We start from the raw sequence: 57,027 nt of genomic DNA, 5'->3' as shown, positions 1-57,027 counted from the left end.
GCCATGGGAGTCACCTCGACTACATAGGAATTCTTGCTTGCTGTGGTGGCGAAGTCCGAAAGGAAACTTAGGCCACGGAGGAAACGGCCTGGGCCAGTTCCTCGATCTTGTCCGGGCGGAATCCAGACCAATGGTCCTGCTCGGTCACGACGACGGGAGCCTGCATGTAACCCAGCGCCTTGAGGCGTTCGAGCGCCTCGGCATCCTGGGAGATGTCGACACTCTGGTAGGCAATGCCCTTCTTGTCGAGTGCCCGGTAGGTTGCGTTGCACTGAACACAGGCCGGCTTCGTGTAAACCGTAACGGTCATGATCCCTGTCCCCTTAGTTGAAGTCTGTCGCTCTTCGTATCTGGCGGGCTCAACCGGAACTGAATACTGAATCCGATACCGGCCCGCAGGCTGCTGTGGCAGCCAACACGCTTATTTAGTCTTGTGCTGGTTTCCCGCTCAATCCGTAAACCGATACTACATGTAGTGCAAGCGCCTCGCCGGGACCCCAAGATGATGTATTACAAGTATGTCATTCAATCCACCGCTCGTCCACAGGCAAGGGCTCTCAAAATGTCCGTAATTCCGCCATATTGAGAGATGTCATCCACACCCTGTGGACTACTTAGCCACATTTAATCTCCAGCGTGTCGCCGGGTTCCGGCGTGTCGTGACACTTTGAAAATGTGGCGTGGCGAACAGCTAAACTCTCCTGATGGTCAATCTCCTCCACCTCCGGACGCTGATGGAAGTAACCCGCTTGGGTTCTTTCGCTGCGGCTGCCGCGCAGCTTGGCTATACAGCCTCCGCCGTTTCCCAGCAGATGGCCGCACTGGAACGCGACACCGGCGTGGAACTTTTCCAGCGTTCGGCGAGGAGCGTCATTCCCACCGAAGCGGCCATCACCATGACGCGGCACGCCTCAAAGGTGCTGACCGACGTCGAAGCACTGATGGCGGCAGCATCAAGGACCAACGATGCGCCAGCCCAGGAATTGCGGCTGGGCATCTTCCCAAGCCTTGCCACGTACGTGCTCCCGGACATCCTGAAGAATGAGCGGTGGAACGGACTCGGAATCGAGCTGCGGGTATCAGTCGCTGAACCGGCACAGACCATCCAGGGACTGCGCAGTGGCGGAGAATTGGACGTCGCCCTCGTGTACCAGGTGGGCCAGTCCGGATTGGCCTGGCCACATTCCCTGGAGCGGCAATGGATCGGCGACGACGACTTCCGCGTGGTGCTGCCCGCTTCATGGAAAATCCGCGAGGATGCCGAGATTGAAGCCGCGCACCTCTCGGACATGCCGTGGATCGTCCACCACCCCGGAACCAGCGACGCCCTCGTGATCGAACGCCTGTTCGCCAGCTGCAACCTGCACCCCCGCGTCGTGGCTTACAGTGACGATTTCCACGCCAGCCTGGAGATGACCGCGGCTGGCTTGGGTGCCTCGCTGGTACCGGAACTGGCGCTGCGCAACAGGCCGCCCGGTGTCGTGGTCCTTGACGTCCCGGACATCCGGCTGGCGCGTAACGTGTTTGCGCTGCTCATCAATGAAAAGCGCACAGCGCAAGTCCAACTGTTTACGCAGCTCCTGGCTGACACCCTCCGCGGCACCTCCGAAAAGAGCGGTTTGCATCCCCTGAAATCAGCGCCTGTCAAGGGTCCGCAGCGTCGGAGGTGAATTCTTCCCAATTGCTGGAACCGGCCCGATGTTGGGGTTAGATTGATCACATGGGCAAGGTAGCAAGCACACATTTTGGGGAGATCGAGCTCAATCACGGGCGTGAACATTGCTTCGTGACCAAACACGAACTCGGCGGCAATCAGCTTGAGCTGGACCTCAACGTCACGGCGCATGACCATTTCGACGAGGCTGCCATGCACAAGGTGGACTACCGCTTGCGCTTCCTGCCGGAGCTGGTTGACCAGGTCCGGGAGATGATCGCCGATGAGCTGGACCAGGACGGCACCAATCCGCAGCAGTTCCTGCATTTCCATAGTTCCCAGCTCAAGGAAGAGCAGCTCGAATCCGTTTTCGGGGTCAGGGACAAGTCCCAGCTCACCAACGACGTCTTCCTCAAAGCCCTCAAACTGGGTCATGTGGCCATCTACCCTGGCCAGCCCGAGCGCTATTTCGTCCTGGACTTCACCCTCGGCTCGCACTTCACGGATGAGCTGCTGGTAGTGGCCGCCGATGAAGACGGCGTGGTGGATGACGAAATCCTTTGGGAGTCGTGAGGGACTGAGCCTTTAAACGCCTGACGGCGGCCGATCACCTTTCGGTGACCGGCCGCCGTCGTTGTGGCTGGCTTACTTAGCGGTTTCGAGCAGCGTGGCGCGAACCGTCTGGGTTGCCTTGACCAGGTTGCGCAGGGACTCTTCGGTCTCGGCGTAGCCACGGGTCTTCAGGCCGCAGTCCGGGTTGACCCAGAGCTGGCGCGAGGGAACGTGCTTGACGGCGGTGGCCAGGAGTTCGGTGACTTCTGCTTCACCCGGAACACGCGGCGAGTGGATGTCGTAAACGCCCGGACCAACGCCGCGGCCGAAGCCGTGGGACTCGAGGTCGTGGACGACCTCCATGCGGGAGCGTGCAGCTTCGATGGAGGTCACGTCTGCGTCGAGGCCGTCGATTGCATCGATGATCACACCGAACTCGGAGTAGCACAGGTGGGTGTGGATCTGGGTGGAGTCGGCAGCACCGGCCGTGGCGAGGCGGAAGGAGTCAACGGACCACTTCAGGTAGTCGGCGTGGTCTGCCTTGCGCAGCGGGAGGAGCTCACGGAGGGCGGGCTCGTCCACCTGGATGACCTTGATGCCGGCTGCCTCGAGGTCAGCGATTTCGTCGCGGAGTGCCAGTCCAACCTGGTTGGCGGTCTCGCCCAGCGGCTGGTCATCGCGAACGAAGGACCAGGCCAGGATGGTGACCGGACCGGTCAGCATGCCCTTCATCGGCTTGCTGGTCAGCGACTGTGCGTACTCAGCCCAGGCAACCGTGATCGGGGCGCTGCGGGTGACGTCGCCCCAGAGGATGGACGGACGGGTGCAGCGGGATCCGTAAGACTGGACCCAGCCGTGGACCGTCACGTCAAAACCTTCGAGGTTCTCCGCGAAGTACTGGACCATGTCGTTGCGCTCGGGCTCGCCGTGAACCAGGACGTCGTAGCCCAGTTCTTCCTGCAGGTCCACAACGCGCTTGATCTCGTCCTTCATGAGCTTCTCGTACTGCTCGTTGGTGAGATCGCCCTTGTTGTTGCGGGCACGTGCGGAGCGGATCTCGGACGTCTGGGGGAACGAACCGATGGTGGTGGTGGGCAGCGGCGGAAGGTGCAGTGCCTCTTCCTGGGCAGCTTCACGAACCGCGTACTCGGAGCGGCTGAAGTCCGCAGCGGTCAGTGCCTGGGTGCGGGCGCGGACGTCGTCGCGGCGAACGCCTTCGGCGGTTGCACGGGAAGCGATCACGGCGGATGCTTCGTCGATGGCAGCCTTGGCCGACGCGGGGTCCGCCAGGTAGGAAGCGAGGGTCTTGACCTCCACTGCCTTCTGGTCGGAGAAGGCGAGCCAGCTGCGCAGCTGCTCAGACAACGCGGTTTCCTCTGCGACGTCGTGCGGGACGTGCTGGGTGGACGTGGACGTGCTGACGGCCAGCTTGCCGGCTGCAGCCTTCAGCTCATCCAGCTTCGCGGCAGATGCGGCGAGGTCGTTGCGCCAGATGTTGTGACCGTCAACCACACCGGCAACCAGGGTCTTGTTGCCTAGGCCTGCGAGGGCAGCTGCAGAGGGAACTCCACCCTTGAAGACATCGATGTGCAGGGCGTCGATGTTGGTGGCAGCAAGCGTACCGAGCTGGCCATCGAGAGAGCCGTACGGGGTGGAGACAAGAATCTGCGGACGCTTGGCGGCGTTGGTGAGGACCTCGTAAGCACGGGCAACGGCTGCTTCGATCTCGGCGGCCGGCGTGTCCTGGTCAACAACCAGGGCCGGCTCATCGAGCTGAACCCAGCTGGCGCCAGCCTCGGCGAGCTTCTCTAGCAGCTGAACGTATACAGGCAGGATGTCCTCGAGGCGGGACAGCGGCGCGAAACCGGCCGGGGCGTCGTCGGATGCCTTGGAGAGCAGCAGGTAGGTGACCGGGCCAACAATGTACGGGCGGGTCTCAATGCCGTTGGCAAGTGCGAAGGCGAACTCGTCAACCTTGGCAGTGGAGGCGAGCGTGAACTCGGTTTCCGGGCCGATTTCCGGTACCAGGTAGTGGTAGTTGGTGTCGAACCACTTGGTCATTTCCAGCGGCTGCTGTTCCTTGTTGCCGCGTGCCAGCGTGAAGTAGCCATCGATGTCCAGCTGGCCCTCAGCGTTGAGGAGCTTACCGAAGCGTGCCGGAACCGCGCCCAGGTGCGCAGTGGTGTCCAGCACCTGGTCGTAGAAGGAGAAGGTACCCGGAACAGCGGCAGCTTCAGTAAGGCCCAGGTCCTGCAGGCGCTTTGCGATGGTGAGCTGGATGTCCTTTGCTGCTGCGTCCAGTGCTGCGGCGTCGATCTTGCCGGCCCAGTAAGCTTCGACAGCCTTCTTGAGCTCGCGGCGACGGCCGATGCGAGGGTAGCCGAGCAGCGAGGCTGCCGGGAACGGAGTGGCGGGCGTGTTCTGTTCAGTCATGGGAATTCCTTGATGAAGTGGTTTGAAAAGGTTGGTGTCTTGGGTGGCCGGGAAGAGCCGACGGGTTGGTGGCAGGCTGTTAGCTTGCGTATTCCTGGCGCAGGGCCATGGTGTTTACGCGGCCAGCAGGGCGGGATGGCCGCGGCAGCGCCAGCTTGTCCAGCACGTCCAGGGCGTCGGCGTGCTCATTGAAGGTGTACAAGTGAATGCCTGGCGCACCGGCATCCAGTGCCGCATTGGCCAGATCCACAGTGGCTGCGACGCCGATTCGCCGACGGTCGGCTTCAGTGTCCACGGCAGCCAGGCGCTCCATGAGTTCCACGGAAGGGTCGACGCCGGCCAGCTCGCCGAGGCGCTTCAGGCGCCGAAGGCTGGTGAGCGGCATGACACCGGGGATGATCGGGATAGTGACCCCGGCCCGACGTGCACGGGTCACCAGGTCCGAGTATTCGTTCGCGTGGAAGAAAACCTGCGTGATCGCGAAGTCCGCACCGGAACGCTGCTTGGCCAGGAGAACTTCGACGTCGTGTCCCACACTTGGCGATTCAGGATGCCTGGTGGGGTACGCGGCCACTCCGACAGCGATCTTGCCGGCGCAAAGGAGTGCTGAACGACGCTGCTCCACGCGGCGGATCAGTTCGATCAGATCCTGGGCGTAGCGGAGTGAACCGATGGCAGGCTGGCTTCCGTCTTTGGGAAGATCGCCGCGCAGTGCAAGGATGCCGCGGACGCCGTGGTCCAGGAGCTCACCGATGATCTCCGCCAGTTCAACCGGTGTGTTGCCTACACACGTCAGGTGAGCCAAGGGCCGAAGCGTGGTTTCGAGCAGGAGTCGGTTGATGAGGTCAACGGCGGTGTCCCGGTTGGATCCACTGGCACCGTACGTCACGGAGACGTAGTCCGGCTCGGTGGCTTCGAGTTCACGGATAGTGGTCCACAGAGTTTCTGCGGCCGCCGGCGAGCGAGGGGGAAACAGCTCGTAGGAAAGTGCTACGGGTGCCGTTCCGGCTAGGTTGGGATGTACGTCAATAAGGCTTGGTGGCGACATTTGCGTCCTTGGCTGTTCGTCATCGAACGTCACCCAATGGATCCAAGGGAACCATTGATTGCATGATCGATGAATTGAGTTTGGGATACACGAAAGAACTCCAGCAGGACGCAGCCGCGACTGGTACGCCTGGAATGAAGCTTTCCGTGTGCAAATGTCAGGCCCACATGGGGGCACCCACACCCTCCTCACCGCCCTTGCGGGGCGGATCCAACGGAGGATCGCTGACACGTTACCGCGGTAACTTGTTTATGACTCTAGGTCGTGGGCAAGGAGGGGTTCAACTCGGCCACCGAATTAAGACGCAGTTTTACGATCCGTGAAGAAGGATTTGTGAACTTTGTTCGCCAAAAGGCGCCGTAGAAACCTTCACCACGGCCTGTCTACGCTCGAGTCATTCTCGGGGCCGCGCAGGTACTCCTCGCGTTCCTGCCCTTCTGTTCGCTCCCGTTGGGCCTGTTGCGCGCTCTCTCCCAGCTTTTGCAGTTGCTCCTGCTGTGGCTCGGACGGCGAATCCTTGGCTTGCTTCTTCGCCTCGCCACTTCCCTTGGAGTCCGCAGCTATCTTGGCTTTGAGCCGATCCATGGCCGAATCCAGGGCTTTCCCCTCCCCTGACGAATTCCCGGGCCCCTCCTGCGCGCACTGCGCAGGTGAGGACTCGAGGACATCCAACGCTTCACGAAACAACGTGGCTGCCATCGGCTTATTTCCTGCAGCCAAAGCAGCATCGCCCAGTTTCTCGATACTCAACACCAGATTGACCCGCACCTGACATTCATCAGTGCCGGCACCGGCATCCAACGCCGCTTCGAAGTCCTTCCGTGCCGCCGTGAAGTCGCCGGCCAGAACATGGACGTCGCCGGATGCAAAGTAGGCTTTGTGCGGCTCGAACAGGTTGGCAACATGCAGCCAGGAAGCGGCTCCGGCTGCAGCATCCTGATCGGCCGTTTCGAAGGCCTGTGCAGCGTACCCGCCCAAGGCACCCACGCTCAGGAGTTTCGCTGCGACGGCGAGCGCCAGCAGGGCCGGCGGGGCGGACCACAGCGCGAGGCGGCGTCTGCGGCGTCGTGCGTTGTTCATGCCTTTGGTTCCTTGGTTTTCGGGCGCAAGCTTTGACCCCGTACTTCCCGTAGCGCGGTGAGATGACGCAGGGGTTCGTGAAGGGCCAGCAGGAATCCGGCGAGCGCCAGGAGCCAGTAAAGTTCCACGCGGCCGGGTGCGTCGTCGTTGGTAGGCGTGAGGGTGCCTGGCTGGGCTTTGGCAAGCATGTCAGCCGTGGGTTGGTTCCCGGTCCGGTGGACATATGGGACATGGAGCTGAGTTGCGATGTTTTTCAGTTGCCCTTCGTCGATCCTGGACACCGCGTCCTGCCCCGAGCTCTTGTCCTGTACGTACCCGGCTTCGGTGTGTGACGGGTCTTTCATTCGGCCACCCTGCCCTGTGCCGTAACCCAGCACGGCTCCCCCGCTCACGCTGTTCGCGTCCACCGGCAGCGGCGCTGGTGCCTCGGCGGCGGTGTTCTCGCCGTCCCCGGCGTAGAAGACCAGTGCTGGACGTCCCGGGTGCTGCTCTTTGGCGGCCGCGAGCCTGTCCTTGAGCAACGTTCCTGCGCCCGCAATGCTGCTGCCGTTGGCGTACCGCGGGTTTTGCGGCTGCAGTGTTGTCATGGCGATTTGCAGCGCGGTGGCGTCCTGGCTCAACGGCATGCGGACGGTCGCCTTGTTGTCGAAGGTGATGAGGGAAAACCTGGCTCCCGCTAGTTCCTTGGCGATCGCCATCACGTCGTGTGTTGCCCCTGACAAGCGGGTGCCTGTGCCGTTGTAATCCTCTGCAGCCATGCTGGTACTGGTATCGACAACGAAGAAGACGTCCACGTCCGCGACCGCGGTCCTCGCTTCACTGCCGGGCCACCCTGGTCGCAGTGCGGCAAGGACCAGAAGCACGACGGCGGCGCCCCGGATGGCGGCTGGCCGCACCGACCCTCGTGGTCCAGTGCTGCCGGGTCCCGGCCCGCGAGCGATGGCCCACAGGGTGAAGGCTACGACGGCGACGCCTATGGCAGCGAGGAGCGCCCACGGAATAATCGGTTGAAGCGTCACGGGTTCAGCCTCCATCCCAGGATCACCATTCCGGCACCTGCCAGCAGCGCGACGCCAAGCGGCAGCGCCGGGCTGTCGCTCACCGCAATCTGGGGTGCGGCCTGGTAGCTGCTGGCTTCGGACTCCTGCACTTTCTGGACGATCCCGGGCACTGCGTCAGGACTGTCCAGGGTGAAGTAGCTGCCCCCGGTTCCTTCGGCAACCGCCCTGAGTTGGCCGCCGGGCTGATCAGCTTGATTTCCGTAGTCGAAGTCGCCGGGGTTCAGTGCGTACACCTTGACGTTCTTGCTCCGGGCCAGCCCGCCGGCCTGCTGCAGGGTGAAGATGGGGTCACCGGAGAGGAAGTTGTCGGTCGCCAGCACAACAGACCGCGAGCGCTTGGCGTCGCCGGACTCCGATTCGACGTCCGGGAAGCTTTGCACGCAGGATGCCAGGCCATCGCCGATCAGGGAGGATCCTCCCCCGTTCCATGTCCCGTCGAAGAAGGATCCTGCCCCCCTGTCCAGGGCCTTCTGAGCTGCGGTGAGCTGTTCGGCAGCGTAGTCGTAGTCGTCTGTCAGCGGGAACAGTTGGACGCTGCTGCTATCGAAGATCACCATGCCGATGCGCTCGCCATCGAATTCCCGGGCGAGTTCCTGGAACACCTTGGCGATGGCAGCGTCCGTACTGGTCATGGATCCTGAAACATCAAGGCAGAGGATGATGTCCCGGTTCCGGATTTCGGGCTGTTCCGTGGTGCGCTGGGCAGGTCTTGCCGCTGCTGTGGCTGTGGCCACCAGGAACAACGCACCCAAGACCATGGCGAGGACCAACGTGGCCTTGTACCGCCGCAGCGCCTTTTGGTACTCGGGAAGCTCGGTGAGGCGCTCGCCGTGTGCCACTGGCCTGCCCCTTTGCGGTCGACGCCGGATCAACAGTCGGGCGGCTATCACCAGTGCCAGGGCAGCGAGGGGAAGAATCCACCAGTACGTCAGTTCCACGCCTGTACCACCTGGCGTGCGGTCTTTGCGGAGTCCCGAACGGATTGCCTGGCTACGGGCGCGAATTCGTTGGGGTAGATCAGAGCGATACCCACGGCGAACTGATCCAGTCCGTTGCGGCGCAATTCCTCCAGTGTCATGGAAGTGGCCGGAAGACCTGTGGCTGCACCCGCAAATTCCCGCACGAGGAGGCTGAGTCGCTGGTGTGCGTCGCGCCCGGGGAGGCGGCCGGCGTCGGCCTCTCTTTCGAGGGTATCTATTGCTGACAGGCACCTGGCCCGCAGCGTTTCCAGATCGTGTGACTCCCCATGCCCGCTTGCCGGAGTTTTTGGGGTTGCTTTGCGGACGGGCCACAGCATCCATCCGTACCAGCACGCTACGAGCAGCAGCAGCACCAAGCCCAGCCAAAGCCACAGCTGCTGATATTGAAGGGGTGCGTAGAAGCCGGCGTTATCCTGCACGGTTGCTACCCTTGGCGGACTTCGCGCCCGAGCGGTGCTTCTCCAGGAGCGCGAACACCGCCGGGAGGACGTCGGCGGTGGCGCCAACCGTCTGCTCAGCAATGCCGAGCCTGCGGAAGAAGGCGCTGCGCTCCTCCCCACGCTTCCGCATCGCGGTGGCATATGCGGCACGAACAACGTTGTTCCCGGCCACCGGCGCAGGGATCCGCTGGCCGTCCCCGACGTCGAAGCTGGCCTCCTGCGTTGACGCCGGATGCCCCGGTTCCTTGGCCAACCCGGCGTCGAGGATAGTGAGCCACAGGACTTCATGCCGGGCCCTCAGGCGCCGGAGCAGCATTTCGGTGTGGGCGTCGGGCCTGAACTCATCGGCGAGAACGGCAATGAGCAGGCGGCCCTTCAAGAACCTCAACGCGTAGTCGAGTTGCTCTGTGATGGCGCTCGCCGGTCCATCCAGGGAAATGCCGGCATCCACTTCCCGGAGCAGCAGCTCCAGGTGCTCTTCACCGCTCTGGGGCGGGAGGTACCGGGAAGTGAGTGCCGCGCCGTGCAGGAGTCCGACGTCGTCCCCGTGCCTGCAGGCGAGATAGCCCAGCACGCCTGCAGCATCAACGGCAATGTCTTTCTTGGATTCACCGGAGGCAGCGTGGGCTGCCATGTTCCGTCCTGTGTCCACGAGCAACAGCACCGAATGACGGCGGACGGCCACATAGCGTTTGACCAGGGGTGATCCGTGGCGGGCAGTGGCTTTCCAATCAATGTCCCTGACTTCGTCGCCGGGTACGTACGAGCGCAATTCGTCGAAGTCCAGGCTGCGGCCCTTGAAGACAGAACCGTATTCGCCATCCAACAGGGTGAGCGTCCTGCGGTGGGCGAAGATAAACATCTTCGACTTCACGCGGCGGAGGAGGCTGGGCATGCGGTGTCCGCTACGGCGTCTGCACGGACGCGAGCACTGCATCAATGATGGTTTCCACGGGGATCCCTTCAACCACGGCATCGAACCCGAGCACTATTCTGTGGCGCAGGATCCTATGGGCCAGTTTCTTGACGTCCTCCGGAATGACGTGATCCCGCCCGCTCAGGAGTGCCAACGCCCTCGCCGCCTGGCTGAAGGCAATGCTCGCCCGCGGACTTGCACCGAACTCGATGAGGTTGGCCAAACGGGGCTCCAAGTATTGGGAGGCATGACGGGTCACGTAGGCCAGGCCAACGATGTACCTGATGATGGCAGGATCAACGTAAACCCTCTTGACGAGTTCCTGCACCTGGACAATGGCGTCAAGGGACGCGGCCGCTGGTGGCTTCTGCGCTGCGCTGAACACCCCGGCATCTATCCGCCTGATGACTTCGGCTTCCTCCGCCGGGCTCGGATAGTCCAGGACGTCCTTGAGCATAAAGCGATCCATCTGTGCTTCCGGAAGGCGGTAGGTTCCCTCCTGCTCAATCGGGTTTTGCGTTGCCAGCACCAGGAAAGGCTCCGGCAGAGGATAGGACTCGCCACCAATGGACGTCTGCCGTTCCTGCATCGCCTCCAGCATCGCGCTCTGCGTTTTGGCGCTGGAACGGTTGATCTCATCAAGCAGCACAATGTTCGCGTGAACGGGTCCCAGCTGGGTGACGAACGTGCCTTTGGCCGCATCAAATATCTGAGTGCCCGCGATGTCACTGGGCAACAGGTCCGGAGTGCATTGGATCCGGCGAAAATCCGCACTCACTGATTCCGCAAGAGCTTGCGCCGCTGTGGTCTTGGCCAGACCCGGAACGCTTTCCAAAAGGACATGTCCGCCGGTCAGGAGGCCGATCACCAGCGTCTCCTGCAGCCTGGACTGGCCAACCACTTTGGTCTCAAAGCTTCGGATAATGCTGCCGACGAGCTGCTGGGCACGGGCCAAGTCCGGTGCATCGATTCCGGTCGTGGCGGTGTTCTGAAGCACTCGTGGTCCCCTCGCTGGCGTGATTCACTCTATCCAAGCCTCCCCTGAACAAGCTCGCAATGGGGAGCCCTCCCCATGTGCGCTTCTGAGGTCTATCCTTTTGCCATGCCTCAGCTACCAGCCCGCTATGAGCAGTACCTCAACGACCAAAGCCAGCGCGTCATCGACGCCGTCCGTCCAGTTCTGTTGCAGTCCGCCGCAGACCAAAGGCATGGAGTCCGGATTATCTACAACACAGGCCCCACCGGGCACCAGGCTCATCTGGATGAGTCGATACCCTACGGCGAAATAGTCGAGGACATCGACTAGCCCTTCACCGAGCCGGACAACGCGAAGGAGCTGCCCACGCTCCGGGATACCAGCACGTACAGCAACAGCACCGGCACTGAGTACAGGATGGAAAACGCCGCCAGCTGCCCATAAGCTATGGCGCCATGCTGGCCAAAGAAGCTGAAGATGGACACCGCGGCTGGTTGCTTGGCTGTGGAGAGCAACAGGATGAAGGGGACGAAGAAGTTTCCCCATGCCTGTATGAAAACAAAGATGAATACGACGCCCAGGCCCTGCCTCATAAGAGGCAGCACGATGGTCCGCAGGGCCGCCATGCTTGATGCACCATCCATCCATGCCGCCTCCTCCAGTTCCAAGGGAACGGAGTCCATGAAGTTCTTCATCATCCAGATGGCCATGGGCAGGGTGGTTGTGGCCATGAAGAATATGGTGGCCATCATGGAATCGAGCAACTGGAGCTGGACGAACAATCCATAGACGGGCACCATAATGGCGGTCACGGGCAACGACGTCCCGAAAAGCACCGAGTACATGAACGGCTTGTTGAACCTGGACTGGTAGCGGGACAGCGGATACGCAGCAAGGACTGCTGCCACCAGGTTGACCGCCGCTGTTCCGGCCGAGAGAAGGAAACTGTTGGTCAAGGGCTGGAACAACAATTCCGGCGTGAACACCGCACCAAAATTATCCATCGAAGGCGCCGACGGCACCGCGGTCTGGTAGCCGGCGTGAGGATCGACGGCGGCCAGCAGCAACCACAGCAATGGCGCCACAAAGCAGAAACCGATCACGGCCAAAGCGATATCTGCCGCAAGCCGCGGCCTGGACATCATGGCTTCTGCTCCCTGAGCAGGCGGACATAGACAGCGCCGAAGACCACTCCCAACACAATCAATACCGAAGCAACGGCCGTGCCATAACCAATATCCCCAAATTTGAAGGCCTCCTGGTAGGCCAACACCGGCAAGGTGGTACTGGCATTGGCTGGGCCGCCGGCCGTCATCACCCAAATGAGCGTGAACACGGCCAACGTCTGCAGCGTAATCAGCATCAGGTTGGTGGCGATGCTGCTCCTTATCAGTGGCAACGTGATGAATGCCAGGCGCTGCCAGCCTTGGGCACCATCCATCAAGGCAGCCTCCGAGACATCCTGTGGCACGTCCGCGAGGGCGGCCCTGTACACAAGCATGGAGAACGCCGTTCCCCGCCACGTGTTCGCCAGGATAATCGCGACAAGTGGGAACGTGTACAGCCAGTCCGGCCCCTGCCCGCCAAAGAAGGCCAGCATCTGATTCAGTGTGCCCTCACGGTTGAAGTACGCATAGGCCGCGAAGGCAGCCACGATCTCCGGGAGTACCCAGGCCGCTACCACCGCCGTTCCCACCCACGAGGAAACTGCCTTACGTGAGCGCGTCATGAGCAGCGCGATGAGCAGGCCGAGCACGTTCTGGCCGAGCACGGCCGAGGCTGCGACGAAAACAACGGTCAGCCATGCCGCGAGCGGAAACGAGTCATCGCTGAACATCCGGACATAGTTCTCCAGCCCCACCCACTGTGGATCCCGGGCCGCACGGCCTGAAAGAGCGGCATTGGTGAACGACGCATAGAAGGACCAAGCCACCGGGGCAAGCAGGAACAACAGGAGCAGGAGAACGGAAGGAACAACCGGCAGCAGCCGCAGGTAGCGGCGAATCGTCATTTCCCTGCTGTCATTTCTTTGATGTCATCTCATGCCCGTCATCTGTTGAGGACCTTGTCATCGCCAACAACCTTGCGCACCGTGGCGTCATACTCCGCTGCGGCATCTTCAGGGCTTTGCTTTCCAGTGATGACAGACTCGGTGGCTACCTGGACCGCCGTCGAGATCCTCGGGTAATCGGCGGTGGCAGGGCGGTAATGCGTCACCTTCACCAACTCCGACACGTCCTTCACGAACGGATTCGCCGAAAGGTAGCTCGATTCCTTTGCAACATCCGTGCGCACCGCTATTTGGGAGTTGTTAACGTCAAAGGCCAAGGCATTCTTCTTGTTCAGGGCGGTGGTGAGGAACTTGAACGCAAGCTCAGCGTTCTTGCTCTTGGCACCGACTGCAAGTGTCCAACCACCGGACATGCTGACGCCACCGGGTTCCTGTCCGTTCCGCGTGGGGAACATGGCCACACCCATGTCCTGCTCATAGCCTGCCCACTCATAGGGCCCGCCCTTTTGCCAGAACGACGGCGTATACGAGCCTTCCACGGTTGCCGCCAGTTTGCCCTGCGGGAACCACTCGCCAAAGACCTTCTTCCAGACATTGGCGTCGAGAGCTTCAGCCGGGCTCACTGCAAGTTTTTCGTCGTAAAGGGTCTTCAGGAAAGCCAGCGAGTCAGTAAAACCCTGGGAGCCCACCACCCACTTCTTTTCCTTTTCGTCGTACAGCGTGCTGTCAGTCCCATAGAGGAGTTCGTAGAAGCTCTGCATGACGGTGCCCTCGCCCGTACCCTTGCCGGCGTACATATTGAAGGGAATCACGGTTGGGTCCGAGGCTTTGATGGCACGTGCTGTGGACAGGATGTCTTCCCACGTTTTGGGCTGCCACGGAACAGGAATTCCGGCCTTCTGCAGCACTGCCTTGTTGTACCAGATGGCACGCGTGTCAGTGCCGAGAGGCACCGCGTAAATGCCACCGTCGTCGGCCCGGCCTGCAGCTTTGGCCGCTTCATTGAACTGGGACCAGTCGTCCCACTTTTCCAGATAGCTGTCCAGCTTGAGGAGGTAACCGGCGTCGACGTCGGAACGCACCTTGAACGTGTCCTCATAGAAGACATCCGGCGCGGTGTCCGGGGAGCGCTGGGCCAAAGCGAGCTTGGTGCCGTAGTCGTCATCGTTGGCTTGGATCGGTTCGAGGTTGACCGTCACCGAAGAGTTGGCCGCCTCGAATTCCTTTTTGGCGTCCTGCATCACGCCATCCAGTGCCGTGAAGGAGTCCGATTTCTGGTAGACGATCTTCAGTGTCTTGTTCTCGGCAGTTGGCGGCGTCGAGGAACAAGCGGTTGCAGCGAGAAGAGCGGCTACGACGGGAAGGACGGTGGCAAACCTCATTGGGCGGCGCATTTATGCTCCAATCGAGTCAACGTGGCGGAGTAGTTAGCCCTCCAGCAGGAGCCGTTGGGCGCGTGGTGCCAGCGTGTGCTCCAGGACGAGGCAGGCCGCACCAATAGCGCCCACATCCTCACCCACTCCGGAACCCACAACTTCAATACCGTGGATCATGCGGGCCGCACTGTTTTCAGCGATCAGGCCCGGAACACGCTCCAGGAAGTACTTTGACATCCGCCCCCAGAAAGGACCGCCGAAAACAACGCGTTCCACGTCAAGGGTGTTGGTCACCACCGAGACAGCACGGGCCACGAGGGTGGCTGACTTATCAAGGATGGCGATGGCTTTTTCATCGCCGGCATCGGCTTTGTCACACAACAAGGCGTAACGTTCCTGTACCTGCGGGCCATCTGCGTCCTCGCCGTGGCTGTCCAGCACACCGGCCGCCTCGGCCTCAGCCACCAGGACCTGTGGGATACACGAGGACTTCACGCAACCACGGAGCCCGCAGTCACACTGGGGCCCCATCGGATCAACGATGATGTGGCCGATTTCGCCCGCGTTACCGGACGTTCCACGGACCACTTCATCGTTCAGGACAATGCCGCAACCAATACCGGTGCCCATATACATGAAGACGAAACTGCCGGCACCGCTGGCACCGCCGGCCCAGGTTTCGGCCACTGCGGCACTCGTTACGTCCTTATCCACCAGCGTCTCCAGGCCGGTGGCCTCCGTGAGGGCCTCGCGGATACGCACCCGGTTCCATCGGGTCAACAGCGGCGGCTCCACAACGGAACCTTCATCGAGGTCGATCGGGCCCGGGACGGCAACGCCGAGCCCCGCGATCTTGGATGCGTCCACGCCCGATTCCTCAATGAGGACCTTGATCTGCTGGGCGATGCTCGTGATCACCGCCGCCGGGTCACCACCGGGAGTAGCCATCCGCGAATGCCTGACGACATCGCCCAGGAGGTCCAGGACAACGAACGTGATGACTGCAGGGTCAAGGTGGACGCCTACCGCATACATGCCCGATGGGTTCAGCCGCAGGATGGTCCGCGGCTTGCCTGGGCCAGTACCCTCTTTGCCTGCTTCCACAATCAAGTGCTGGTCTAGCAGGCGGCGGGAAATATTGGAGATGGTCTGGGGGGACAGTCCAACAATCTGTGCCAGTTCAACACGGCTGAGCCCACCCGAGGACCGCCGGATCGCCTCCAGGATGACCGTCAGATTAAAGTCACCCATGCGGGGTAGATTCGTTCCGCGCCTCGGTGTGGGCTGCCGGATCTCAGTCACTGATTCCCCTAGTCGTTTTCGAAAAAACATCATCGTACTTCGTCTTTGTCTGAATCGTACGATACCCATGCTCACACGGGTATGCGCACACGCAGGCAACGGTGTCAGGGCTTGGTAACGATGACACTAAATTCCCGCCTGGAAGCGCGGGACCGGCTCATCCACGACGACTCCGCGTCACCGTGAACTTCGGGTTCCGGCCCTCCTCCACGGTGGGACCTATAAGCCGCTCAAGGGAGGGACGGTATTGCAGGTGGCTGTTGTACACAGTCCACAGCTCGCCGCCGGGCGCGAGAACGCGGGCGGCCGCTTCGAACATCTTCAGGGCAGCGCCGGCATGCACGCTGGCTCCAAGATGGAAAGGTGGATTCAACAGGACAAGATCCGCACTGCCTGCATCAAACGTTGACAGGGCGTCGTCGTGGATCACGGAAATCCGGTCTTCCAGTCCATTGGCAGCCGCCGTGGCCATAGCTGATGCCACAGCCGCCGCCGACTGATCAGTTGCCATCAGGCTCGCCCCTGGCTGGTGCCGTGCAAACATCGTGGCAAGAATGCCGGTCCCACACCCCAGATCCACAACCCGTCGCGCTTCCGGCATCCGGTCCAGGAAGGTCAGGAGGTAACGGGTTCCTATGTCAAGGCGTGCACCGGAAAATGCAGCACCATGAGCACAAACCGTGATCCCCAATTCCGGCAGCTGCTCCACAACAGGGTAGGGAGGCTCACTGGAAACCGTTTTGGGATTGCTGGCCACCAACACCCTGGACTTCTGCCGGGCAAGCTGCGGTTGGACAGATGAGAAATAACGGTCCAGCACTTTGTTCATACCCAGGGACATGTGCTTGACGCGACCCCCTGCGAGCAGGACCGCATCCGGCGCTGCATAGCGGGCAACGGCGTCGGCGTTTTCCTCCAGCTCCGCCAGCGATTTTGGCACTTGCATGAGCACCAGATTGGCGCCCTCCAATAGTTCAGCCCCCAATTCGTGGGAACTGAACTGTCCCTGCAGGCCAGCTGCTTCCGCGTTGCGCTGAAGCGCAAGCCTGCCGGTGTAGAGATCTTGGTTAACGCGGACGTGCCCGACGCCGCTCCCCGCCAAAGCGCCCAGCGTCAGGGCACCATACCGGTCGCCGATAACAACAGCTTTGGTTTCCGGATGGATATGCTCCGAGGCCACTTGCAGCAACAGCCTGTCTGTGGCGTCATATGCCTGAAGGTTGTCCGCCTCGACATCGGGGAACCTGCGCAGCCTGCCGAACAACGGCTCCAGTTCCTGTGCGGCCACGATCGCGTTCTCGCTTTCCTTGAGGGTTTTCTTGCGCTGTTAGTTTTCCAGGGGCGGCTGATGCAGACTACGTAAGAATTCGTTCGCTTTAGTGTCTCGACTTCATGCTGCCTTCGGAGGAATGTGGATGATGCAACATGCCAAGCACCTGTTGCCGTATCGGATGGCGAACCCATACCCTGACGGCAGCAGGCACCGGTCCCGCCCCGCCCACGAGCCAGGCCCCGGGACCGCACTTAACCGGCTCCCTCCCTGAGAGCAAACCAATGAGTGTCAATGTTGTCACGCAACTCCAAGTGAAGTCACTTAACTCCCCCGACGAAACGCGCAGTCCGGACAAGACAACGGTTGAGATCGTTACTGTCGGAGACTACACAATCGGCCGGACCACCTTTGAACCCGGCTGGACGTGGGACGACTGCATCAAACCAGTAGTGGGAACAGACTCCTGCCAATTGAGCCATGTAGGCTTCTGCGTTTCCGGCGCCCTTGAGGTGGAAACCAACGACGGTGGACAAATCAGCATTTCCGGCGGCGATTCCTACACGATCCCACCGGGACACCACGCCCGGGTAGTAGGCGATCAGCCCTTCCAAGGCATCGAATTCCTCAGTGCAGCCGAGTTCGCCGTCCGCCCGGAATAGGAATCCGGCCCGCTAACCCACGAATCCCGCAAAGGAACCAGAAAGCAAAAGACCCCGCTCACCCGAGCGGGGTCTTTTATCCGAAGTGGAGCTGAGGGGACTCGAACCCCTGACCCCCTGCATGCCATGCAGGTGCGCTACCAGCTGCGCCACAGCCCCGGATCTCGTTGATTTCTGCAGGAAGATTTCCCTTCCCGCCGAAGCAACTCGTCAATACTAACCACAATCCCCCGAGAAGCGAAATCACGGGAGCGTGATGCCCATCACGGGGAACAGCGGGCATTTCTGCCCTGCTGAACCCGCAACCCCGCAGCCGGGGTGCGCTGGATCGCTCCACCGCACCTCCCCCCAAACGGCTGCACGGGAGTCCCATCAGGCCCAAGCCGGCGCGACTCCTCTTGAAGTCTAGAATCACGGGAAGAATAAACCAAACCGTCCAGTCGGTTTTACGGCCTTAAATTTATGCACGATGGTAGCGTTGTGGGGTCCGGCGGCGCGTTTCTGCTGGCCGTCCCACAACGGAACAAGTGAGAGGCTCCCCCACCGCCCATGCAGCAACGTGCGAAAGACACCCGCCTTTCCGTTATTGAAGGCGCCGCCCATGTCTTCGCAGAAGTTGGGTACGGCAATGCAAGCCTGAGCGACATCACCAAGCGTGCCGGAGTCACCAAGGGAGCACTTTACTTCCACTTCACGTCCAAGCAGGAGCTCGCCCTGGCCGTCATCCAGGAGCAGCACGCGCTGGTCCTCGCGGCGGGTGCGGCCATTGTGGCCTCAAGCGTGCCTGCCCTGGAGAAGATCATTGCGCTCTGCAGGATGTTTGGCCGGCAATTACTGGAAGAAGCGATTGTCCAGGGCGGGATCCGCCTGACGTTTGAAGCATCCGCATTTGATGCCGATATCTCGGGCCCCTACCAGGACTGGATTGACACCGTGGAGAATCTGCTCCGCCAAGCCCAAACCGAGGGTGCAGTCCGGACCACGCTGGATCCCACCGCCTTTGCCCGCTACCTGGTTGCTTCCTTCACCGGAGTCCAGATGGTTTCCAACGTCCTCACTGCCCGCACGGACGTACTTCGCCGCATTGACGAGATGTGGGAATTCATGCTGCCGGCCATCGAAGCGGGCGCTGACAGCCAGCAGCCGGGACCCGGCAACTAGTCGAAACAACACAAAAAAGGTTCTGCCCTTCTTCATCACGAAGAAGGGCAGAACCTCAAGAGTGGAGCTGAGGGGACTCGAACCCCTGACCCCCTGCATGCCATGCAGGTGCGCTACCAGCTGCGCCACAGCCCCATATTCTTGCTGCTTCACGATCAACTCTTCAGTCATCCGCGCAACTTCTCAGCCATCCGCGCCGAAGCAACTCAAATATCTTAGAACAGCGTTTCCGAAAATTCCAAATCGGGCATATTCGGATGCCGGCCCATGTTTAGAGCTCTGATTCCCCTGCTGGCGCGGCCTTTGCCGAGGCGTCATCCCCCAGTTCAAGGTCAACTACGGGGCAATCCTTCCAAAGGCGCTCCAGGGCGTAGAAAACACGGTCCTCGGCGTGCTGGACGTGGATGACGATGTCCGCGTAGTCCAAGAGCACCCAGCGGCCTTCGGAACGGCCTTCCCGACGAACCGGGCGAAGGTCCTGCTTCATCAGTTCTTCCTCGATGCCATCAACGATTGCGTTGACCTGGCGTTCTGTGGGCGCAGAGGCAATCAGGAAGACGTCAGTCAGGGCGAGGCGTTCGCTGACATCGAGGGCAACGATGTCTTCTGCCAGTTTGTCGGCCGCAGCACGCGCGGCGTGGCGGGCGAGGGTGATGGATTGTTCATGTGCAGACACGGGACTCCTTGTTGTGGCCGATGGCCTGTAAATGGCGTTAGCCGGGTTCTAGCGAAATTAACCGCTGGTGATCATGATGATGCCGACGATGAGCGCGACAACACCCAACGCCAGGACGCCGAGCTGCAGCAGCCTGTTGCGCTGGGCCCGGGCCAAGCCGGCCGTGTTGGCGTCCAAAGGGTCAAGCCCGTAGGCCGCGCTGGCAGCAATCGGCGGACGCTGCGCTTCTTCAAGCTGTTCGTCGACGGCGACAGGGCGCTTCCGCGCGTTCCTTGCCACAGCCTCGGCACGGGCGAGAACACCCGAACGGCCACGTGTGCCCTTTCCGCCTGCCGGGGCGTTGCCGGTACCAAGGGTTGGACCCGGCGACGTCACGAGAGGCACGAATGTGGTGCTGGGGCGCTTCATGACCGGGCGTTCAATGCCGGGAACCTTGACGAACTCCAAGGGCGTGACCATGGCAAGGTTGTTGGCAGTGGAGGGGCCCACCGAGGCCGCTGCTGCAGGGACCTTGGCTTCGGCTTGGTTCTGTTCGGCGAGCTTCTGCTTGGCCGCTGCTCGCTTGTTCAGCACCGCAGCGCGCTCGGCAAGGGCAATCTGCTGGGCGAGGACTTCAGGATCGACAGCCAGTGGATCTTGCTCGGCAATGTGCTCAAGCTTGGCGGTTTGATTCTGGACCTGGGCAGCGATCAGTTCACGTACCGCGAGTGCCTGCTCCACAGACATTTCAGATTCTGCGGTACCAGCGCTGGCTGCCGAATCGTCGTCGGAACCCTTGGCGCCCGCATCCGGCGCAGCCTTGGCATCCACGGGTTTAGCGGCTGGCTGGTCGGCTGGCTTGTCGGCTGGTTTGCCGCCAGGCATGGGGACGATGGGGTTGGCAGAGGTGGCTACTTCCGCCTGGAGTTGCTGCAGGCGAAGCTGGCGACGTGTTGGTGGTCCACCGCCGGAGAGCTGCTCTTCCTTGTCTGCTAGCTCTTTGATGGTACGCAGCGCCGCGCGATCGCGGGCGCGGATCTGGGAGGACCGCTCCTGCGCGGCGGCACCGACTGCGTCTACAGGCGCATCCGCAGCACGACGATTACGACCAGTTACAGCATTCTCCGCTGCGTCCACTACCTGGGGTGGTGTAGCTTTCGGCCTGCGGCTCCTGGTTCTCTTCGCGGGCGCGGCGAAGCTCACGCCTGCTGCGGATGGGTCGCTGTTCCTGGCTGCTCATTCAAAACTCATTCAGTACGTGCTTGGTCGTCTGATCCGGATAGTGCGGGGGCCAGCTCCCCTGCCCCCGGCTGCGCGGTTCCAGAGTGCGCGGCGTACAGACCATACTTGGCGATGTACTGCACCACGCCATCGGGCACGAGGTACCAGACGGGGTTCCCGGCACCTACGCGTGTTCGGCAATCCGTTGAAGAAATCGCCATAGCTGGAACTTCCAGGAGGCTGACGTCTTCCCTGCCCATGCCGTCCAGTTCGTGGCCAGGGCGCGTTACACCAACGAAGTGCGCCAAAGACCAGAGTTCGTCAACGTCCTTCCAGGACAGAATCTGGGCCAAGGCGTCAGCGCCAGTGATGAAGAACAGATCAGCGTCGGGTCGCTGGGCCCTCAGATCGCGCAGGGTGTCGATGGTGTAAGTGGGTCCGGGGCGGTCAACATCAACCCGGCTCACCGTGAACCTCGGGTTTGACGCCGTGGCGATCACGGTCATCAAATAGCGATGCTCGGGTTTGCTGACCTGCTTGCTGGACTTCTGCCAAGGTTGGCCAGTAGGCACGAAAACGACTTCGTCGAGATCGAACTTGGCGGCAACCTCACTTGCAGCCACAAGGTGGCCGTGATGGATGGGATCAAAAGTTCCACCCATCACGCCCAGCCGGAGCCTGCGCTCCGACTCCCCGCGCGGAGTTGCGGCGATAATGTTAGTGGCCCTGCTTGTGGGTGTGCTTGTTCGGGTGCTGGCGGTGCGGATCCGAGTGCTCTTCTACAGCCTCGTGACGGTTGCCGAGGTTGGTGTACGAGAGAGCAACGAACATCAAAACCAGCAGGAGAGCAAACATGCTGACTCCGAAGACCCACGGCTCGGCCCAGAGCGGGGCGGGCGCTTCGTGGCCGCCTTCTGTTTGGGCTGCTATGGACGTGGCGATCTGCTGAAACAGCATCTTCTCCCCTAGTTGGTTCTCAAGGATTTTCGACGGCGGGACTCCCCGCCGTTCCGGACTTCTGTTCTATGTTACCGCGTAGCTACCCGCGGATCTGGCCTTCGCCTTGGACGATCCACTTGGTTGTGGTGAGTTCCGTGAGGCCCATGGGCCCGCGGGCATGCAGCTTTTGGGTGGAAATGCCCACTTCTGCTCCGAGCCCGAGCTCGCCGCCGTCGGTGAATCGCGTGGAAGCGTTGACGATGACGGCGGCCGAGTCGATTTCAGCGATGAATCTTTCGGCGTTGGCCAGGTTGTTCGTCAGGATCGCTTCGGTGTGTCCGGTGGTCCACCTCCGGATGTGATTAACGGCATCATCAAGGTTGTCCACCATGGCCACAGCGAGGTCCAGGTCCATGTACTCGGTGGCCCAATCGTCGTCGTCGGCCGGAACGGTTTCAACGTCCTTGCCCAAGGCGGCGGCAATCCGCTCATCCACGTGGAGCCTGACTCCGGCAGAGCGAAGTGCGGCGGCAACGGCAGGCAGCACGGTGGAGCCCGAGTGGACGAGGAGGGTCTCGACGGTGTTGCAAACGCTTGGACGTTGGGTCTTGGCATTCAAGAGAATGTCAACGGCCATCTCTTCGTTTGCTGATTCGTCGATGAAGATATGCACGTTGCCTTCACCTGTTTCAATTACAGGCACGGCAGAGTTGGTCACGACAGTCTGGATAAGGTCCCGTCCACCGCGGGGAATCAGGACGTCAACGCGGCCACGGGCACGCATGAGAACGTTGGCGCCCTCACGGCCGTACTGGTCCACGGTCTGAACAGCATCGGCAGGCAGGCCTACCGAATCCAGAGCTTCCCGAAGAATCTGCACCAAGGCCTCGTTGGTGTTCGCAGCTGCCGATCCGCCACGCAGGATGACGGCGTTACCGCTCTTGAGCGCCAGACCGGCAATATCCACCGTGACATTGGGGCGGGCTTCATAAATAGCGGCAACAACGCCCATGGGGACATTGACCTGGCGCAAGCGCAAGCCGTTGGGAAGGGTCTGGCCTCGGACTACGTTACCCACGGGATCCGGCAGGCCAGCAAGGTTCTCCAAAGCCGCAACCAAGCCATCAATGCGGGCAGGTGTCAGTGTCAGCCTGTCCAGGAGTGCGGCAGACGTACCATTGGCACGGCCTGCGGCGACGTCCTTCGCGTTTGCTTCCAGCACGTGCTTCCGGCGCTCCTGAAGAGCGGTCCCGATGGCACGCAGGGCGCGATCCTTCCAGGCCCGGTTGGCCTGTCCCATGCGTCGGGCAGCCTTGCGGGAACGGTCTGCAATCGCGTGTACCGCGGTTTGGACGTCTTCCGGTGACAACGGAACGCCGCCTGCCACAGGGCTCTCCGGCGTCTGGCCGGCGGCACCGGAAACGTCGGAAATCACAGGGGCGTCAGGGGTCAGCGCTTCAGTCATGTTCCAAGTTTAGATGAGCGGACGGCCCGAAGGAGTACGAGGTCGTCAACATGAACAACTTCGCGGTCGTAACCCCTGCCCATCGCCTGCCCAAGCTCCTGTGTGGTGCGGCCAAGCATGCGGGGAAGCTCTTCCGAGGAATAGTTCACCAGGCCACGCGCCACAACGGTCCCGTCCGAGGCCACCATTTCCACAGGGTCACCGGCTTCAAAATCACCGCTGATGTCCGAAATGCCCGCAGGAAGGAGCGACCTGTGCCGGTCGCGCACGGCTTTCACCGCGCCGTCGTCGAGCATCAAGCGCCCGTGAACCGTTGCCAGATGCGCCAACCACAACAGGCGCACGGGCTTGCGATTGCCATTCACGGCGAACCACGTTCCCACGTCCTCCCCCGCAAGGGCTGCTGCGGCGTTCGCCGTGGACGTCACCAAGGCGTGGATGCCCGAGCCCGCTGCAATGGACGCTGCCTCCACCTTGGTCATCATGCCACCGGTGCCCACACCTGCTTTGCCCGCCTTGCCAATGGTCACGTCTTCGAGGTCCTGCGGACCGCGAACCAAAGCGATCCGCTTGGCGCCATGGGAGGGCGGACCGTCGTAGAGGGCATCGACGTCGGAGAGCAACACGAGCGCGTCGGCACGGACCAGGTGGGCCACCAAAGCCGCGAGGCGGTCGTTGTCGCCAAAGCGGATCTCGTGGGTTGCGACGGTGTCGTTCTCATTGACGACGGGAACGACGCCAAGATTCAGCAAGCGATCCAGGGCCCGGAACGCGTTGGTGTGCTGCGTCCTGCGCATGAGGTCGTCAGCCGTCAGCAGGACCTGGCTGACCGTGACCCCATGCGCGCTGAAAGCTTGCGTATAGCGCGCCATCAGCAGGCCCTGCCCCACGCTGGCCGCAGCTTGCTGCGTCGCAAGATCTTTCGGGCGCTTGGCCAGCCCCAGCGGAGCAAGGCCAGCCGCAATAGCACCCGAAGAAACGAGGATGATTTCAGTGCCTGCGTTTCGCTTGTCCGCCAGCGCATTAACCAGCGAGGTCAGCGATTTCTCGGAGATGCCACCCTTGATACTGGTCAGCGACGACGAGCCAACTTTGACCACAATCCTCTTGGCAGTGGCCAGGGCCTGGCGCTCAAGAACCTCTTCGTTCGGAATTTCGACGGTCCTAGTCGTCATCACCGGTATCCAGGTTGCCTTCCGTCACAGGCTGGGCACGACGGCGGCTGACGGACTCAGTCCAGATGCCCGCCTTGCGCTCGGCTTCCAGTTCGGCGCGGGCAGCAGCCTTGGCTTCGCGGCGCTCAAGCTGTTCATCGCGCTTCTGTGAACGGGTGGGACGGTCGCCGATGTCAGCAACACGGATGTCGGTACCGCGGGGAGTTGCCAGCAATTCGGCACCGGCCATCATGGTGGGCTCCCAGTCGAAGACCACGCCATCGTCCTCACCGATGACCACGGTATCGCCAGGCTTGGCACCAACCTTGAAGAGCTCAGTTTCGACACCAAGCTTGGCCAGGCGGTCAGCCAGGTAGCCAATGGCTTCCTCGTTGGTGAAGTCGGTCTGCTTGACCCAGCGGACAGGCTTCTCGCCAAGGACGCGGAACAACGGTTCGAGGTTCTTTTCCTCGCGGCGGATCCGGAATCCGCTCTCGTTGACGGCGCGCGGACGAAGGACAGGCGGGGCAACCTTGGGAGGCGCAGTCTCAACGGCATCCCGTGCGGCCTTGACGATCTCCGCCATGGCGAAGCCAAGCTGGCGCAGGCCTTCGTGGCTGGTTGCCGAGACTTCGAAGACCCGGTAGCCGCGTGCTTCGAGTTCCGGACGAACGAACTCAGCCATGTCCTTGCCGTCAGGAAGGTCCACCTTGTTCAGGACAACAAGCTTGGGACGTTCGTTCAAGGGCACAACCTCGCCGTCGACGCCGGCGTAGCTCATGTCAACGGCGTACTTCTCGAGTTCCGCCTCGATGATGGCCAGGTCGGAGAGGGGATCACGGTCCGATTCCAGGGTTCCGCAGTCCAGGACGTGAACCAGGGCCGCGCAGCGCTCGACGTGGCGCAGGAAGTTGTGGCCAAGGCCCTTGCCCTCGCTGGCGCCTTCGATCAGTCCGGGCACATCGGCGATGGTGAAACGGATGTCGCCAGCCTGGACGACGCCAAGGTTGGGAATGAGGGTGGTGAAGGGGTAATCGGCGATCTTGGGCCGGGCAGCTGACATCGCTGCAATGAGGCTGGACTTTCCTGCGGACGGGAATCCGACCAAGGCGATATCGGCGATGGACTTCAGCTCCAGGACGATGTCGCTGGATTCGCCTTCGATGCCAAGCAGCGCAAATCCGGGTGCACGGCGCTTCTGGGAGGAAAGTGAAGCGTTTCCGAGGCCTCCCTGGCCACCTGCAGCCGCAACATACTCCGTGCCCTCGCCAACGAGGTCAGCCAGCACTTCGCCGTCCTTGGTCTTCACCACGGTGCCGTCCGGCACGGGAAGGATCAAGGTTTCGCCGTTCTTGCCGCCGCGCCAATCGCCCATGCCAGGGCCACCGTTGGTGGCGTGGCGGTGGGGGGCGTGGTGATAATCCAGCAGGGTAGTGGTCTGCGCGGACACCCGAAGGATGACGTCTCCACCATTGCCACCATTGCCACCGTCAGGTCCGCCGAGTGGCTTGAACTTTTCCCGCTTGACAGAGACACAGCCGTGGCCGCCGGTTCCGCCGGATACGTGCAGGACTACCCGGTCTACAAAGCTCGCCACGTGAATCTCCTCTTGCTGTTGCCAGCGCTGTTGCATAAATCAGAGCGCCCATAGACGCCCTAATCGATTGTAATGCGGTTAAAGAACGGTGGAGCGGGCCGTTTGGCCCGCTCCACCGGTTCAGAACTTGTTGTTACTCTGCAGCTGCAGCAGCAACGATGTTCACTACGCGACGGCCGCGGCGAGTACCAAACTCAACCGCACCGGCCTCGAGTGCGAACAGGGTGTCGTCGCCACCGCGGCCGACGCCTGCACCGGGGTGGAAGTGGGTTCCACGCTGGCGAACGATGATCTCGCCTGCGGAAACTACCTGGCCACCGAAACGCTTGACGCCGAGGCGCTGTGCGTTGGAGTCACGACCGTTGCGAGTGGAGCTCGCGCCTTTTTTGTGTGCCATGTGAAATGCCTGCCTCTAAATTTCTGGGGAAACTGAAAATCTGAACAGAGTAACGAAAGTTACTTGATGCTCGTGATCTTGATCTTGGTCAGTTCCTGACGGTGACCCTGGCGCTTCTTGTAGCCGGTCTTGTTCTTGAACTTCTGGATGACGATCTTGGGACCGCGGAGGTCCTCAAGGATCTCAGCCGTGACCGTGACCTTGGCCAGGTCCGCGGCAGCGGACGTGACCTTGTCGCCGTCAACCAGGAGCAAGGCGGGCAGCTCAAGCGTGCTGCCGGCTCCACCGGGGACGCGGTTAAGCGTTACGTAGTCTCCAACGGAAACTTTTTCTTGGCGGCCGCCTGCGCGGACAATCGCGTACACCACTTGGGTACTCACTTCTCTCGACGTTTCTTACTAAATTTGCGTGCGGAACCTTGAACCGGAATCAGGCTTGGTTCGCGCTGTGCCTCAACGCCGTGGACTTCAGATCGAAGCCCGCGAGTCATCCCATGAACAATTCCAAGGGGCATAACCCAAGTGTTGGCGTAAGCACCGAAGATCAAGATTACGCTAGTTTGACCTTCAGCTGCAAATGAGGCCGGGTCCGGAGGCTATCGGGTGACTTGCGTCACCAGTTGTAACGGACTCTCCCGGCACCGTGCCCATACAGCCTACAGGATTTGCGCGGGGATACTGCGGTTTGGCCCGCGACGCGCTGGAGCTTTGTGAATTTGTTCCACGCGGCAAGCTCGGAAGCCCTGCTCAGGCGAAGAGCCTGGGGGCATCAAAGAAGGCAGTTTCGTAGCGGCAGGACTGGGCGAAGGCGTCAACCATGGCCTTGTGTTCCTGCACAGAGGCGCCAACTGCCGCAGCATCGGTAAAGTCGATCGCCTTCCGGGTTGCGGCAGCAAACTCTTCATCCGCGTACGTCTTCAACCATGCGGCGTAAGGGTGGTCGCTGGGAGCACCTGCTTGGACATACGCCGCGTGAAGTTGTTGCCCTACCTCCGCGTACAGCCAGTAGCAGGGCAGGATTGCCGCCAGCAAAACGGCGTAACTGCCCGACGCCGACGTCGCCAGCAGATGGTCCACGTACGACCTTGTCACGGGTCCGGTCTCTGTTGAAGCCGGACGCGTGCTCAGCCAGTCCCGGTGGAGCTCGGACTCCACTTCAAGGCAGAGTTGCGATGATTTTGCCCAGAAGAGCTGCTCTTCTTCAGTGGGGGCAAGTGCACCTGCCCGCGCCAAAACCCTCGAGTAGCCGTTCAGGTAGATGGCGTCCTGGGCGAGGTAGTAGTTGAACTGGGGCTCCGGGAGGCGCCCGGACTGCAGGCCCCGAATGAAGCCGAGGCCGTAAATTGCGTCCAATTCCGGTGCAGCTTCGGCCCACAGCCGCGCGGCAAAGTCGCCGGACTTCCCGGCAGGATTCAGCGCTGGCTCCATGTGGTGGAAGTGGTGAACCGGCCCGCTGCCGTTGCCTACCTCGAGCCGGTCGGCCGCCGCGAGGGCCTGCAGCAGCCACGGCTTGACCTCGCGGAGGGACGCCTCCCAGTTGCCCCTGCGGGCTTGGACCGTGGCCAATGCCGAGGAGAGTGAGCACCCCGTTCCATGGCTGTTCCTGGTATCCACTCGGGGCCCAGGCACCTCGATCACGTCCTGCCGCAGCAAGCCACTCGTATTGACCAGCGCATCCGAACAGTCGTTTCCTGCCAAATGGCCGCCCTTCACCAAAACCGTCGTTCCACACTCAGCAGCCAGTCGCTTGCCTTGGTCAAGCGCCGTGGCCCAATCCGGGGCTTCGGGCTCACCCAACAACATCGCCAGTTCGGGAAGGTTTGGGGTGATGAGATCCGCCAACGGCAAGAGGCTGCGCAAAGATGCTTCGGCGCTCTCACGCAGAAGACGGTCGCCACTGGTGGCCACCATCACCGGGTCAAGGACCACGACGGCGGGACGCACCTCTTCGAGCCAGTTACGGACTTCGTCGATGACGGCCGCGTCACCCAACATCCCGATCTTGACCGCATCAATGTCAATATCGCTGCTGATCGCCTCCAGTTGCTGACGCAGGAACTCCACAGGTGGAACATGGACTGCGCTGACGCCCAGGGTGTTCTGGGCCGTCAAAGCCGTGATGGCAGCCATGCCATAGCCGCCGTGCGCTGCGATGCTCTTCAGGTCTGCCTGGATTCCCGCGCCGCCAGAAGGATCCGAGCCGGCAATGCTGAGCACCCGCGGATGTGGGCGGGCCGGGACTGCTCCGATACCAGTGGGGTAGACAGGGTAGACAGCGGAATTCGACGATGAAGCCATAGTGGACATCCCTTCGCCGGTGCTAACCGGACAGGTTCAACGGGTCTGGATCTCAGCCAGGCCCAGTGCCCGGCACCCCGTGTCAGTTTCCAAGCGTAGCCCGGAACCCCGCCGGCCCGGGAACCGGACGGCCGCGGGGAATGGATGTGACCGGCAGCAACAAAAAAGTCCCGCAGCATCCGCCATAAACGGATGCTGCGGGACTGTCTCACTACTTAACGACTGTCACTCTCATTACTTAACGACTGTCACTGCTTTTGCCGTGCCTACAACTCGGAAGCAGGAACTCCCACCCCAAGGATGATGGGCTCGTCCGCTACCTTCTTTTTGGCAGGCTCTGCAGCTGCCGGCGCCTTGGCCTCATGGGCCGATCCACCTGCGGCGGCAGCAGTTACGTCGTGATGTTCCACGCTGGTTTCGTTTGCGGAACCCTGCGCCCTGCTTGCACTGCGGTTCCTTCGGCCGCGACGGCCACGGGAACGCGATGAATGATCGTGCTCATCGGTAGTGACAGCAGAAGCGCTGCCCGGGGAAACGGCGGAAGCAGTCGCAGGTTCGGACACCGAAGTCCTCGCCTCTTCCTCTGCAGCCGGTGCGGCACCGAGGTGCGAAAATGCCTCTGCCAACAGGTCCAGGCTCATGGCCGGCTTACCGGCAGGTGGTTCCTCATGGTGTTCCACAAACGGAAGAGCCACTTCTTCGCCACCAAAACGCAGAACAGGAGTGGAGCGTGCTTCCCGAACCGCAGCCTCATGACTGGCGGCATCACGTGCAGCCGGTACCCCGGCATCGCCGGTTGCAGCTTCAGGGGCGGATTCATCGGTGTGACCCTGCTGGCTTGCTGCGCGGGCCAGCTCCTCCGCACGGTGAACCTCGTCATCGTGCAAGTGGGCGGCATGCGCTGCAGCGGCGATGGTGGCAAGAGCTGCCCTGGTCGCCTCAGCCTTCGCCTGGCGGGCCGGGTCCACGGACTCCGTGGCTGCCGGAGCCGCGGGGGCGGCAGGCGTGCTGTGGACCGTAGGGGCCACTTCGGCCATTGCCGGTCCCCCACCTTTCCCACGGCGACGCTTGCGATCAGTGCGTGCAGCAGGCTGTTGGGGTTCGGCGTGCGGACGGTGGTGCTCGGCGGCCACAACGTTGGCGCGTCGGTGTTCCACGGGCTCATCATGGGTGACGACACCACGCCCGGCACAGTGCTCGCACTGCTCACCAAACACCTCAAGCAGGCCTGTGCCCATGCGCTTGCGCGTCATCTGCACCAGGCCCAGCGACGTCACTTCGGCCACTTGGTGCTTGGTGCGGTCACGGCCCAGGCATTCCACCAAACGGCGGAGCACCAGGTCACGGTTCGATTCGAGGACCATGTCAATGAAGTCGATGACGATGATGCCACCGATATCGCGCAGGCGAAGCTGGCGAACCACTTCCTCAGCCGCCTCAAGGTTGTTCTTGGTGACGGTTTCTTCCAGGTTTCCACCGCTGCCGGTGAACTTACCCGTGTTGACGTCCACCACGGTCATGGCTTCTGTGCGGTCGATGACCAGGGAACCACCAGAGGGAAGGAATACCTTGCGTTCCAGTGCCTTGTGGATCTGTTCGTCGATCCGCCAGGCAGCGAAAATGTCCTGGTCCTTGGTCCACTTCTCAAGGCGGCCCACCAAATCGGGAGCAACGTAGGTGACGTAAGCCTCGATGGTGTCCCAGGCGTCGTCTCCGGAAACGATCAACTTGGAGAAGTCTTCGTTGAAGACATCCCGGACAACCTTGATAGTGAGGTCAGGTTCTCCGTAGAGCAGTTCCGGAGCCAGCACCTTGGTGGAGGACGCCTGCCCCTCGATGCCTTCCCACTGCGCGCGCAGACGGTTGATGTCGTGCGTCAGTTCTTCCTCGGACGCACCTTCAGCGGCTGTGCGTACAATGACGCCGGCGTTCTCCGGCAAGCGGTCCTTGAGGATGCGCTTGAGGCGGTTGCGTTCGACGTCGGGCAGTTTGCGCGAGATACCAGTCATGGAACCGCCCGGCACGTACACAAGGTAGCGGCCCGGCAGGGAAATCTGGCTGGTGAGGCGGGCGCCCTTATGGCCAACGGGGTCCTTGGTAACCTGCACCAGGACGGAATCACCGGACTTCAGGGCATTCTCGATCCGGCGCGGCTGGCCCTCAAGGTTGACTGCGTCCCAATTCACTTCACCGGCATACAACACCGCATTGCGGCCACGTCCGATGTCAACAAAAGCAGCCTCCATGGAAGGCAGAACATTCTGGACCTTGCCCAGGTACACGTTGCCAATGAGGGAGTCCTGCTGGGTCTTGGACACAAAGTGCTCGGCCAATACGCCGTCTTCAAGGACCGCGATCTGGATTCTGTCGTCGCGCTGGCGGACGATCATCTGGCGATCCACGGACTCGCGGCGGGCAAGGAACTCAGCTTCTGTAATCACCTGGCGGCGGCGTCCGGTCTCCCGGGACTCGCGCCGGCGCTGCTTCTTGGCCTCAAGCCTGGTGGAACCCTTAACGCTGGTAACCCGGTTTGACGGGGCCGTCTCAGTGATCGGGCGGGGCGCGCGGACACGGGTCACCGTGTTGGGCGGGTCATCGTCAGAGCCGCCCGTCAGTTCGAGATCCTGGTCACCGCGGCGACGACGCCGACGACGACGCGACGTGACGCCCTCTTCGAGCGCTTCCGCTACCGGAGCATCTTCGTCATCCTCAGTCTCTGCACCGTCTTCGGACTCGGTCTCATCCCGTTCTGTTCCGCGGCGGCCACGGCGGCCGCGGCTCCGGCGACGACGACGGCTGCCGGAATCCTCCAGCTCGTCAGTTGACCCGGTTTCCGGAGTTTCTTCTTCAGCCTCTTCGGCCTTTTCCTCGACGGCCGGACGTGCCACGGTGCTGAGGTCAGGGGCCTGGAAGATCATGGACGTAATGGACACCGGCTCCAGGAACAACGACGTTGAACCGGGGGCGGACTCCTCGGGTGCTTCAGCTTCTTCCTCGGCGGGGACGGCGTCCGGGGTAGCCGGCGCAGGCTGGGACACTGCGTCCGGCGTCGTGATTTCTTCAGTGGTTTCAGCAACGGCTGCAGGCGTCTCAGCGGCCGTTGCCTCAACGTCCTTGGGCTTGGTAGTCCGACGACGGCGGACCGGCTTTTCAGGGGCAGGCTCGGCATCGGTTTCCGGCTGGGACGCTACTCCGGCCTGATCATCAAAACCCGGGAGGGGCTCGGCCGGCACTGTTGTCTTGCGCGCGCGGCTACGGCGCGCCGGCGCCTTGACAGCTGCTTCGGTCGGTTCGGTACCGGTGGCTTCGCCGGCTGCTTCTTCAGTAGCGGCTGTTTCGACCGCTTTGGGCGCAGCCTTGCGCCGTGTCCGGGTGGTCTTTTTGGGCGCTTCCGCAGTTTCCGCGGTAGCTGCCTCGTCATTAACGGCTACAACCTGGTCATTATCCATATGTGGCAACACTCCTGCCCCAGCGACGCCGCCACATCCGGCGCCCAGTGGGGCAATTATTTGTCAAAACCCTCAGGCGTTGACAGAAGTCGGTAGTATTCCTTCCGGTTCGCACCATCATTGGGGTGCGGCAGCCCTGGAAGGCCGGTGGCTTTGCTCTGAAACCCGTTGTTCTGCTGCCACAACCAGGTGCCGTCCATTGTCATGGCGGGCATGCCGAGGATCACGTGATCCAGGCAGGCCCTGCTCATGCTGGCGGTCTTGGGAACAAGTCACCGGACCGGATTCCGAATGTGGATCGGCTTCCGGCCATGTTCATTCTCTCACACCCCTGCACATTCGAAGCGTAGGAGACTGTGTCGCACGGTGGAGAAAGCGCCTGCACAGGCTGGGGACTACGTCCAGCCTCCGGCGTTACAATCCTCACAAGAGCCGTTCCCGGACTGGCCGGGTCATTGTCGAAAAGGATTGCGTCCGCGATGCCAAGCACCGCCAGGGGAAACCTGGCCAATCAAGCCTCCACCCCTGCGGGTGGGAAGTCCACGGAGCCAGGATTGCAGCGCGCGGCCCGGCCTGACTACCTGCCTAAAGCAGTTCAGGACAAGCCATTTGCGTGGCTCCTGCTGATCACCGGCGTCATCGGCTGGCTCGCTTCGGGGGCATTGGTCCTTGAGAAGCTGGAAGTACTCAAGGACCCCAACCACATCACGCTCTGCGATGTGAATCCATGGGTTTCCTGTGGAGCCGTGATGCAGACACCGCAAAGTTCCGTTTTCGGGTTCCCCAACATGTTCATCGGGATCGTCGCCTTTGCGGTGATCATCACCACTGCCATGGGACTCCTGGCCGGGGCCAGGTATTCACGCGGCTACTGGCTGGGCCTGCAGGCAGGCGTAACCCTCGGATTCGCTTTTGTTGTGTGGTTGTGGTCTCAGGCACTGTATGTCATCAACGTGCTCTGCCCGTTCTGCATGGTGGTGTGGGCGGTCATGATCCCCATGTTCGTCTGGGTGACCATCCGCAACATCTCCCATGGAGTCATCAAAGCCCCGCCTGCACTGGCCAAGGTCCTGGGCGACTCCGGATGGATCATTGTGGCACTGCTGTACGTAGCCGTGATCGCCACGATCTTCTTCGCCTTCATCCACGTCTTCGCCGGTACCTCGGGCTACTAAGCCAGATCCGCAAGAAACAGTTAAGGCCAATGTTCATGGCGAACATTGGCCTTAACCGTTATCCCGGCGAGGCGTAGTTAGCCCGCGAACCAGATCTTGATCTCACGCTCGGCGGAGTCAACGGAGTCCGAGCCGTGCACGAGGTTCTGCTGGACTGCCAGGCCCCAGTCGCGGCCGAAGTCGCCCCGGATAGTGCCCGGTGCCGCAGTGGTGGGGTCAGTGGTGCCCGCCAAGGAGCGGAAACCCTCGATCACGCGGTGGCCTTCAAAGACGGCCGCAATGACCGGGCCGCTGAGCATGAATTCCACCAGTGGCTCGTAGAACGGCTTGCCTACGTGTTCTTCGTAGTGCTGCTCCAGCAGCTCGCGGGTCGCGTTGACCTTCTTCAGCTCAGCCAAGGCGTAGCCCTTGGCTTCGATCCGGGCGAGGATGCTTCCGCTAAGGTTGCGGGCGACGCCGTCGGGCTTGATCAGGACAAGGGTCCGTTCAATGCTCACAGTTGCTCCAATGTGATGGGCGGGTGGGTTTCCCAGCCAGTTTACGGGGTTTCCGGACCTGCCTCATCACTGTGCGTTGCATCCCATTCAGCCTGTTCCCGGTCCCGCTGTGCCACTTCACGGTCGATCCTCATCCCCGTCCGGATGCCGTACCACCAGCAGATGGCGAAGAGGACACCGACGATGAACATCATGGGCTCCGCGATCCCTGTCAGGATCAGGAGGAGCTGCAGCCCCCAGCCGAGGCCGATTCCCCAGGGCTTGGACAACACGGCACACGCAAGGACCAGGACTACGCTGAGCGTGATGCCCACGCCCAGGATGATTCCAGGAGCCACTTCGCCACGCTTTAAGCCAAATACCACCAACGTGCCGAAGAAGGCTACGAAGGCTTCAAGCAACAGCACGGTGGATGCGAACATCACCTTGGTGGACCGGCGCTTTTTGGGCATGCCGGGGCGCCATTCACGCTGAGCCTTGGTCAGCTTTGCCACGGTCAGGCACCTTCCTTACCAAGCAGGATGCGTGCCTCGGCCACCAGGGTGATGGAGCCGGTGACCAGGACGCCGCCGGAAAGGTCATCATTGGACTCGGCGCGTTCAACGGCCCACTCCAGGGCATCATCAAGTTTCTCGGCGATGTGGACGTTGTCCTCGCCAAAGCCAAGATCGACGGCGAGTTCGGCCAGTTCCGCTGCAGGGACGGCCCGCAGCGAGTTGGACTGGGTGAAACAGAACTCCTCCGCCAGGTCCCCGAGCTGCTCCTTCAGGGTCTTCAGGATCTCCTCGGCGTCCTTCTCCCGGAGTACTCCCACGACCACCACGAGCTTGCTGAAGCTGAAGGCCTCATGGATGGCCTCCGCAGAGACGCGGATCCCTTCGGGGTTGTGGGCGGCATCCACCACGATGGTGGGTGCTGTCCGCACCACTTCAAGGCGGCCAGGGGACGTCACATTGCCGAAGGCTTCCTTCAGGACATCTATATCGAGTTCTTTCTCGCCTCCCCCGAAGAACGCTTCCAGTGCGGCTACAGCAACGGCGGCATTCTCTGCCTGGTGGGCACCATGCAGGGGCAGCAGGAGGTCCTCATACCGACCTGCCAGGCCTTGGACCGTCAGGACTTGTCCGCCCACCGCTACGCTGCGAGACTCCACGCCAAACTCAACACCCTCGAAGCGGAACGGTACGTCCACCTCGCGGGCTTTTTCCAACAGGACCTGGGCAGCGTCCACCGGCTGTGCAGCGCTCACCAGGAAGCCACCGGGTTTGATGATCCCGGCCTTCTCATAAGCGATGTCCTCGGTGGTGTCGCCCAGGAGATCCGTGTGGTCCAGGGAAATCGGCGTGATAACAGAGACCTGGCCATCGCCCACGTTGGTGGCATCCGTAATGCCGCCCAGCCCAACTTCCACGACCGCCACATCTACCGGCTGGTCAGCGAAAATTGCGAAGCCCAGGATTGTCACGCACTCAAAGTACGTGAGCCGGGGCTGGTTCTCAGCTATGAGCTCGTTATCTACGATTTCCAGATACGGCCGGATCTCATCCCAGATCCGAACAAACGTCGCATCTGATACGGGCTCACCATCAATGCTGATGCGCTCGGTGACTTTTGAAAGGTGCGGGCTGGTGTAACGGCCTGTGCTCAACCCGTGGGCACGAAGGCCAGCCTCAATCATGCGGGCCGTGGAGGTCTTGCCGTTGGTTCCCGTGATGTGGATGATCGGGAAAGCCTTATTGGGCTCCCCCAACACATCCATGGCCCTGAATAGCGGCGCCAACCGGGGTTCCATCTTGTTTTCAGGTGCACGGCCAAGAAGTTCGGCGTACACGCTTTCCACTGAGAATTCGTCGGTCATGATTCAGGCCCCTGCCTTTGCTACGGTGACGCGCGGTTCCTCGGCGCTGGAGAGAAGGACTTCCAATTCCAGGGACAGCGTCTCAGTCTTGACGAGCTCAGCGTTGGCTTCCAGCGCATCGATGACGTCCTGCTGCGCCTGGACAGACGTGCGGATGCGGTCGCTGACGTTCAGTCCAGCATCCTTGCGTGCTTGCTGGATGGCACGAACCATGTCCCGGGCCAGTCCTTCCGCGGCAAGTTCGGGAGTGACCTCGGTGTTCAGGACGACGAATCCACCACCGGGGAGCACCGAGACGGCCTTCTGGGCGGCAGCACCGCCGTCGGACGTTTCTCCCACCACAGTCTCCAGGCTGTATTCATGCGGCTCAAGCTCGAGTCCCCCAGCCACCACCACGCCGGAATCGTTCACGGACCAGTCACCGGACTTGGACCCCTTGATGGCCTGCTGCACGTTTTTGCCGAGGCGCGGACCAGCAGCCCGGGCGTTGACCACCAGTTTCTGCTCGATGCCGAATTCCTCCGGCGAAGCCGAAGCAGCGTCCAGCAAGCGGACGGAGCGAAGGTTCAGTTCATCAGCGACGACGGCGGCGAAGCCTTCCAGCGCATCTGCACCAGGTGCCACCACCGTCAGTTCCTGGAGCGGCAGGCGGACCCGCAGGTTAGCGGCCTTGCGCAGGCTTGAACCGGTGGAGCAGATCTGCTGCACGCGGTCCATTGCTTCAACCAGTTGCGGGTTGGACGGGAACAGCGAAGCATCAGGCCAGTCAGCCAGGTGCACAGAGCGGCCACCTGTCAGCCCGCGCCAGATCTCCTCGGTCACCAGCGGCAGCAGGGACGCCGAGACCCGGCAAACAGCTTCCAACGCCGTGTACAAGGCATCGAAGGCGTCTTCGTTCTCGTCGAAGAAGCGCTGGCGGCTGCGACGAACGTACCAGTTGGTGAGCATGTCCAGGTAGCTGCGGAGTTCATCGCAGGCCCCGGAGATGTCGTAAGAATCCAGGCTTTCGGTCAGGCTGCGGACGAGGTCCCCCGTGTTGGCCATCAAATACTGGTCCAAGGTGTCGGAGTAGCCGTCGTAGCGCAGCTTGGCCTCGTACCCAGCGCCGCCGTTGGCAGCGTTCGTGTACAGCGTGAAGAAGCTGTACACGTTCCACAGCGGCAAGATGACCTGACGGACGCCGTCGCGGATGCCTTGCTCGGTGACCACCAGGTTACCGCCGCGAAGGATCGGGCTGGACATCAGGAACCACCGCATGGCGTCGGACCCGTCACGGTCCAGGACCTCGGAAACGTCCGGGTAGTTCCGCAGGCTCTTGGACATTTTTTGGCCGTCGGAGCCCAACACAATGCCATGGCTGATGACGTTGCGGAAAGCGGGACGGTCAAACAGCGCTGTGGACAGGATGTGAAGCATATAGAACCAGCCGCGGGTCTGGCCGATGTACTCCACGATGAAGTCCGCAGGGTTATGGGTGTCGAACCATTCCTCGTTCTGGAACGGGTAGTGCACCTGGCCGTAGGGCATGGAACCGGAGTCGAACCAGACGTCCAGGACGTCTTCGACCCGGCGCATGGTGGATTGCCCCTCAGCCGGCGTACGGGGGTCGTCCGGGTTGGGGCGCGTCAGCTCATCGATGAAGGGCCTGTGCAGGTCCACCTGTCCTTCGTTGTTGACCGGCAGGCGGCCGAAGTCCGCTTCAATGTCAGCCAGCGAGCCGTAAACGTCCGTACGCGGGTACTCGGGATCGTCGGACTGCCATACGGGAATCGGCGAACCCCAGTAGCGGTTACGGCTGATGGACCAGTCGCGGGCGTTGTCCAGCCATTTGCCGAACTGGCCATCCTTGACGTTGCCCGGGATCCAGTTGATTTCCTGGTTCAGCTCGGACATGCGGTCCTTGAACTTGGTGACCTCGACGTACCAGGACGAAACGGCACGGTAGATCAGCGGGTTCCGGCAGCGCCAGCAGTGCGGGTAGCTGTGCTCGTAACTGGCCTGGCGGACCAGGCGTCCGTCGGCACGGAGCACCTGGGTGATGGGCTTGTTCGCATCAAAAACCTGCAGCCCCACGATGGAGGCCAGCTCTCCGTGCGCAAACAACGGCAGGAACTTCGCGCCTTCGTCCACGGACAGGACAACGGGGATGCCGGCGTCTTCACAGACCTTCTGGTCATCCTCACCATAGGCCGGGGCCTGGTGCACGATGCCCGTACCGTCCGTGGTGGTTACGTAGTCCGCCACCAGGAAGCGCCAGGCGTTCTGGGTGCCGTACTTCTCAGCATCGGCGAAGTCGTTCCACAGCGGCTCGTGCTCAAGGCCGGCCAACTCGGCGCCTGTATGCGTTGACACGACGGCGGCAGCTGCGGCCGCTACGCCGTCGGCACCATCTCCGTACCCCAAATCCTTGGCGTAGGTCCCCACAAGGTCAGCGGCCAGAAGGAAGCTGCCTGTGACCGGTGCTTCTGCCGACGCAGCCTTGACGCCATTCGGACCGGCGGGCAGGACAGCGTAAGCGATGCCAGGCCCGACGGCGAGCGCCAGGTTGGTGGGCAGCGTCCAGGGCGTCGTGGTCCAGGCAAGGGCCTGGACGCCTGCGAGCGCCTGTGAGAGTTCGGACGTGCCTGCCTTGATGGGGAACGTCACCGTGACGGTCTGGTCCTGGCGGTTCTTGTAGACGTCGTCGTCCATGCGGAGTTCGTGGTTGGAGAGCGGGGTCTCGTCCTTCCAGCAGTACGGGAGCACGCGGTACCCGTTGTAGGTGAGGCCCTTCTCATGCAACTGCTTGAAAGCCCACAACACTGATTCCATGTACTCGACGTTGAGTGTCTTGTAATCGTTGTCGAAGTCCACCCAGCGGGCCTGGCGGGTGACGTAGGCCTTCCATTCGTTGGCGTACTTCATCACGGAGGCGCGGCAGGCGTCGTTGAATTTATCGATGCCCATGGCTTCGATCTGGGTCTTGTCTGTCATGCCCAGCTGCTTCATGGCTTCCAATTCAGCGGGGAGGCCGTGGGTGTCCCAGCCGAAACGGCGTTCCACGCGCTTTCCGCGCTGCGTTTGGTAGCGCCCTACGAGGTCTTTGGCGTAACCCGTGAGGAGGTGGCCGTAGTGCGGGAGGCCGTTGGCGAAGGGAGGGCCGTCGTAGAAGACGAATTCGTTGCTGCCGTCTTTGCCTGCATCGCGTTGGTCGATGCTTGCCTGGAAGGTGCCGTCTTCTTCCCAGTATTTGAGGATGCGCTCTTCGATTTCCGGGAACTTCACGGAAGCGGACACGCCCTGTGTGCCTGAAGGAGACGCTGAGGCCTTGGGGTAGTGGGTCATCTCATATCCTGTGATAGCTGGTTGACTGTCAGGATGCGAGGACGGCTTCAGTGTTTGCTGTTGCCGCGGTACCACCTCACTTACCGGGACCATGGCGCCCGTGGTGGGGGCAACAGCCGGTTCCGGCCTCTCATTACTGCTGTGACGGGCTTACCCGTCCGGTTCTACTGGGCCCTGACCGCCGCTTGGATTTCGCCGTTGGCGTTCAGGGATGTTCTTCCGGAAGCTCACCGGTGATGGCCGGGTCAACGCTGGTCTCCCAAGTCTAGCGGCAGGAGAGCCCAGTACTCCACTCGCAGGATCATCCTTCGGATGGACCAGCTGGATGCCCTCGGGTGCATAGACTCGACCCCATGACCAACCCTGCCCTTGTCCTTCCGGCCGCAGGCCCGGTAAAACGCTGGCTGGGTCGCCAGGGCATCCCCCGCGTGGTGGGTCCTGGCTCTGCTCTTGGTGTTGCCTGTGGCAGGAATGTCCCTGTTCAGGGCGGTCCCCTCGGAGTGGCCGCTGGTGGTGGTTCAACTGTTGTCGTTCACCCCGTGGATGGTCCTGCCCTCGGCGCTGGCGATGGTCCTTGCGTTGGTGGGGCGCCGGCTGTGGGTCATCATCACGACGGCGGCGCTGCTGGCTCTCCAATTGTTCTGGCTGTTTCCGCTGGACACCGGAAGGGCTCAAGCAGTTCCGGCGGGGACCGCGACCGTTTCCCTGAACGTGATGAGCCTCAACACTGAATACGGTGAGGCTGACGCAAGCGCCATCGTGAAGCTGGTCCGGGAAAACGGTGTCCAACTCTTGACCCTCCAGGAGCATACCCAAGGGCTGGAAGACCGCCTACGCTCCGAAGGCTTGGAGTCAATACTGCCGAACCTTGTCAGTGAACCCAACGACGACGCTTCCGGTGGCGCTGTATATTCCGTGTTCCCCTTGCAGCCGGAGGGGCTCCTGCCCGATACACCATTCCGGATGGACGTCACGCGGGTCCTCGTCACAGATCCGGGCAGGGTCACAGATCCGGGCAGGGTCACAGATCCGGGCAGGGGTTCCAAGGCCACGTTGAACCTCACGAACGTACATGCTCTTCCTCCCGTTGATGAGCGGATCCAGCAGTGGCGCAGCGACCTCGTCCAGGTTGCCCGTCAGGCCTCCCGGCCAGGACATCACCTGCTGATGGGCGACTACAACTCCACCTATGATCACTCCGAGTTCCGTGCGTTGCTTGACCCTGCCCTGGGCGGTGGGCAGGACGGCAAAAAGCTCGTCGACGTCGGAACAGCCTCCGGCGGACGGTTCTCTCCCACTTGGCCGATGGAAGGACCACCCCTTCCGGGGATCGTGATCGACCATATGGTTACTTCGCCCCGGATCGGCAGCAGTGGCTACGCGGTCCACCCGGTTTCCGGTTCTGACCATGCTGCCATTGTGGCAACGCTGGCTATCCCCATCAGCTAGTACGCCAGGTGCTTCAGCTTTCCTTGCGGATGAGCTTGTGGTTGGCCGCCTGTGCTACAGGGCGGATAACGATCTGGTCCAGGTTGATGTGGTGCGGCAGCGAGACTGCGTACTTGACGACGTCGGCCACGTCTTCTGCCGTGAGGGGCTTTTCGACTCCGGCGTAGACCTTGGCGGCTGCGTCCTTGTCGCCCAGCCGGTTAAGGGCAAATTCCTCAGTGTGGACCAGTCCCGGTGCTACCTCGATGACCCGGATGTTGTGACCCACTTCTTCCAGCCTGAGGGCGTTGGTCATCGCGTGCTGGGCAAACTTTGCGGCGTTGTATCCGGCGCCGCCTTCATAAGCGGCCAGTCCGGCGGTGGATGTCAGGTTGAGAACAGTTCCTTCCCCGTCCTCCCTCAGCATCGGAAGGAATGCCCGGATGATCTTCATGGTGCCCAGGACGTTGACCTGGTACATCCACTCCCAATCCTCAGTATCGGCGTTCGCGATCGTGTCCGCGCCCCGGGCGCCGCCGGCAATGTTGATGAGGGTATCGGCTCCCCCGGATTTGGAAACGGCCTGCAAAAGGGCTGCGACGTCGTCGTCGCTGGTGATATCGGCCGCGAACGGAATGGCGCCGGTTTCGGCGCCCAGCGCGCCCAACCGTTCGGCCCTGCGGGCAACCGCAAAGACCTTCCACCCTGTGGAGGCCAACGCCCGCACCGTGGCCTCGCCGATGCCCGTGCTCGCGCCGGTAACTACTGCCGTCTTGTTCTGAACTGGATGAGCCGTCTGTGCTGCCAAAGTCATGGCACCACACTATCCGCAGGCCTCAAGCATCTGCTCAGCCGAGCAGGAAGTCGCGTAACACCACGGCATGGTTGACCTGTGGATCCCGTGCGGCATAAAGCAGGGTGACCCGCGGATTCGACGCCGCCAGTTCCAGCAGCGTCTGAACTGCCGGATTGCCGTCCAACTCAGCCTCGTACTGCTGCTTGAAATCGGCGAATCGCTCCTGCATGTGGGCGAACATGGTCCGCAACGGCGGCGATGGCGCAACTTCCTTGAGCCAAAGATCCAAGTGTGCCTTGTCTTTGGACACCCCGCGCGGCCAGAGCCGGTCCACTAAAACCCGGAAGCCGTCGTCGTCAGCGGGTTCATCGTAGATGCGTTTGAGGACGAAAACGCCTTCATGGCCAGCCATGACCGCATGCTACGGCAAGCCGCCGCCCTGGGCCATGAAACAATTGACCCATGGCTGAATCAACGCAGGGTACAGACACGCCCGCCACCGCCCCCATCAACGTTCCCGACAAGCCGGCCCTTGAAGGCCTGGAGGCCGCGCTGACGCAGCGCTGGCTGAACGAAGGAACCTACAAGTTCAATCCGGACACCACCCGGGAGCAGGTCTACTCGATCGACACTCCCGCCGACCGCCTCGGGCTCCCTGCATGTGGGCCACATGTTCTCGTTCACCCAGACAGACGTCCAGGCCCGCTACATGCGCATGACCGGAAAGAACGTCTTCTACCCCATGGGTTGGGACGACAACGGCCTGCCTACCGAGCGTCGCGTCCAGAACTACTACGGTGTGCGCTGCGATCCCGCCATCCCCTACAACGCCGACTACCGTCCTCCCGCACAGCCGGCCAAGAACCAGCGCGATTTCGACGTCGTTTCCCGGCAGAACTTCATCGAGCTGTGCGAGGAACTCGCTGTCGAGGACGAAAAAGTCTTCGAGAACCTCTTCCAGACCCTCGGTTTGTCCGTGGACTGGGACCTGACCTACCGCACCATCGACGACACCTCCCGTGCAGTATCCCAGCGGGCCTTCCTCGCCAACCTCTCAGCCGGCGACGCTTACATGGCCGAGGCGCCCACGCTGTGGGATGTTACCTTCCGCACCGCCGTTGCCCAGGCTGAGCTGGAGGACCGCGAGGTTGCCGGCGCCTCTACCGCTACCCGTTCTTCACTGAAGACGGTGAAAAGATTTTCATCGAAACCACGCGCCCGGAGCTTCTTGCCGCGTGCGCCGCGCTGGTGGCAAACCCCGACGACGAACGGTACAAGCCGCTCTTCGGCAAAACAGTGAAATCCCCGCTGTTTGACGTCGAGCTTGAAGTCAAGGCCCACCCGCTCGCCAAGGCGGACAAGGGTTCCGGTATCGCGATGGTGTGTACCTTTGGTGACCTGACCGACGTCACCTGGTGGCGTGAACTCCAGCTGCCCACACGCGCCATCATGGGCCGCGACGGCCGTATCATCGCCGAGACCCCTGAATGGATCACCACCGACGCCGGCAAGGAAGCCTACGCTGCGATCGCCGGCAAAACGGCGTTCTCTGCCAAAGAAGCAGTCGTAGAGCTCCTCACTGCAGCCGGCCTGCTGGACGGCGAACCGAAGAAGATCACGCACCCTGTGAACTTCTTCGAAAAGGGCGACAAGCCCCTGGAGGTAGTGACCTCACGCCAGTGGTACATCCGCAACGGCGGGCGGGACGAAGAACGCCGCGAACGCTTGATCGGCCGCGGGCAGGAAATCAACTTCCACCCCTCCTTCATGCGCTCCCGCTACGAGAACTGGATTGCGGGCCTGAACGGCGACTGGCTCGTATCGCGCCAGCGCTTCTTCGGCGTGCCCATTCCCGTCTGGTACCCGCTGGATGCCCAGGGCAACCCGGACTACGACCACCCCATCCTGCCCTCGGATGACATGCTCCCCGTGGATCCCGCCGCAGATGCAGCCCCGGGCTTCGAGGAAGCCCAGCGCGATCAGGCCAACGGCTTCACAGGTGACGCCGACGTCCTGGACACCTGGGCCACGTCCTCCCTTACCCCGCAGATCGTGGGTGGCTGGAGCCGTGACGAGGAACTGTTCTCCAAGGTCTACCCCTTCGACCTCCGCCCCCAGGGTCACGACATCATCCGCACGTGGCTGTTCTCCTCCGCTGTCCGTGCCGACGCCCTGCAGAAGAGTGCGCCCTGGAAGCACGCAGCCATCTCCGGATGGATCCTTGACCCGGACCGCAAAAAGATGTCCAAGTCCAAGGGCAACGTGGTTGTCCCCACCGACGTCCTGAACGAGTTCGGCTCGGACGCTGTCCGCTACTGGGCAGCCTCGGCCAAGCTCGGCGCAGACACGGCCTACGAGATCGCGCAGATGAAGATCGGCCGTCGGTTGGCCATCAAGCTGCTCAACGCGTCCAAGTTCGTATTGAACCTTGGGGCTACCGAAAACTCCGTGGTGTCCAGCGATCTCTCCGTGCTGACCAATCCGCTGGACCGGGCACTGCTCGCTCAGCTGTCCGACGTCGTCGCCCAGTCCACCAAGGCCTTCGAAAACTACGACTACGCCCGGGCACTGCAGATCACCGAGTCATTCTTCTGGCAGTTCACTGACGACTACGTCGAGCTGATCAAGGACCGCGCCTACGGTGCGGCCGGGGAGTCGGAGCAAGCATCCGTGCTGGCCGCGCTGGCCACCACGCTGGACTCCTTGCTGCGCCTTTTCGCGCCATTCCTGCCCTTCGCGACCGAAGAGGTGTGGAGCTGGTGGCGCACCGGCTCGGTTCACCGCGCCCACTGGCCTGCCGCACTGGAAATCGCCGACGGCGACACCACGATGCTTGGCACTGTAGGCGTAGCACTCAGTGGCATCCGCAAGGCCAAGTCCGAGGCCAAAGTGAAGCAGCGCACTGCAGTACTCTCGGCATCCATAACGGCCAACGAAATGCTGGTCGCGCAGCTCAAGGCCGGACTCGGGGACCTGAAGGCAGCCGCGAACGCCCAGGAAATTGCGCTTCAGTCCGGCGAGGGTGAGCTGACCGTCAGCGACGTCGTCCTGGCACCCGCAGAGGACACGCCGGCCGTCTAGAAGTTCAGGGCCCATTTTGGGCAGCCCGTTTTTGGGCAAAGGGGAAGCCCCATCAGCGTTTTGCCGTTGGTGGGGCTTCGACTTTTCGGCTGTCTGGTGACGGCTTGACAGTCTGGCGGAATCCTCGGAATTTCAGGTCTTACTACCTCGTCACTGGTAGCTTGCTTCCAACTTTGCCAAAGGCTGCGTTGGTTGCATATCACTGAATCTTTGGTTTCCGTGTCCCTCTTCTTTCGAAGTGGGTAAGAACCATTGTGGTCCCGCCGGGGAGCATGCACAAGGGGCCCGGCATAACTACAATCCTGTAGTTCTACCGGGCCCCTTCGCATAGCTTTTCCTGCAGCCGGGGCAAAGCTATGGCAGAGTATGGTCATGCCGGAACTTCCCGAAGTGCACGGCCTGTGCACGTATCTGGACACCCAGCTCCACGGAGCTGTACTGAACAGCGTCCGCATTAACTCCATCGCCGCCCTGAAGACCGCTGATCCGCCTTACAGCGCACTTGAGGGCCGCACCATTCAGGGCACGCAGCGCTTCGGCAAGTTCATTAGCCTCGATGCCGACGGCCTGTTTTTCGTTTTTCACCTGGCCAAGGCCGGCTGGGTCCGCTACACGGAGCATCCCTCATCAGCGGGGCTCCGCATGGGCAAGAGCAACATAGCGGCCAGGCTACTGCTGCACCGGGAGGCGGACGATGCCCACATCGGCCTTGACCTGACAGAGGCCGGCACCAAGAAAAGCCTGGCCATCTACGTGGTCCGGGATCCCTTGGATGTTCCCGGAATCGCAACCCTGGGCCCCGAGCCGCTCAGCCCCGAGTTCGACGAAGATGCCTTGGCAGCAATCCTTAGGTCAAGCTCGCAACAGATCAAGGGACTTCTCCGCAGCCAAAGTGTTATCGCAGGGATCGGCAACGCCTACAGCGATGAGATTCTGCACGCTGCCAAAATCTCTCCCTTTGCCATCGCCAAGACGCTCGATGGCGAAACGGTGCAGCGGCTCTACGATGCCATGCAGGAAGTCCTGGTGGGTGCCGTCAACGCGGCAGCTGGAAAGCCTTCCAGCGAGCTGAAGGACACCAAGCGAAGCAATTTCAGGGTGCATGCCAGGACCGGGCTGCCCTGCCCTGTCTGTGGTGACACAGTGCGTGAGGTGTCCTTCGCGGACACCTCACTGCAGTACTGTGCCACCTGCCAAACCAACGGAAAGATCCTCGCGGACCGGCGCACATCACGCTTCCTGAAGTAGGGCGCTGAGCCGCCGGGCTGGTTGGAAAAGTTCCCTGGTTGAACTCAGGGCTTCCTAGTTGAACTCAGGGCTTTCCGTGCGGCTGCGCTTGAGTTCGAAGAAGTGCGGGTACCCGGCAAGGGTTACCGTGGCATCCCAAAGCTGTCCTGCCTCTTCGCCCCTCGGAATCCGGGTGAGTACCGGGCCGAAGAAGGCCGTGCCATTTACGGCGACCACGGGTGTTCCGACATCCTGGCCTACCAAGGAGATGCCGGCCTCGTGACTGGCTCGCAGCTTGGCGTCGTACTCCTCTGAGTCTACGAAGCGTGCCAGCTCAGCAGGAAGGCCTACCTCTGCCAGCGCTTTCTGGATCACGGAAGTACGGTCCTTGTTGCCTTCATGGTGGATCTGCTCCCCCATGGCGTCGTACAACGGCTTGATGTAACTGCTGCCATGGAGCTCCTGGGCAGCAATGATCACGCGGACAGGACCCCAGCTGTCGTCCATCATTGCCCTGTAATTCCCGGGAAGATCACGGCCCTCATTCAGGACGGACAAGCTCATGACGTGCCATTCGGTCTCAATACCCCGCACTTGTTCCACCTCGCCGATCCAGCGCGATGTGATCCATGCGAAGGGACAAACGGGATCGAACCAGAAATCCGCTTTGTTGACGGACTGCTCTGGCAAATTCTGCTTAGGCAAATTCTGTTCGGGCACAGGAAACTCCTCGACAAGAGTGAAAACGGGCGTGGGGCGACGCAGAATAAGTGAAACCGCCGCTTCTTAGGCCAACGGGTGGCTAGGCCGACTTATTCCGGCGCTTCGCTACGACGTCGTGGCCAATCATGGTCGGCTGGGCCTTGTTGTCCACGACGTCAGCGGTGATGACCACAGTTGCGATGTCATCCCTGCTCGGGAGATCAAACATGACCGGCAGCAACACTTCTTCCATGATGGCCCGCAGGCCACGGGCGCCCGTGCCGCGCTCAAGAGCTTGGTCAGCGATGGCATCCAGCGCGTCGTCGTCGAATTGCAGCTCCACACCATCCAACTGGAACATCTTCTGGTATTGCTTCACCAAAGCGTTCTTGGGCGTGGAAAGGATCTGGATCAACGCAGCACGGTCAAGATTCGAGACGGTGGTGATCACCGGCAGGCGGCCGATGAACTCCGGAATGAGTCCGAACTTCAGCAGGTCTTCGGGCATGACTTCGCCATAGGTGTCCACGTTGTCCCGGACCTCGTTGAGCGGCGCCCCAAAGCCGATGCCCTTGCGCCCGGAGCGGGAACCGATGATGTCCTCGAGACCAGCAAATGCGCCTGCCACGATGAAGAGCACATTGGTGGTGTCGATCTGGATGAATTCCTGGTGCGGATGCTTACGTCCGCCCTGTGGCGGCACGGAAGCAACTGTGCCTTCGAGGATCTTCAGCAGGGCCTGCTGAGACTCCTTCGCCCGAGACGTCCCTGGTAATCGAGGGGTTCTCGCTCTTGCGGGAGATTTTGTCGATCTCGTCAATGTAGATAATGCCTTGTTCGGCTTTCTTGACGTCGTAATCGGCGGCCTGGATGAGCTTCAGCAGGATGTTCTCGACATCCTCGCCGACGTAGCCTGCCTCCGTGAGCGCCGTGGCATCGGCTACAGCGAACGGCACATTTAGCCTGCGCGCGAGGGTTTGCGCCAAGTACGTCTTGCCACAGCCGGTTGGGCCAATCAGCAGAATGTTGGATTTGGCGATCTCCACATCCTCGTGATGCGGGCCCTCACCAAGGCTGCCCGCCTTGGGAGCATGACCGGCCTGGATGCGCTTGTAGTGGTTGTAGACGGCAACCGCCAATGACCGCTTGGCAGGTTCCTGGCCGATGACGTATTCCTGCAGGAAATCGAAGATCTCCCTGGGCTTGGGGAGTTCAAAGCTGCCAAGGTCCGAAACTTCAGCAAGTTCTTCTTCGATGATCTCGTTGCAAAGCTCGATGCACTCATCGCAGATGTAGACACCGGGCCCGGCAATCAGCTTCCGTACCTGCTTCTGGCTCTTTCCGCAAAAAGAACACTTCAGCAGATCCGTGCTCTCGCCAATCCGAGCCATGTGGGAATCCCTTCGTTACATGCGGGTGATGCGGCACCGTGCCGTACTCAAGTGTGCGGCCTGGCCGGGGTTGGCACCACCGTGACACCATCCACTCTAGGTCACAATGGGCTGCTTGGGTGGAAACAGAACGCCGGTGCGGTTCATATTTCGCGAACCGCACCGGCGTCGATTTCCGTATGCTACCTGGCGATTGCCTGGGGCTTGATCTTGCGGGAGTCCAGCACCTGATCGATCAGGCCATAGTTCATGGCCTCGGCCGCGGTGAGGATCTTATCGCGCTCGATATCGTTGTTGACCTGCTCGGACGTGCGGCCGGAGTGGTGTGCCAGCGTGTCCTCAAGCCATGTACGCATGCGCATGACTTCAGCAGCCTGGATCTCGAGGTCGGATGCCTGGCCGCCCTGGCCGCCGGACAGCGCCGGCTGGTGGATCAGCACGCGTGCGTTCGGCAGCGCCAGTCGCTTGCCGGGAGTTCCACCGCAAGCAGGACAGCAGCCGCGCTGGCTGCCTGGCCCAGGCACACCGTCTGGATCTCCGGACGAATGTACTGCATGGTGTCGTAGATCGCCGTCATGGCCGTGAAGGAGCCACCTGGCGAGTTGATGTACAGCGTGATGTCGCGGTCCGGATCCGTCGATTCAAGGACCAGCAGCTGGGCCATGATGTCATCGGCAGAAGCGTCGTCAACCTGGACGCCGAGGAAGATGATGCGGTCCTCGAACAGCTTGGTGTACGGGTCCTGGCGCTTGAAGCCGTACGGTGTGCGCTCTTCGAACTGGGGCAGGACGTAGCGGCTGGTTGGGAGATTACCGGCAGACCATCCGAAGTTGTAGTTCATGTCATTACTCCTGGGGTTTCAGTGGTTCTTGGTGCCGGTTAGTTTTCGGAGCCTGGCTCGGAGTTCGACTGGTTGGCCGTTCCACCGCCACCAGCTACCGAGCCTGCGTGAGCCGAGATCTTGTCGAAGAAGCCGTACTCCAAGGCCTCGGTGGCCGTGAACCATTTGTCGCGGTCATTGTCCTTGAGGATGGTCTCCACAGTCTGGCCTGTCTGTTCAGCGGTGAGTTCCGCCATGACCTTCTTCATGTGCAGGATCAGCTCGGCCTGGATTTTGATATCCGAGGCAGTGCCACCGATTCCACCGGAAGGCTGGTGCATGAGGATTCGGGCGTTGGGGGTGGCATAACGCTTTCCCTTGGTCCCGGAGGAGAGCAGGAACTGGCCCATGGAGGCAGCCAGGCCAGTGGCAACAGTGACAACATCGTTGGGGATGAACTGCATGGTGTCGTAGATGGCCATGCCGGCCGTCACGGAGCCACCGGGTGAGTTGATGTAAAGGTAGATGTCCTTCTCGGGGTCTTCAGCCGAGAGGAGGAGCAGCTGGGAGCAGATGGCGTTGGCGTTCTCGTCACGGACTTCAGAGCCAAGCCAGATGATGCGCTCTTTCAGCAGGCGGTTGTAGATGTAGTTGTCCTGGGCGGCGGGATCGACAGTTGCCATCCGGGGAGCCTCTGATTGCTGTGACATAAGTACTTACCTCTCGCTGGTGCCAGTGACCTCACTGAACTTCACTACTTGGACACTAACCGTTTTCAGGGACGATTTGTTCGCCGGAATCGCGCTGTTCGCTGACGGCGCACGATTGGAGCGGGCCCGCAGATCCAGCACGCTGATTGTATGCGGGCTTGTCCGTTCAGGGCTTAAAACAAACCGACCCCGGATCTGCTGATCCGGGGTCGGTTGATGCGTTTTGACTAGAACTTCACAGCTGCGGGGTCATCGCTGGCGACAACATCCGCTTCCTCGCCGGCTTCGGCAGTTGCTGCCTCATCAGCAGCAACTTCACCGGCCGGGCGGACGAAATCGCTCAGGTCAACCTTGTTGCCTTCAGAGTCAACAACCTCGGCCTGGCCCAACACTACGGCCAGTGCCTTGCGGCGGCGTACCTCGGAAACCATCATGGGGACCTGGCCGCTCTGATCGATGATCTGGGCGAACTGGTTGGGATCCATGCCGTACTGGCTTGCCGTGCTGACGATGTAGTCGATCAGCTCGTTCTGGCTGACGTCAACCTCTTCCTTGTCCGCAATGGCGTCAAGGATGACCTCGTTCTGGAAGGCGCGCTCGGTGTTTGCCTTGACCTCGGCGCGGTGTTCCTCGGTGTCGTGGTCACCTTCGCCGTGGGCGTTCTCCGGGTTGAAGTGAGCTTCAATCTGCTCTTCGACAACCGAAGCCGGAACAGGGACCTCGACGAGCTCTACAAGCTTGTCCAGAACCTTGTCGCGGGCCTCAACACCCTGTCCGACAACCTTGGAATCGGCAGCCTGCTTGGCGAGGTCCTCGCGGAGCTCAGCAAGGGTGTCGAATTCCGAGGCCAGCTGTGCGAAGTCGTCGTTGGCTTCAGGAAGCTCGCGCTCCTTGACGGCCTTGACAACTACCTTGACCTGGGCTGCCTCGCCGGCGTGGTCGCCGCCAACGAGCGTGGTGTCGAAGATTGCTTCTTCGTCTGCGGACAGGCCGGTCACGGCCTCGTCCAGGCCCTCAAGCATGGTGCCGGCACCAACCTGGTAGGACAGGCCGGAGGCCGAATCGATTTCTTCGCCATCGATCGTGGCGGTGATGTCGATCGTGAGGAAGTCCTCGTTCTGGGCGGGACGCTCCACGGACTTCAGCGTGCCGAAGCGGCCACGCAGTTCATCCAGGGCCTTGTCGACGTCTTCAGAGGAGGACTCAGCCGCAGCAACCTCAACCTTGATGCCTGCGTAGTCCGGCAGCTCGATCTCGGGGCGAACGTCAATCTCCACCTGGAACTTAAGCTCGCCATCGGTTGCGGACGGGTCCGGAACCTCGGTGATCTCAACTTCGGGACGGCTCAGGGGGCGAACACCCGTTTCCTGGACAGCGGCCTGGTACCAGCCGTTGAGGCCATCGTTGATGGCGGTTTCCAGGACGTAACCACGGCCAACACGCTGGTCAATCAGCTTGGACGGAACCTTGCCCTTGCGGAATCCGGGGACCTGGATCTGCGAAGCAACGGTCTTGTAAGCGGCATCGATGCTCGGCTTCAGTTCCTCAAAGGGAACCTCAACGTTGAGCTTGACCCGCGTGGGGGTGAGGTTCTCGACAGCGCTCTTCACAGTCTAAGTACTCCTGAATTTGTGGGTATGGGGTTCTGCCGCATCCCTGAGGCGGACACGAAACACAGAGTCGGGGTGACAGGATTTGAACCTGCGACTTCCTGCTCCCAAAGCAGGCGCTCTAGCCAAGCTGAGCTACACCCCGAATGCACAGGACAGTCTACGGGCAAGCGGGCCCGGAATGCACATTTGACACCGCCGCCGGAATTAGGTTTAGTTGTACCCGGCTTCAACAGCCACCGGGAAGATGTCCTGAGCAAGAGATCCATACAAGGATCCATCAGGAGATCCATCCGGGGACGTAGCTTAATGGTAAAGCCTCAGTCTTCCAAACTGATTACGCGGGTTCGATTCCCGTCGTCCCCTCCAGTAAAAAAGCCCCAATCTTCGGATTGGGGCTTTTTTGTTACAACCGGGAGCCGGTGCTACAACCACAACTGGCAAGCGCTGTTACAACTGACAGCCAGGGCACCAATACAGTTTGCGGGCGCCGATTTCGGCCATGCCCACCAGCGTCCCGCAAGCCCTGCAGGGCTGCCCTTCGCGCTTATAGACAAAGTGGGCATCGCCGTCGGGCGCTGAGGCGCCGTTACCGGTCCACAGCACTGGCGGTGTGGTGACAATCCGACCGTCACGAACGCCGTCGGACATTGCAAGGACGGCGTCATCCCACAACTTGCCCGCCGTCGCAGCATCAATCGCGTTTCCAGGAGTCCATGGATCCACCGCCTGACGAAAGAGGACCTCGGCGCGGTAAATATTTCCGACCCCCGCCAGCACCGATTGGTCCATCAACAGCAAGGCCACGGCCGTCTTGCGGCGTCGCAACCGGCGGATGAACTCGTCCCGGTCCCCCGGCCGGTTACGCAGCGGATCAGGGCCCAGCCGGCCCAGTACAGCGCCTGCTTCATGGGACGTAACAGCGGCGCAAGTGGTGGCTCCACGAAGATCGGCCCAGCCGTTGTCCGACACCAGTCGGGCGCGAACGGCACCCACCGGGGCGGGCGGCCCGGCGTAGTCCACGTCAGCCCCGGACTCCACCTCAGCACCGGATGAGGCCGTCTCGCGCTCACCGATCCGGCGAGGCGCGCCAATGCTGGAGGCTCCCGTGAAGGAGCTATCGCCGCCAAAGCTCCAAGCACCATAAAGACCAAGGTGAACGTGGAGGAAAAGACCGTGGTCGAACCTCAGGAACAGCTGCTTCCCATGGGCAACCGCTTCAACCATCACATGACCGCTCAGAAGCTCCGCACCGGCCGTGAACCGCCCCTGCGGACTGGAAACCTCCAAACGCCGGCCGCCAAACACATCCTGGAATTGGCGGGCCAGCCTATGGACGGAGTGCCCCTCAGGCACTACTCGACGATCTCGCCGGTGGTCTCGTAAGCGGCAATCTTGCCGATACGGCGGATGTGGCGTTCGTCATTGCTGAAAGGTTCCTGCAGGAAGGCCTCAATGAGTTCGGTTGCTTCTTCCACCGTATGCTGGCGGCCGCCAACGGCCACTACGTTGGCGTCGTTGTGCTCGCGGGCGAGCTTGGCGGTAGAGAGGTTCCAGGCCAGCGCGGCGCGTACGCCCTTAACCTTGTTGGCAGCAATTTGTTCACCATTGCCCGAACCACCCAGAACGATGCCCAGCGCGTGCACTCCTGCTTGCTGGTCAGCCACCACTGCAACTCCTGCGTTGATGCAGAAGGACGGGTAGTCATCCAGGGCGTCATATTCCTTGGGTCCGTGGTCCACAACCTCGTAGCCCTTGGCGGTGAGGTGGCTGACCAAGTGGGCGCTGAGTTCCATGCCGGCGTGATCGGTGGCGATGTGGACGCGGGGTGTAGTCACAGGAAGTCCATTCTTTCTGGCGCGCCGGTACGGCACCTGGCCGGGCGCGGCGATGTGGGATGCGCTACCTAGGTTACCGCGCCCCGGGTTGCTGGGGTTGCCCGCCATGGTGGGCCCGCTCGGCAGCCCGGTTCAGGATGCCGGCGAGTTCGTCCGCGGTTGCCGTAGTCCCTGCACTGAGCGCAACCCTGGCTCCGTTAAGTTTCCTTACGACGACGGCCGGTCCGCTACTGACCAGCATCGCAGTTGCGTCGTCATGATGACGCCAACCCCATCCACCAAAGTCTGCGGCTTTCACGTCAGCCGGAGCTGCTGCCGCGATGTCGACGGCGGGAACGGTCAGGACCGGCACGATCCCACCTGCGAAGACCTGCAGCCCTCCCCTGTCCGCCCGGACGCGGGCGAAGAGGAAGCCGGCACCAACCAACGCCGCTGCGGCCACCAAGGCTCCCAGCCATGGGACGGCTATCGCGATCAGCGCGGCTGGAAACAGCGTGGACACGATGATCATGATGAAAACTGAACTGCGGGCATGGACCCACATGCGCAGCGTGTCCCGTGCGAGGTCCGGGTCTGTGACGTGCAGACGTGCGGCCTCAAGGGCTTCGTCATCCTCCCGCGTCCACCGGGGATCCGGTTTGAAGGCGAACATGAGGACGACTCCCAAGGACACGGCCGCCCCACTGCCCATGGCGAGGACGATGGGATCAACGTGGGAAGCGCGCGCGTCCCCCAGCCCCGATTGTCCTACCAGTCCGGCAGCCAGCACTGTTGTCACGAAGAGGCTCACCATGAGGCCAAGTCCCATCATGACCCGGCGCATCACCACCGGCCGCGAAAGCGGCACTGCTTGCAGGAAAGCGAGCCAACCGAAAAAGGTGATCACAGCTGCGCCGCCGGCAACGTAGGCGCCGAAGGGAGCAAAGGCGCTGCCGCCGTCGGCGTTCCACATCACTGCTACCGGATCGGGAAGATCGTTTCGCACCATCTGTGCGCACACAACGAAACCTATGGCCAGCAGCAACGGAAAGGCGAGTGCAAACCTGAGTGCGCGGATATCAAGAGACTCCCGGAACGTTCCCATGGTCCAACGCTACTCCGTGCCGGCGACACTGTGGTGGCACCTCCTTGCCATCAGCGCTTGGAGTGAAAGAATGGCTTCACACCATCGACCGGACCTGCCCCGGCCGGACACCCCCAACCTCTGGAGGCACCACTTGCCAGGCCTAACCTGACGCGCGACGAAGCCGCGCAGCGCGCTGAAATACTCAATGTCGAGTCCTACAACGTCACCCTGGATCTGACCAAGGGCGCCGCGGTCTTCGGATCCACCACCGTGGTGAAGTTTTCGGCCAAGGTTGGAGCCTCGACGTTTATCGACGCCGTAACCGAGAGCGTTTACAGCGTTACCCTGAACGGCACCGAACTGGATCCGCCGAGGTATCTGATGGCATCCGCATCCAACTTCCAAACCTTGCCGCCGAGAATGAACTCATAGTCGTCGCCGATGCGCCGTACATGAACACGGGTGAGGGCCTCCACCGCTTCGTGGATCCGGTAGATGGGGAGGTCTATCTCTACACCCAGTTCGAGGTTCCGGATTCCCGGCGGATGTTCGCTGTCTTCGAGCAGCCTGACCTGAAGGCAACCTTCACGTTCCACGTCACCGCTCCTTCACACTGGGACGTCGTCTCCAACTCCCCCACGCCGGTGCCGGTTGAAACTGATGGAGGCGAGGACGGCGGAGCCAGGTCCGTGTGGGAATTCGCTCCCACGCCGCGTCTGTCCTCGTATGTCACCGCCCTGATAGCCGGACCGTACCAGTCCGTCCGTTCCGAGGTGACAAGTTCGGATGGCAGGGTCATTCCGCTCGGCGTCTTCGTGCGCAAATCCCTGATGCAGTATCTGGATGCGGACAACATCTTCGAACTGACCCGCCAGGGCTTCGAGTTCTTCGAGGCACAGTTCGGTTGCCCGTACCCGTTCGCAAAGTACGATCAGCTGTTCGTCCCGGAGTTCAATGCCGGTGCGATGGAAAACGCAGGTGCCGTGACAATCCTGGAGGGCTACATCTTCCGCGGCAAGGTTGCCGGTGCACAGATCGAGCGCCGGGCCATCACGGTCCTGCACGAACTCGCGCACATGTGGTTCGGGGACCTGGTGACCATGCGCTGGTGGAACGACCTCTGGCTCAACGAGTCGTTCGCCGAGTACATGTCTCACCTGGCCGCCGTGGAAAACACTGCCTTCGACCGCGCGTGGACCACGTTCGCCTCAGTGGAGAAGTCCTGGGCCTACCGTCAGGACCAACTGCCCACCACGCACCCGATCTTCGCGGAAATCAACAACCTTGAAGATGTGGAAGTCAACTTCGACGGCATCACCTATGCCAAGGGCGCCTCTGTATTGCGGCAGTTGGTGGCCTGGGTTGGACCCGAGCAGTTCATGTCCGGGGTGCGCACCTATTTTGCCAAGCACGCCTGGCAGAACACCGAGCTTGCTGATCTCATGGTGGAACTGGAAGCCGCAAGCGGCCGTGACCTGGACGTTTGGGGCAAGCTCTGGCTTGAAACCGCCGGCGTGAACACCCTCGCTCCCGAGGTGGACGTGGACGCCGACGGCACCATCACCGCGTTCAGCATCCTGCAGTCCGCAATCGATGAACAACCAACGCTGCGTCCCCATCGCCTTGCGGTGGGCTTCTACAACCTTTCCGAACAGGGCAAGCTGGAGCGGACGCATCGCGAGGAACTGGACGTCGAGGGCCCCCGGACCGAAGTCCCCGCCCTGGCTGGCCTCGCACGCCCGGACCTCATCCTGCTCAACGATGACGATCTCGCCTACGCCAAGGTGCGCCTGGATGCTCACTCGCTGGCCACAGCGAAAGCACATCTCAAGGATTTTGCCGCCAGCCTGCCCCGCACGCTGGTCTGGGGTTCCGCGTGGGATGCAGCAAGGGATGGAGAAACTCCTGCGCGCGGCTACGTGGAACTGATCCTGGCAAACATCGCAGAGGAAACAGACTCATCGGTGATCCTCGTCCAACTGCGGCAGCTTGCCACGACGCTGACCTACTACGTGGCAGCCGGGCACAAGCTGGAGGCAACGATCTCGGCTGCCGACAAGCTGTGGGACCTCGCGGCGGCGGTGGAAGCCGGCTCGGATGCACAGCTGCAGTTCGTGAAGTCCTACGCGCAACTTGCACGGAGCGCAGATCAGCTGGACCGTATCCAAGCGCTCCTGGACGGGACCGACACCCTTGAAGGCCTCACCGTTGACCAGGACATGCGGTGGGAGCTGCTAACCGCTCTGGTGGCCGGCGGCAGGCAGGGCCAGGAGCGCATCGACCAGGAACTCGCCGGCGACAACACCTCCACCGGCCAAAATGCCGCGGCACAGGCCAGGGCCGCTATTCCCACAGCTGAGGCCAAGGCTGCGGCGTGGGATTCCATCGTGGTCAAGGGCGAACTCTCCAACGCCCTGCAAGCCTCGGCGGTGGCTGGCTTCATGCGGGTGCCGGACACCACCCTGCTGGAGCCCTACGCGGAAAAGTACTTTGACGCGATACCTGGGATTGTCAAAGAGCGCACGCATGCGTTGGCCCAGCAGATTGTCGTGGGCCTCTACCCGGCACAGCTCACAACCCAGGCAACAGTGGACCGCACGGACGAATTCCTCGCGGACCTGCCCGAAGAAAGTGCAGCGCTGCGCCGCATGATGCTGGAAAACCGGGACGCAGTGGCGCGGGCGCTCCGTGCCCGGGCAGCGGACGTGGACGTGGACGTGAACGCCTAAGAAGTCCGTTGGGGCCTGTGCTGGCGTTGTTTGGCAGATGGCTAAACTGTCCGCATGGGCCTCAACGAACACCACTATGCATTGACCGTCCGCTGGACTGGAAACCTGGGTGTGGGTACAGAAAGCTACCGAGGGTACTCGCGGGATCATGACATAGAAATTCCCGGGCTGCCCGTCGTCAAAGGTTCCGCAGATCCAACGTTCCATGGCGACCGCACACGCTACAACCCGGAGCAACTCCTGCTTGCTGCCTTGGCGCAATGCCACATGCTCTCGTTCCTGCACGTGGCGGTAAGACATGGGGTTGTAGTTACCGGCTACGAGGACAACGCCGAGGGCGTCATGAAGCTAAATCGTGACGGCAGCGGTCAGTTCGAGAGCGTGACGCTCAAGCCGCACGTCACCATCGCGGACCCGGCTCATTCGGCCTTGATGGCGCAACTTCACCACGAAGCCAACCAGGTCTGCTTCATAGCCCGCAGCGTGAACTTCCCCGTTCTGCATGAACCAATCACGACGTCGGCAGCGGCCTGAGGCTGCTGAACCCGCCCTAGCTCTGTTGTTCCCGCAGGAGTCCTACCAGCCTGCGTTCGGTTTCACGGCTTAAGCCTGCCTTGCGCTCCCTTTCCAAGCCCAGGCTTCGCTCATAGTCCAAGGCGTCCCGAAGAGTCTCCTGCCA

Annotated in this window: 49 protein-coding genes, 4 tRNA genes, 4 pseudogenes and 1 riboswitch (2 of these 58 only partly in view); of the genes and pseudogenes, 12 read left to right on the top strand and 45 right to left on the bottom strand. The window is 61.7% G+C overall.

Annotated features, from left to right (window positions below; genetic code table 11):
• Both nrdI and nrdH read right to left on the bottom strand, forming a co-directional pair.
• Nucleotides 1–5, bottom strand: partial view of a class Ib ribonucleoside-diphosphate reductase assembly flavoprotein NrdI gene (nrdI, locus tag ACTAQJ_RS02400; RefSeq protein ID WP_498700454.1) — the start only. The gene continues 466 nt to the left of window position 1, outside the view; 5 of the gene's 471 nt are visible here — the first part of the coding sequence; its start codon is at nt 3–5; its stop codon lies beyond the left edge, outside the window.
• A gap of 62 nt (nt 6–67) precedes the next feature.
• Nucleotides 68–310 carry a glutaredoxin-like protein NrdH gene (gene nrdH / locus ACTAQJ_RS02395; protein WP_011775022.1) on the bottom strand — a complete coding sequence of 81 codons (243 nt, stop codon included), beginning with the start codon at nt 308–310 and terminating at the stop codon, nt 68–70.
• Nucleotides 311–704: 394 nt separating this feature from the next.
• Between nrdH and ACTAQJ_RS02390 the strand changes: the two genes are divergently transcribed.
• Together ACTAQJ_RS02390 and ACTAQJ_RS02385 are read left to right on the top strand one after the other, a co-directional pair.
• Nucleotides 705–1,670, top strand: coding sequence for a LysR family transcriptional regulator (locus ACTAQJ_RS02390; protein ID WP_431115432.1), 966 nt, complete (start codon nt 705–707; stop codon nt 1,668–1,670).
• A 50-nt stretch (nt 1,671–1,720) separates the two neighbouring features.
• The gene (locus ACTAQJ_RS02385; RefSeq protein WP_223933081.1) at nt 1,721–2,227 is read left to right on the top strand and encodes a DUF2004 domain-containing protein; all 507 of its coding nucleotides are present in this window, start codon (nt 1,721–1,723) and stop codon (nt 2,225–2,227) included.
• Between the two features lie 72 nt (nt 2,228–2,299).
• On the opposite strand, the gene metE is transcribed toward ACTAQJ_RS02385, so the two are convergent.
• From metE to ACTAQJ_RS02345, 8 genes are all read right to left on the bottom strand, one after another.
• Nucleotides 2,300–4,639 (bottom strand): 5-methyltetrahydropteroyltriglutamate--homocysteine S-methyltransferase, encoded by a 2,340-nt coding sequence (gene metE, locus ACTAQJ_RS02380; RefSeq protein ID WP_498700451.1) that lies wholly within the window; start codon nt 4,637–4,639, stop codon nt 2,300–2,302.
• A gap of 79 nt (nt 4,640–4,718) precedes the next feature.
• Entirely contained in the window at nt 4,719–5,687 is a 969-nt protein-coding gene (locus tag ACTAQJ_RS02375; RefSeq protein ID WP_498700450.1) for a methylenetetrahydrofolate reductase, read from the bottom strand.
• Between the two features lie 369 nt (nt 5,688–6,056).
• A complete protein-coding gene (locus ACTAQJ_RS02370; RefSeq protein WP_477519808.1) occupies nt 6,057–6,767 on the bottom strand; it encodes a tetratricopeptide repeat protein in 711 nt (236 codons plus the stop codon).
• Nucleotides 6,764–7,786, bottom strand: a complete 1,023-nt coding sequence (locus tag ACTAQJ_RS02365; protein ID WP_498700448.1) for a vWA domain-containing protein — start codon at nt 7,784–7,786, stop codon at nt 6,764–6,766. Before ACTAQJ_RS02365 ends, ACTAQJ_RS02370 begins: the two co-directional genes overlap by 4 nt.
• Nucleotides 7,783–8,766, bottom strand: coding sequence for a vWA domain-containing protein (locus ACTAQJ_RS02360; protein WP_498700446.1), 984 nt, complete (start codon nt 8,764–8,766; stop codon nt 7,783–7,785). Before ACTAQJ_RS02360 ends, ACTAQJ_RS02365 begins: the two co-directional genes overlap by 4 nt.
• On the bottom strand, nt 8,757–9,227 hold the full coding sequence (locus ACTAQJ_RS02355) for a hypothetical protein (protein ID WP_498700445.1): 471 nt from the start codon (nt 9,225–9,227) through the stop codon (nt 8,757–8,759). Before ACTAQJ_RS02355 ends, ACTAQJ_RS02360 begins: the two co-directional genes overlap by 10 nt.
• The gene (locus ACTAQJ_RS02350; RefSeq protein ID WP_498700443.1) at nt 9,217–10,143 is read right to left on the bottom strand and encodes a DUF58 domain-containing protein; all 927 of its coding nucleotides are present in this window, start codon (nt 10,141–10,143) and stop codon (nt 9,217–9,219) included. Before ACTAQJ_RS02350 ends, ACTAQJ_RS02355 begins: the two co-directional genes overlap by 11 nt.
• A gap of 10 nt (nt 10,144–10,153) precedes the next feature.
• The gene (locus ACTAQJ_RS02345) at nt 10,154–11,161 is read right to left on the bottom strand and encodes an AAA family ATPase (protein WP_498700440.1); all 1,008 of its coding nucleotides are present in this window, start codon (nt 11,159–11,161) and stop codon (nt 10,154–10,156) included.
• A 105-nt stretch (nt 11,162–11,266) separates the two neighbouring features.
• Here ACTAQJ_RS02345 and ACTAQJ_RS02340 point away from each other — a divergent pair, with 105 nt between their 5' ends.
• Nucleotides 11,267–11,470, top strand: a complete 204-nt coding sequence (locus ACTAQJ_RS02340; RefSeq protein WP_431115441.1) for a hypothetical protein — start codon at nt 11,267–11,269, stop codon at nt 11,468–11,470.
• On the opposite strand, the gene ACTAQJ_RS02335 is transcribed toward ACTAQJ_RS02340, so the two are convergent.
• The 5 genes from ACTAQJ_RS02335 to ACTAQJ_RS02315 form a co-directional block, all read right to left on the bottom strand.
• Complete coding sequence (locus tag ACTAQJ_RS02335; protein WP_498700435.1) at nt 11,467–12,285, bottom strand: carbohydrate ABC transporter permease; 819 nt, start codon at nt 12,283–12,285, stop codon at nt 11,467–11,469. The two genes, ACTAQJ_RS02340 and ACTAQJ_RS02335, sit on opposite strands and share 4 nt — an antisense overlap.
• A complete protein-coding gene (locus ACTAQJ_RS02330; protein ID WP_498700433.1) occupies nt 12,282–13,151 on the bottom strand; it encodes a carbohydrate ABC transporter permease in 870 nt (289 codons plus the stop codon). The genes ACTAQJ_RS02335 and ACTAQJ_RS02330 overlap by 4 nt, the downstream gene beginning before the upstream one ends.
• Nucleotides 13,152–13,189: 38 nt before the next feature.
• Complete coding sequence (locus tag ACTAQJ_RS02325; protein WP_498700432.1) at nt 13,190–14,545, bottom strand: extracellular solute-binding protein; 1,356 nt, start codon at nt 14,543–14,545, stop codon at nt 13,190–13,192.
• Between the two features lie 33 nt (nt 14,546–14,578).
• Nucleotides 14,579–15,778 carry an ROK family transcriptional regulator gene (locus tag ACTAQJ_RS02320; protein WP_431115445.1) on the bottom strand — a complete coding sequence of 400 codons (1,200 nt, stop codon included), beginning with the start codon at nt 15,776–15,778 and terminating at the stop codon, nt 14,579–14,581.
• Nucleotides 15,779–15,986: 208 nt separating this feature from the next.
• Nucleotides 15,987–17,117: a class I SAM-dependent methyltransferase gene (locus tag ACTAQJ_RS02315; RefSeq protein ID WP_498700430.1), complete on the bottom strand. Its 1,131-nt coding sequence runs from the start codon at nt 17,115–17,117 to the stop codon at nt 15,987–15,989.
• A 266-nt stretch (nt 17,118–17,383) separates the two neighbouring features.
• On the opposite strand from ACTAQJ_RS02315, the gene ACTAQJ_RS02310 reads away from it, so the two are divergent.
• Nucleotides 17,384–17,761 carry a cupin domain-containing protein gene (locus ACTAQJ_RS02310; protein ID WP_498700426.1) on the top strand — a complete coding sequence of 126 codons (378 nt, stop codon included), beginning with the start codon at nt 17,384–17,386 and terminating at the stop codon, nt 17,759–17,761.
• 86 nt (nt 17,762–17,847) lie between these two features.
• On the opposite strand, the gene ACTAQJ_RS02305 is transcribed toward ACTAQJ_RS02310, so the two are convergent.
• Nucleotides 17,848–17,920 (bottom strand) — tRNA-Ala (locus ACTAQJ_RS02305).
• A 390-nt stretch (nt 17,921–18,310) separates the two neighbouring features.
• Between ACTAQJ_RS02305 and ACTAQJ_RS02300 the strand changes: the two genes are divergently transcribed.
• Nucleotides 18,311–18,922: a ScbR family autoregulator-binding transcription factor gene (locus ACTAQJ_RS02300; RefSeq protein WP_498700423.1), complete on the top strand. Its 612-nt coding sequence runs from the start codon at nt 18,311–18,313 to the stop codon at nt 18,920–18,922.
• A gap of 62 nt (nt 18,923–18,984) precedes the next feature.
• On the opposite strand, the gene ACTAQJ_RS02295 is transcribed toward ACTAQJ_RS02300, so the two are convergent.
• From ACTAQJ_RS02295 to ACTAQJ_RS02235, 13 genes are all read right to left on the bottom strand, one after another.
• Nucleotides 18,985–19,057, bottom strand: a tRNA-Ala gene (locus tag ACTAQJ_RS02295).
• 136 nt (nt 19,058–19,193) lie between these two features.
• Nucleotides 19,194–19,598: a ribosome silencing factor gene (gene rsfS / locus ACTAQJ_RS02290; protein ID WP_216925495.1), complete on the bottom strand. Its 405-nt coding sequence runs from the start codon at nt 19,596–19,598 to the stop codon at nt 19,194–19,196.
• A 57-nt stretch (nt 19,599–19,655) separates the two neighbouring features.
• Entirely contained in the window at nt 19,656–20,714 is a 1,059-nt protein-coding gene (locus tag ACTAQJ_RS02285) for a hypothetical protein (protein ID WP_498700420.1), read from the bottom strand.
• A gap of 110 nt (nt 20,715–20,824) precedes the next feature.
• Nucleotides 20,825–21,460: a nicotinate-nucleotide adenylyltransferase gene (gene nadD / locus ACTAQJ_RS02280; RefSeq protein ID WP_498700419.1), complete on the bottom strand. Its 636-nt coding sequence runs from the start codon at nt 21,458–21,460 to the stop codon at nt 20,825–20,827.
• A gap of 55 nt (nt 21,461–21,515) precedes the next feature.
• Entirely contained in the window at nt 21,516–21,755 is a 240-nt protein-coding gene (locus tag ACTAQJ_RS02275) for a hypothetical protein (protein ID WP_224090660.1), read from the bottom strand.
• Between the two features lie 82 nt (nt 21,756–21,837).
• Nucleotides 21,838–23,202, bottom strand: a complete 1,365-nt coding sequence (locus ACTAQJ_RS02270) for a glutamate-5-semialdehyde dehydrogenase (protein WP_498700417.1) — start codon at nt 23,200–23,202, stop codon at nt 21,838–21,840.
• Nucleotides 23,199–24,377: a glutamate 5-kinase gene (gene proB / locus ACTAQJ_RS02265; RefSeq protein ID WP_498700415.1), complete on the bottom strand. Its 1,179-nt coding sequence runs from the start codon at nt 24,375–24,377 to the stop codon at nt 23,199–23,201. Before proB ends, ACTAQJ_RS02270 begins: the two co-directional genes overlap by 4 nt.
• Entirely contained in the window at nt 24,367–25,953 is a 1,587-nt protein-coding gene (obgE, locus tag ACTAQJ_RS02260; protein WP_498700413.1) for a GTPase ObgE, read from the bottom strand. Before obgE ends, proB begins: the two co-directional genes overlap by 11 nt.
• Nucleotides 25,954–26,086: 133 nt before the next feature.
• Nucleotides 26,087–26,350: a 50S ribosomal protein L27 gene (rpmA, locus tag ACTAQJ_RS02255; protein WP_021470683.1), complete on the bottom strand. Its 264-nt coding sequence runs from the start codon at nt 26,348–26,350 to the stop codon at nt 26,087–26,089.
• Between the two features lie 59 nt (nt 26,351–26,409).
• Nucleotides 26,410–26,718, bottom strand: a complete 309-nt coding sequence (gene rplU / locus ACTAQJ_RS02250) for a 50S ribosomal protein L21 (RefSeq protein ID WP_216925647.1) — start codon at nt 26,716–26,718, stop codon at nt 26,410–26,412.
• A 378-nt stretch (nt 26,719–27,096) separates the two neighbouring features.
• Nucleotides 27,097–28,647 carry a bifunctional hydroxymethylpyrimidine kinase/phosphomethylpyrimidine kinase gene (locus ACTAQJ_RS02245; RefSeq protein WP_498700411.1) on the bottom strand — a complete coding sequence of 517 codons (1,551 nt, stop codon included), beginning with the start codon at nt 28,645–28,647 and terminating at the stop codon, nt 27,097–27,099.
• Nucleotides 28,639–28,737, bottom strand: a riboswitch (TPP riboswitch). It overlaps the preceding gene by 9 nt.
• Before the next feature lie 176 nt (nt 28,738–28,913).
• Nucleotides 28,914–32,096: an Rne/Rng family ribonuclease gene (locus ACTAQJ_RS02240; protein ID WP_498700409.1), complete on the bottom strand. Its 3,183-nt coding sequence runs from the start codon at nt 32,094–32,096 to the stop codon at nt 28,914–28,916.
• 56 nt (nt 32,097–32,152) lie between these two features.
• Nucleotides 32,153–32,347, bottom strand: coding sequence for a hypothetical protein (locus ACTAQJ_RS02235; protein ID WP_498700408.1), 195 nt, complete (start codon nt 32,345–32,347; stop codon nt 32,153–32,155).
• 228 nt (nt 32,348–32,575) lie between these two features.
• Here ACTAQJ_RS02235 and ACTAQJ_RS02230 point away from each other — a divergent pair, with 228 nt between their 5' ends.
• Nucleotides 32,576–33,271, top strand: a complete 696-nt coding sequence (locus tag ACTAQJ_RS02230) for a vitamin K epoxide reductase family protein (RefSeq protein WP_498700406.1) — start codon at nt 32,576–32,578, stop codon at nt 33,269–33,271.
• 77 nt (nt 33,272–33,348) lie between these two features.
• Here ACTAQJ_RS02230 and ndk read toward each other — a convergent pair whose 3' ends face one another.
• Genes ndk through ileS form a run of 4 tightly spaced genes read right to left on the bottom strand, consistent with a single transcriptional unit; the run spans nt 33,349 to nt 38,950 of the window.
• Nucleotides 33,349–33,768, bottom strand: coding sequence for a nucleoside-diphosphate kinase (gene ndk, locus ACTAQJ_RS02225; protein ID WP_216925485.1), 420 nt, complete (start codon nt 33,766–33,768; stop codon nt 33,349–33,351).
• A gap of 41 nt (nt 33,769–33,809) precedes the next feature.
• The gene (locus ACTAQJ_RS02220) at nt 33,810–34,262 is read right to left on the bottom strand and encodes a DUF4233 domain-containing protein (RefSeq protein WP_431115459.1); all 453 of its coding nucleotides are present in this window, start codon (nt 34,260–34,262) and stop codon (nt 33,810–33,812) included.
• Between the two features lie 2 nt (nt 34,263–34,264).
• Nucleotides 34,265–35,626 (bottom strand): bifunctional folylpolyglutamate synthase/dihydrofolate synthase, encoded by a 1,362-nt coding sequence (locus ACTAQJ_RS02215; protein ID WP_498700404.1) that lies wholly within the window; start codon nt 35,624–35,626, stop codon nt 34,265–34,267.
• 3 nt (nt 35,627–35,629) lie between these two features.
• A complete protein-coding gene (ileS, locus tag ACTAQJ_RS02210; protein WP_498700402.1) occupies nt 35,630–38,950 on the bottom strand; it encodes an isoleucine--tRNA ligase in 3,321 nt (1,106 codons plus the stop codon).
• Nucleotides 38,951–39,421: 471 nt separating this feature from the next.
• Between ileS and ACTAQJ_RS02205 the strand changes: the two genes are divergently transcribed.
• A complete protein-coding gene (locus ACTAQJ_RS02205; protein ID WP_498702141.1) occupies nt 39,422–40,399 on the top strand; it encodes an endonuclease/exonuclease/phosphatase family protein in 978 nt (325 codons plus the stop codon).
• Nucleotides 40,400–40,412: 13 nt separating this feature from the next.
• On the opposite strand, the gene ACTAQJ_RS02200 is transcribed toward ACTAQJ_RS02205, so the two are convergent.
• Nucleotides 40,413–41,192: an SDR family oxidoreductase gene (locus ACTAQJ_RS02200; protein ID WP_498700400.1), complete on the bottom strand. Its 780-nt coding sequence runs from the start codon at nt 41,190–41,192 to the stop codon at nt 40,413–40,415.
• Nucleotides 41,193–41,226: 34 nt separating this feature from the next.
• On the bottom strand, nt 41,227–41,586 hold the full coding sequence (locus ACTAQJ_RS02195; protein ID WP_498700397.1) for a DUF488 domain-containing protein: 360 nt from the start codon (nt 41,584–41,586) through the stop codon (nt 41,227–41,229).
• A gap of 50 nt (nt 41,587–41,636) precedes the next feature.
• Here ACTAQJ_RS02195 and valS point away from each other — a divergent pair.
• Together valS and ACTAQJ_RS02185 are read left to right on the top strand one after the other, a co-directional pair.
• Nucleotides 41,637–44,255 (top strand): annotated as a pseudogene (valS, locus tag ACTAQJ_RS02190) (valine--tRNA ligase).
• 372 nt (nt 44,256–44,627) lie between these two features.
• Nucleotides 44,628–45,503 carry an Fpg/Nei family DNA glycosylase gene (locus ACTAQJ_RS02185; protein WP_498700395.1) on the top strand — a complete coding sequence of 292 codons (876 nt, stop codon included), beginning with the start codon at nt 44,628–44,630 and terminating at the stop codon, nt 45,501–45,503.
• 54 nt (nt 45,504–45,557) lie between these two features.
• On the opposite strand, the gene ACTAQJ_RS02180 is transcribed toward ACTAQJ_RS02185, so the two are convergent.
• The 6 genes and pseudogenes from ACTAQJ_RS02180 to ACTAQJ_RS02155 form a co-directional block, all read right to left on the bottom strand.
• Nucleotides 45,558–46,202, bottom strand: coding sequence for a mycothiol-dependent nitroreductase Rv2466c family protein (locus tag ACTAQJ_RS02180; protein ID WP_498700394.1), 645 nt, complete (start codon nt 46,200–46,202; stop codon nt 45,558–45,560).
• A gap of 82 nt (nt 46,203–46,284) precedes the next feature.
• A pseudogene (clpX, locus tag ACTAQJ_RS02175) lies at nt 46,285–47,575 on the bottom strand (ATP-dependent Clp protease ATP-binding subunit ClpX).
• Nucleotides 47,576–47,757: 182 nt separating this feature from the next.
• A pseudogene (locus ACTAQJ_RS02170) lies at nt 47,758–48,416 on the bottom strand (ATP-dependent Clp protease proteolytic subunit).
• Between the two features lie 38 nt (nt 48,417–48,454).
• Complete coding sequence (locus ACTAQJ_RS02165) at nt 48,455–49,078, bottom strand: ATP-dependent Clp protease proteolytic subunit (protein ID WP_275964122.1); 624 nt, start codon at nt 49,076–49,078, stop codon at nt 48,455–48,457.
• A 254-nt stretch (nt 49,079–49,332) separates the two neighbouring features.
• Entirely contained in the window at nt 49,333–50,715 is a 1,383-nt protein-coding gene (gene tig, locus ACTAQJ_RS02160) for a trigger factor (RefSeq protein ID WP_498700391.1), read from the bottom strand.
• Nucleotides 50,716–50,785: 70 nt separating this feature from the next.
• Nucleotides 50,786–50,860 (bottom strand) — tRNA-Pro (locus ACTAQJ_RS02155).
• A 150-nt stretch (nt 50,861–51,010) separates the two neighbouring features.
• Here ACTAQJ_RS02155 and ACTAQJ_RS02150 point away from each other — a divergent pair.
• A tRNA-Gly gene (locus ACTAQJ_RS02150) sits at nt 51,011–51,084 on the top strand.
• An 81-nt stretch (nt 51,085–51,165) separates the two neighbouring features.
• Here the strand turns inward: ACTAQJ_RS02150 and ACTAQJ_RS02145 are convergent.
• The 3 genes from ACTAQJ_RS02145 to ACTAQJ_RS02135 all read right to left on the bottom strand — a co-directional run bounded on the left by ACTAQJ_RS02145 (nt 51,166) and on the right by ACTAQJ_RS02135 (nt 53,637).
• Nucleotides 51,166–52,071, bottom strand: a complete 906-nt coding sequence (locus ACTAQJ_RS02145) for an Fpg/Nei family DNA glycosylase (protein ID WP_498700388.1) — start codon at nt 52,069–52,071, stop codon at nt 51,166–51,168.
• Nucleotides 52,071–52,511, bottom strand: coding sequence for a ribose-5-phosphate isomerase (locus ACTAQJ_RS02140; protein WP_263422399.1), 441 nt, complete (start codon nt 52,509–52,511; stop codon nt 52,071–52,073). The genes ACTAQJ_RS02145 and ACTAQJ_RS02140 overlap by 1 nt, the downstream gene beginning before the upstream one ends.
• Before the next feature lie 115 nt (nt 52,512–52,626).
• Nucleotides 52,627–53,637: a hypothetical protein gene (locus ACTAQJ_RS02135; protein ID WP_498700386.1), complete on the bottom strand. Its 1,011-nt coding sequence runs from the start codon at nt 53,635–53,637 to the stop codon at nt 52,627–52,629.
• Between the two features lie 120 nt (nt 53,638–53,757).
• Between ACTAQJ_RS02135 and pepN the strand changes: the two are divergent.
• Nucleotides 53,758–56,348, top strand: a pseudogene (pepN, locus tag ACTAQJ_RS02130) (aminopeptidase N).
• 54 nt (nt 56,349–56,402) lie between these two features.
• A complete protein-coding gene (locus tag ACTAQJ_RS02125) occupies nt 56,403–56,882 on the top strand; it encodes an OsmC family protein (protein ID WP_477516326.1) in 480 nt (159 codons plus the stop codon).
• Nucleotides 56,883–56,898: 16 nt separating this feature from the next.
• Here the strand turns inward: ACTAQJ_RS02125 and ACTAQJ_RS02120 are convergent, their stop codons facing one another.
• Nucleotides 56,899–57,027: the final stretch of an NAD-dependent epimerase/dehydratase family protein gene (locus ACTAQJ_RS02120; protein WP_498700385.1), read on the bottom strand. It continues 864 nt past the right edge of the window; only the last 129 of its 993 coding nucleotides appear in the window; its start codon lies off the right edge, out of view — the gene reads right to left on this strand; the stop codon is at nt 56,899–56,901.

Source organism: Arthrobacter sp. alpha11c (genome assembly GCF_054149985.1).
This window is presented reverse-complemented; position numbering and strand designations above follow the sequence as displayed.

Excerpts from the sequence above, each read along its gene's own strand:
- nrdH (WP_011775022.1), bottom strand. The coding sequence starts at position 310 with ATGACCGTTACGGTTTACACGAAGCCGGCCTGTGTTCAGTGCAACGCA.
- ACTAQJ_RS02390 (WP_431115432.1), top strand. The coding sequence starts at position 705 with ATGGTCAATCTCCTCCACCTCCGGACGCTGATGGAAGTAACCCGCTTG.
- ACTAQJ_RS02385 (WP_223933081.1), top strand. The coding sequence starts at position 1,721 with ATGGGCAAGGTAGCAAGCACACATTTTGGGGAGATCGAGCTCAATCAC.
- metE (WP_498700451.1), bottom strand. The coding sequence starts at position 4,639 with ATGACTGAACAGAACACGCCCGCCACTCCGTTCCCGGCAGCCTCGCTG.
- ACTAQJ_RS02375 (WP_498700450.1), bottom strand. The coding sequence starts at position 5,687 with ATGTCGCCACCAAGCCTTATTGACGTACATCCCAACCTAGCCGGAACG.
- ACTAQJ_RS02370 (WP_477519808.1), bottom strand. The coding sequence starts at position 6,767 with ATGAACAACGCACGACGCCGCAGACGCCGCCTCGCGCTGTGGTCCGCC.
- ACTAQJ_RS02350 (WP_498700443.1), bottom strand. The coding sequence starts at position 10,143 with ATGCCCAGCCTCCTCCGCCGCGTGAAGTCGAAGATGTTTATCTTCGCC.
- ACTAQJ_RS02340 (WP_431115441.1), top strand. The coding sequence starts at position 11,267 with ATGCCTCAGCTACCAGCCCGCTATGAGCAGTACCTCAACGACCAAAGC.
- ACTAQJ_RS02335 (WP_498700435.1), bottom strand. The coding sequence starts at position 12,285 with ATGATGTCCAGGCCGCGGCTTGCGGCAGATATCGCTTTGGCCGTGATC.
- ACTAQJ_RS02330 (WP_498700433.1), bottom strand. The coding sequence starts at position 13,151 with ATGACGATTCGCCGCTACCTGCGGCTGCTGCCGGTTGTTCCTTCCGTT.
- ACTAQJ_RS02325 (WP_498700432.1), bottom strand. The coding sequence starts at position 14,545 with ATGCGCCGCCCAATGAGGTTTGCCACCGTCCTTCCCGTCGTAGCCGCT.
- ACTAQJ_RS02320 (WP_431115445.1), bottom strand. The coding sequence starts at position 15,778 with ATGGGTGACTTTAATCTGACGGTCATCCTGGAGGCGATCCGGCGGTCC.
- ACTAQJ_RS02310 (WP_498700426.1), top strand. The coding sequence starts at position 17,384 with ATGAGTGTCAATGTTGTCACGCAACTCCAAGTGAAGTCACTTAACTCC.
- ACTAQJ_RS02300 (WP_498700423.1), top strand. The coding sequence starts at position 18,311 with ATGCAGCAACGTGCGAAAGACACCCGCCTTTCCGTTATTGAAGGCGCC.
- nadD (WP_498700419.1), bottom strand. The coding sequence starts at position 21,460 with ATGGGTGGAACTTTTGATCCCATCCATCACGGCCACCTTGTGGCTGCA.
- ACTAQJ_RS02275 (WP_224090660.1), bottom strand. The coding sequence starts at position 21,755 with ATGCTGTTTCAGCAGATCGCCACGTCCATAGCAGCCCAAACAGAAGGC.
- ACTAQJ_RS02270 (WP_498700417.1), bottom strand. The coding sequence starts at position 23,202 with ATGACTGAAGCGCTGACCCCTGACGCCCCTGTGATTTCCGACGTTTCC.
- proB (WP_498700415.1), bottom strand. The coding sequence starts at position 24,377 with ATGACGACTAGGACCGTCGAAATTCCGAACGAAGAGGTTCTTGAGCGC.
- rpmA (WP_021470683.1), bottom strand. The coding sequence starts at position 26,350 with ATGGCACACAAAAAAGGCGCGAGCTCCACTCGCAACGGTCGTGACTCC.
- ACTAQJ_RS02245 (WP_498700411.1), bottom strand. The coding sequence starts at position 28,647 with ATGGCTTCATCGTCGAATTCCGCTGTCTACCCTGTCTACCCCACTGGT.
- ACTAQJ_RS02240 (WP_498700409.1), bottom strand. The coding sequence starts at position 32,096 with ATGGATAATGACCAGGTTGTAGCCGTTAATGACGAGGCAGCTACCGCG.
- ACTAQJ_RS02235 (WP_498700408.1), bottom strand. The coding sequence starts at position 32,347 with ATGAGCAGGGCCTGCCTGGATCACGTGATCCTCGGCATGCCCGCCATG.
- ACTAQJ_RS02230 (WP_498700406.1), top strand. The coding sequence starts at position 32,576 with ATGCCAAGCACCGCCAGGGGAAACCTGGCCAATCAAGCCTCCACCCCT.
- ACTAQJ_RS02215 (WP_498700404.1), bottom strand. The coding sequence starts at position 35,626 with ATGACCGACGAATTCTCAGTGGAAAGCGTGTACGCCGAACTTCTTGGC.
- ileS (WP_498700402.1), bottom strand. The coding sequence starts at position 38,950 with ATGACCCACTACCCCAAGGCCTCAGCGTCTCCTTCAGGCACACAGGGC.
- ACTAQJ_RS02205 (WP_498702141.1), top strand. The coding sequence starts at position 39,422 with ATGTCCCTGTTCAGGGCGGTCCCCTCGGAGTGGCCGCTGGTGGTGGTT.
- ACTAQJ_RS02200 (WP_498700400.1), bottom strand. The coding sequence starts at position 41,192 with ATGACTTTGGCAGCACAGACGGCTCATCCAGTTCAGAACAAGACGGCA.
- ACTAQJ_RS02195 (WP_498700397.1), bottom strand. The coding sequence starts at position 41,586 with ATGGCTGGCCATGAAGGCGTTTTCGTCCTCAAACGCATCTACGATGAA.
- ACTAQJ_RS02185 (WP_498700395.1), top strand. The coding sequence starts at position 44,628 with ATGCCGGAACTTCCCGAAGTGCACGGCCTGTGCACGTATCTGGACACC.
- ACTAQJ_RS02165 (WP_275964122.1), bottom strand. The coding sequence starts at position 49,078 with ATGGCAACTGTCGATCCCGCCGCCCAGGACAACTACATCTACAACCGC.
- ACTAQJ_RS02140 (WP_263422399.1), bottom strand. The coding sequence starts at position 52,511 with ATGGAACTCAGCGCCCACTTGGTCAGCCACCTCACCGCCAAGGGCTAC.
- ACTAQJ_RS02135 (WP_498700386.1), bottom strand. The coding sequence starts at position 53,637 with ATGGGAACGTTCCGGGAGTCTCTTGATATCCGCGCACTCAGGTTTGCA.
- ACTAQJ_RS02125 (WP_477516326.1), top strand. The coding sequence starts at position 56,403 with ATGGGCCTCAACGAACACCACTATGCATTGACCGTCCGCTGGACTGGA.